This window comes from Paracoccus sp. (in: a-proteobacteria) (genome assembly GCF_046462195.1).
GTDB lineage: Bacteria > Pseudomonadota > Alphaproteobacteria > Rhodobacterales > Rhodobacteraceae > Paracoccus.
This window is the reverse complement of record NZ_JBKGUN010000032.1, coordinates 1-53,819: the sequence shown is the minus strand read 5'-3', so window position 1 is coordinate 53,819 and position 53,819 is coordinate 1. Positions and strand designations below refer to the sequence as shown.

Sequence of the window (53,819 nt, the reverse complement as noted above, 5' to 3'; positions counted from 1 at the left end):
GCGTGCATGGCGCGTGCGTGCAGCCTGAATGCCCGCTGCCCTGCGGTTCTGTCGAAGACGTTCTTCCCCGGCGGCAAGGGCAGCGCGTGCCGCCTGCCGATCAAGACGGGCTTGTTCCAGCGCCTGCTGGGCAGCGGTCAGGCGCTGCCTGCCGTCCTGCAGGGCTTGGGTCATCCCCGCACGCTCTGAGCCAGCTTTTTCCACAAGCTGCTGCGCCTGATCGCGCTGCGCCAGAATCTGGCCATGGCGGTCGAACAGGTCCTGCAGGGCGCGCAGCCGGGCATCGGCGGCCTGATGTTCAGCGCGGCGGGTGGCCAGAATCTGGGCAGCCCCGCGCGCGACCTCTTGCGCCGCGACCAGATCCTTGCGGGCCTGCATGTCCGTATCATCGGCGATCTCGCGTTCGATCACCTTCAGCCGGGCGCGGGCGGTGTCCAGTTCGGCAAAGCTGGCCTCCAGCCGCTCCAGCCGCTCGGCGGCCTGGCGGGCCGCTGTTTCGGCGGTCTCCAGTCGCTCGCGCGCCTCGGTCTGCCGCCCGCGCTTTTGTCCGGTTGGCGTCCAGTAGCGGACGGCCTGCTCCTCGATCCGGTCCCGCACCTTTCGGAAGCCCGGCCCTCCCATGATCGAGCCGACCTCCGCCTCGAGAGTGGAACGGACCGTGTCCCGCACAAGGGGGCCGGGTGCGGTGACGTCCAGGGCCTCGGTCTGCGCCACCCATAAAAGGCCCAGCGCGCCGTAGGACGAGGCGTCCCCCTTCTGGCTGGTGTCGCGCACCGAACCCAGAAGGGTATGCAGGCGGGCTTCGGCTTCGTCTCCCTGGGCACGACCCTGGGGGCCTGTCACCTCGACGGTCGGCGCCTTGAGAAAGCGCTTGGTCACCGACCAGGGACGCCCGTCGGCTTCGAACTCGACCCCTATTTCCGGACCAACGGCCTCGCCATGGGGGGCATAGGATTGTGCCAGCTGGTTCTTCGTGCCGTGGCGGACAAAGAAGGCGGCGCGCAGGGCCTCCATCAGGGTCGATTTGCCGGTCTCGTTCGGCTCGATGATGATGTTGAGGCCGTCGGTCAGCCCGTCGATGGTGACGGGGTTGCGGAACTTGCGAAAACCGTTGACCTGGATGCGGCGAAGTCGAAGGCTCATGCCTCCTCCCGGCTGTGTTCGATGAAAAGACGTTCAAGCGCGCGACGCGCCGTTGGCGCATCGGGTCCGCCTGCCGCGATGATGGCGGACAGCCGGGCTGCGGCGACCCCGAGGATGCCCTCGACAGCGAAGCGCGTCAGGTCATCCTCGCTTGGCCGTCCGACAAGATCGGTGGACTGGACATCCAGATGCCGCAGCCTGTGGACCAGATCGTTTTCCAGTTGTCCCAGCATGGCCACGCGGTCGGCCAGGCTGGTGATGCCCGCCAGCGAAAGCTGCAGCAGCGTGGCGGGCGGATCGATGCCGTCCATCAACTGCCGGATCTCGGCATCGAAGCCTGCGCGGTCGTGCACCGTCCAGTCACGGCGAAGCCATTGGAAGCGGCCGGTGCGCATGCGGGTCACCACCGGCGCACGATCCTGCCCCAGATCGACCAGCAGGGCCTGACCCGGCTCGTCCCGCTGGAACCGGTCGGTTTCGGGTGTGCCGGCATACCAGGTGCGGGCATCCACCTGCAGCACCCCATGCCAGTCGCCAAGCGCCAGATAATCCAGTTCCGAACGCTGGGCGCGATCGGGAACGATGTGGTTGAGGATTTCCCCCTTTGTCCCGAAATCGCGGATCGATCCGTGAGCCAGACCGATGCGCAGGCGCGCGCCCGGGGTGGCCATCCGGTCAAAGACTTCGGTAGGGTCGTCAAGGTTGTGCCGGTGCGTCAGCGGCGCCGGCAGAAGCCAGACCCCCGGTTCCATCTCTTGCGGCACAGGTTCGGTCAGGATCCGGATGCCATCGCCCGCGCGATGCCGGACCCGGTCCCACAAGCCGCCGTTGCGCGCAAAGTCGTGGTTGCCCGGCAGCAGCCACCAGCGGCAGGGGTGCCGCTCCATCCGCGAGATGGCCTGGACGATCGTCCGGTCCTCGGGGCCTTCGGTGTCGAAGACGTCCCCGGCCACCAGCACATGGCGCGCGCCATGCTGCCCCGCCGCCGCGCCGATGGCGTCGATGGCGTCAAAGCGCGCCTCGACCAGGGCGGCGCGCAGATCGGGGTCAAAGCGGCCGAAGGGTTTGCCCAATTGCCAGTCGGCGGAATGGAGGATCTTCATGCCGTGACTCGGGGGTACGGGCCGGTCGCAACAGGGTTCATCAATGAGGCTTTGTACAAACGGGACATCCTGGCCCCATCTTCGAGGAAAACTGCCGGGTCGTCCAGCACTCCGCACAGCAATGACGGGTTTTTGCAGGCGCGCACACCACCTGTGCATGATACGGAATCCCCTTGCGGCAGGATTCGGACTAGAGCGGGCAGGCAAGCAATCAGGTCACGCCCATGTACAAGAACACCCCCCGCAGCTATGGCCGCGTCGCCCGGACCTTTCACTGGCTGACGGTGCCGATCATTCTTGGCAATATCGGGCTGGGGCTTTGGGCGGTGCGCGTGCCGATGGAGAACGTGGCCCTGAAGGTCCAGCTGTTCTCGCTCCACAAGACGATGGGCGTGGCGGCGCTGCTGGTGGGCACGCTGCGCATCCTTTGGGCGCTGACGCAGCCACGCCCGGTCCCGCTCCACCCGCAGCGCCGGCTGGAGACGCTGCTGGCCGAAAGCGTCCACTGGCTGATCTATGCGTCGCTGGTGCTGGTCCCGCTGACCGGCTGGATCGAACATGCCGCGACCGAGGGTTATGCGCCGATCCTGTGGCCCTTGGGGCAGGGGTTGCCGCTTGTGCCGAAATCACCCGTGCTGGCCATGACCATGGCCGCGGTTCATCATGTCTTTGCCTGGCTTCTGATTGCGGCGGTGCTGCTGCATGTCGCAGGGGCGCTGAAGCACGCGCTGGTCGACCGCGACAGCGTGCTGGCTCGGATGCTGGCAGGTCGTGTGGCCGGCGGCGGTCATGGCGGCCGTCATGTCATGCCGGCATTGGTCGCAGTGGCCATGCTGACGGCCGGAACGGCCTATGCGCTGACGACCCGCCCCCAGGACGCACCCGCGCCGTCGCCGCTGGAACAGGCGGCCTCGGACTGGGAGGTGATCGAGGGCGATCTGGCCTTTTCGGTCCGCCAGATGGGGACGGAGGTGCAGGGCGGGTTTCGCGACTGGACGGCCTCCATTACGTTCGATCCTGCAACGGGCCAAGGTCAGGTGCGCGTAGTCATCGACATGGAAAGCGTCACCATCGGAACGGTAACGGAACAGGCGAAGGGCGCTGACTTCTTCGATGTGGCCAACAATCCGCTGGCAATCTTCGAAGGAACGATCCGTCCGGAAGGAGAAGGCTATGTCGCGCAAGGCCCGCTGTCGCTGAAAGGACAGGACATGCCGGTCTTGCTGCCCTTCACGCTCCAGATCCGCGACGGCGTGGCCACGATGGAGGGCCAGGCGATGCTGGACCGCCGTGACTGGCGCATCGGTGCCGGTTATCAGGACGAAGTAACGGTCGCCTTTCCAGTCAACCTGTCCATCAGCCTCAGCGCCCGCCGCTGACAACGAGTTGTGTGCATGGGCTGACATGATCTGTTCGCCCATCGCCAGTTGCCATCGGGGCCCGATCAAAGGACGGTGCGCCCATAACGAACGGAGATCATGATGCTCAAGACCACCTTGCTGACTGCCGCTTTTGCCCTTGGTGCCGGTGCTGCCCTGGCCGAACAGGCGGCCTATCAGTTCGACACCTCGCACAGCCAGATCGTGTTCAACTATGAGCACCTCGGCTTCTCGACCACGACAGGCATGTTCAGCGGCATCGAAGGCACGATCGCCTTTGACGCCGAAGATCCCGCCGCGTCGTCGGTCGAGGCACGCTTTCCTCTGGCTTCGCTGATGACTGGCGACAAGGGGCGCGACGAGCATTTTCTGTCGCCCGACCTCTTCGGCAGCGAGGCCAGCGCACCCGAGGTGACCTTTGCCTCGACCGGCATCGAGGTCACGGGTGAGAACACTGCCCTGATCACGGGCGACCTGACGCTGAACGGTGTCACCAAGGAAGTCGTGCTGGATACCGTGCTGAACCAGCAGGGCAGCCACCCGATGGAAAACAAGCCGTGGCTGGGTTTCAATGCCACCACCACGCTTGTGCGCAGCGACTTCAACCTGGGCATGTTCGCCCCCGCCGTGTCCGACGACGTCAAAGTCGCGATCTCGGTTGAGGCGATGGCCGCAGAGTGATTTCTGCGCCGGGCTCGCGGCCGCGTTGCCGCGGGCCCGTTCAGGTTGGCGTTCCGGTGATCCGGGGCGCCGCCTGCAGCATGGCCGAGTAACACTGGATGTTTCCGGACGGCAGTCTGCACAGGCCCCGGCAGCGTACCAGCACCTGAAACAAGAGACCGACGATCGTCAGCCAGCCTGCTGCCCGATCGGGATCTGGCGGTTCATGGCCCTCCCCTTGGACAAATTCGGCCCCTCAGTCTTTTCCCTTTCAGCCAGAATGGTGACAGACCCGTTCCGCATAGTATTCTACTCGTGATCTGAGCAAGGAAAACAGAGTTTGCTCGGAGAAGAAGCACGGCCTGCCTGCACGAAATCATCCTATGTGCTTGCAGCTTGAAAGTAACGCTTTTAAGCGAAACATCTTCCATAGAGTGCAAATTTAGACAACTATAAGTTGATAACTTCGGATGAAGGCACTTTTCTGCCCTTTGCACGGGTGGATTGAAAATTGATGTGGGACAAGCACCCTTTTGCGTCGCAGGACTTCTGCAGCCTGCGTGACGCAGGACCTGTGACAGATACCCAGTTGGGCTTCGTCGCTGTCGGCAATGATGGCGGCGGTCCTGGGACCCATGTCGAGCAGATCGTTCTTGATGCGCCAATGTTGCTGCTGGCCCCGGAGCGGCTGAGGGCGGCGTGGCAGGAACTGGCCAAGCGGCATGAGGCGCTGCGCATGATTCTCCGCGCGGACGAGACGGGAATGTCTGTTTGTTCGTTTCGTCCCAGCCCTTGGTGGATCTGCGGCGGTTGGACTGGTCGCACCTGTCACGAGTGGATGGTCTGGATCAGGAACAGAAGGCACTTCTTGCCGCGGATCAGGACGAGGGGGCGGACCCTGCAAATGGCCCCGGCTGGCGTGTGACCTGCATCAATCTTGGGAAAGGGCGCGGCCGGCTTGTCTGGACGATCCACCATGCGCTGATCGACGGAACCAGCATGGAGATCGTGCTTGCGGAGTTGTGGGCCCTGCTGAATCATCATGCCTTGGCGGATCCGTTCGCACCCAAGTTCGCCAAAGCGGCGGCGCGCCTGAAGCAAGTCGACAGGAACGCTGCACAGGATGTTTTTGCCCGAATGCTTGCCCCCGCAGAGCAAGCAGCCTTGTTCAATCTGTCCGCCGCTGATGAGCCGGCGCGCATGGTGCACCTGTGCCGGACACTGGACGAAACCCAGTCCCAAGCCATTCGGGCTGCCGCCGCACGGGTGGAGGCAACGCCGTTGAACGTGGTGCAGGCGGTCTGGGCAATGGTTCTCGCGCGCTGGACAGGCCAGCCTGGCGCCTGTTTCGGGCTGGTCGACTCGGGCCGCTCCCGCCATCCCGATCTTCGGCAAACGGTGGGATGCCTGATCTCGACCGTGCCGCTGCAGATCCCCTTGCCCGGAACGTCGTGCATTGGTGATCTGCTGACAACGCTGCGTCGGCTTACGCTGGAAATGCGTCCGCACGCCCAGGCCTCCCTGACTGATATCCGAAGGTGGGGCGGGCGCAGCGGCGCTGTGCCGCTGTTCGACACGGTGCTGCTTTATGCACGGGGCACGCTTGGAGCACAGCTGTCTCGTCGCGGCTGCGGCTGGTCTGACGTGCGGCTGATTGAAGAGGGCGGCGCCCTTGCCACCCTTTCGGTCTATGACGACCCCCAATTGCAGGTCATCCTGGAGCATGACCCGTCCCGGCTGACGCCCGACCGGGCAGAGCGGATGCTGGGGCACGTCGTCCGGCTGCTGGCGGCGATCGGTCAGGCCGACCCCGCCACGCTGCTGAGCGACCTGGAAATGCTGGATCAGGACGAAACATCGCAGCTTCTGGCAGCGGGGCAACCGCTGCCGGTGACTGCTTCGGGACCCCCGTGCATTGCCACGCGTTTCGAAACGGTGGCGCGGGCACGGCCGGATCAGCCAGCCATCATCGAAGCGGCTTCCGGTCGACAGGTCGATTTCGGCATGTTGGACAGGCTGGCCAACGGGCTGGCTTGGCAGCTTTCCGACATGGGGCTGGGGTGCGAGAATGTCGTTGCAGTGGCTCTGCCGCGTGGGATTGATCACATCACCGCCATGCTGGCGGCCCTGAAGTCCGGGGCCGCCTTTCTGGCGCTGGATGTCGAGCAACCGCCCGAATACCTGGCCACGCAGATGCAGAGCGTCGGTGCCCGTGTGTTGATCGGCCCTGGCGACCTTGCAGCGGCACTGCCGGATGTGGTTCATGTCCCTCCCCTTGGCGTGCAAAGGGCGGATGCCCCGCCACGCCCCGTGCCGCAGCATGACCGCTTGGCCTATCTGATCCATACCTCGGGTTCGACCGGTCGCCCCAAGGCCGTCATGGGGCTGACCGGGGCGCTGTCTGCGCATGCTGATGCGGTCCGCGACTGTTTTGCACTGACGGACCGGGACCGCGTGCTGCAGTTTGCGTCCTTGTCCTTTGACGTGATGCTGGAAGAGGTCTGGCCGACGCTTTTGACAGGCGCCATGGTGGTGACGCGCGATGCCCGTCCCATCGGTTCCATTGCCGGCCTGCTGGAACTGGTCGAGGAGCAGGGCGTGATGGTCCTCAACCTACCGGCGAGCTATTGGCATCAGATGGCTCTGGGGCTGGCGGACCAGCCGCAGCCCTTGCCTTCGTCTCTCCGCCTTCTGGTGACTGGCAGCGAGCGGATCTCTCCGACTGCCTTCCGGCAATGGCGGGACCTGGCACCGGGGATCGATTTCATCAACGGTTACGGACCGACCGAGACGACCGTCACCTGCACCGCATGGCATGCCCCACCGAATCACGACAATGGCGATTTGCCTATCGGACGGCCCTTGGGACATGCGCTGGCCCTGCTGCGCGCGCCCGATGGCACCCTGACGCCCGAGGGCGGCGAGGGTCTGTTGTGGATTGGCAGGGCTGCTGTCACGCGGGGCTATTTCCAGGATGAGGTCCAGACAAGCGCGGCCTTTGGTCCGGATCCATGGCATCCGGGCGGGCGCCTTTATGGCACGGGGGACAGGGCTAGGTGGCGGGAGGATGGCTAGCTGATGTTCCTCGGCCGCAACGACCGGCAGATCAAGCTGCGCGGGCACAGGATCGACCTTGCGCAGATCCAGGCCACCGATCTTCTGCGCCACCCGACCCCCCTGACCTTGGCGCAGATGATGCGGGAAGGTGACCGACAGGAACAGTGTCTTGTGCCCATCCAGCCCGGAGGTCGGCAGGTGCCAATCTTCGCCGTGCATGTCCTTGGTCGCAACCAAGAGCTGTTTCGGCCGCTGTCTGCTGCACTTGGACCGGATTATCCTTTTCATGGGCTGACCGTTGGCATCCCCGAAAATTTGCGCCAGATTGACGTCAGGCGCACGGCCCGCGCTTATTTCAAGGAATTGCAGACAAGCTTTCCGAACCAGCCGGTCTGCCTGATTGCGGTGTCGATGGCGGCTTACTTCGCATTCGAACTGGCGCAACTGCTGCGCGCCGCCGGTCGCGAGGTGCGGGTTCTTGCCATCCTTGATGCGATGGGGCCGGGCGGACGTCCTTCCCTGACCGGCTGGCCCAAGCTGCGGGCCCATATCGGCCAGATCCGCCGGCAGGGGATAGGGCATGTCCGGTCCCTGACGGGCCTCATCCCGCCGCGCCATCCCGAGGCACCCCCACAGGCGCAGGATCTGCCCGACATGAATGCGTTGATCGAGGCAAATGTTATTGCGGTTTCCGCCTATGCGCCTCGGCCCTATGACGGCAGGATCGCCGTGTTTCGCGCTGACAGCAGCTTTTGGGACGCCCCTGAAGCGCTGGCCTCGGGCCTGGGATGGGCCTCCGTCGCGCAGCGCGGGATTGAACTGCACGATCTGCCCGGCGACCATCTGTCCATCCTGCAGCCGGGAAATGTCGAGGTGCTGGCCAGACATCTGCAGCGTCTGATCGCGCAGGCGGAGGATCTCGGCCAGCCGATCCATACCCGGCAAGATGCGTCATGAGTTCGGACACTCTTTGCGCTGCGGCAGCGATAGACCGGCGGCAAGAATCTCTGGTATGGAGGCCCGAAAAGGCTGCCGCACGACAGGAGAGCGGAGCCTGACAATGCAGCATCCGTGAGCTACTCGTACGGGGCGAACGGGCGATGCTCGGCAGCCCTTGCAGGAAACATTGCTTGACGGGGTCGATTTTCCTTGCATGGTCGGGCTGCAGGCAGGGGGCGGAAAAGGGCCGCCAAGTATCGTACTGGCTGTGCTGACAAGTTACCAATGTCGGAATATGCGGACTTTGGGCGCTTTGTTCCAGAGGGCGCGTCCGTCCAGATGACCGACATTTTTTTACAGGATGAAGATGATGCAGTTTAATGTCGGACCCGAGGAAATTGCCCTGACGGTTCCGGACAGGCAGGCGCTTCTGTCCATCATCGAAGATCGTCTGGCCGTGAAGCAGGGGTTTGCCCTTGCCACATTGAATGTCGACCACCTGGAAAAGCTGCGCTCGGACCCACGCTTTCGCAAGGCATACGCTGCCCACGACTTGATCGTGGCGGACGGAAACCCTATCGTCTGGCTGGCGCGTCTGGGCGGGCACAAGGTGTCGCTGGTACCTGGCTCGGAACTGGTGGAGCCATTGTGCCGGATTGCAGCCGCGCAGGGGCGGGCCGTCGCGATTGTTGCCGGAACGCGTGAAGGGGGGTCGGCGGCGGCTGGCCGCTTGACCGACAGCATTCCCGGTCTGGAAATCGCCTTGGTGGATGCGCCCGGCTTCCCCTTTGATCCCGAAAGCGGCGAGGCCGACGAGATCATGGACCGAATCAATGCCAGCGGAGCCGGATTGTGCCTTCTGGCCTTGGGAGCACCGCGGCAAGAGGTCTTTGCCATGCGCGCGCGTCTTCATTGCCCCTCGGTGGGTTTCGCCTCGATCGGGGCGGGCATCGACTTCATCGCGGGCCGGCAGCGGCGGGCCCCGGGGATCGTGCGCACAGTCAAGATGGAATGGCTGTGGCGGGCATCGCTGAGTCCCACGCGTCTGGGCCCGCGCTATCTTCGCGGCGCCCTGATCCTGCCAGGCCACGCATTGCGCGCTTTCAGGGCACGGGGTGCAGGCCGAAAGGCGCGCTGACCTCGCCGCTGGTCCAGCGTGGCTCTAGTCAGGTGCCGGATGTCAAGCGCGGAAAAACGGATGCAGCGGATGCCGCAGCAATCTGTGAAGCTTTGACCAGACACTACAAGAGTTGTGCCCGTAAAGAGCGAAGCCCTATCGGCTGCGCTTGTCCTACGTCGGGCACGAAATTTCTTGTCAAACAGGCCATTCAGACCGGCATGCGAGCCGCACCCCCATGACCGAATACGGGATCGTGGCGGCGAAGGGGGCAAGCGCTTTTCGACCAAAGGTTAAACGGGTTCCTGTTCATCGCCCCATATCAGTGGCGATGAGCCTTGGTGTGTCGCTTCTCCTAAATACGTGGCCGATCACGCGGTTGCCTTAAAGTACTCAGCCAATTGTCTTGGCCATGCTCGCCTTCGCGGATGTTTCTGCCATGAAACCTCGGTGTGGTAACAGGTTCTCATAAAAGGCTGTAGGCCCATGTGATCCAGCCAAGGCACGCATGCCGGACATCAGGCTGCTTCGGCTCTTGATGTGAAGGGTCTGCCATTTGACAAATCGGAGCTGCATAAGAATGCCATAAGAAAACGCGGTTAATGGCGGCGCTGTGGAGGTCAGTGGGTTTGGCCATAGGTGATTGACTATGAGATCCCCTTTCCGCGCCAGCCGCAAGCCAATCGCGGCCAGCAGTCGACTTGCCGTGATCGCCGCCATTGCCTTGCGCAACTGACTGCAGGTTCCCGTTACGCCTCGGGGTCAGCGTGTTGCTCCGACCGGATTCCGGAAGCGTGTCGCAGTTGCGCATAGCTTATGATCCTTCTCGGCAGGGGCGAATGCCCGCTGACTAAGCTCAAGAGAATATGGCCGGGCCATCCGCAGGCCCATACCTGCTAAAAGTCAGCGAGGTACAGGTCAGACAATGGCAAATGCTGAACCGCCGGGGGCGCAGAACGCTCTAGGACAGCAGCCAAGCTGTCAGCGCCAGGCCCAGCAGCCCGAAAAACAGGTCGTGCAGACCGTCCCAGGCGCCATGCCGCCGCGCGATGCGGATCAGCATCGGATAAGCCAGAATGGCCGCCAATGCCTGCCCCAGAAGCGCGCCCTCGATCCCGCCTTGCCTGGCGCCGATCATGAAGAACGACAGGAACAGGACCGCCCGCACTAGCGTGACCCAGAAGAAGCCGCGAGAGTCCCCCGCAGCCAGTGCCGCCTGGTCATAGCTGAGGCCGATCAACGCCGGAATGCTGGCCAAGGCGATCAGCGTGACCATCCCCCCGGCATCCTGATAGCGTGCGTCATACATCAGGGCCACCAGATGCGATCCCGAAGCTGCGAATATGGCCAGCAGCAGCAGGAAGCTGGCTGTCAAACCTGCCCGCATGATCCTGACACGATGCAGGCGACGCGGCGTCGGCTCTTCGGAGGTGGTGCGATAGATCGGGATCATGAGGCGCGAAATGATCGTGTTGCCCAACATCAGGGGGAAACTGGCCAGAAAGAACGCGATGTTGTAGACGCCCAGCTCGGACAGGGACAGGTAGCGCGCCAGAACCGCCTTGTCCCCCTGCGCAATCGCAAACCCCACCACCGTCGAAGGCAGGATCCATTTGCCAAAACGCATCAGTTCGGCCACGGCATCCCTGTCCCAGCGGAACCGGTTCGGCTTGCCCGGCAGCATTCGCGCCACCATCACCACCTTGATGATCGCACCCAGGATCAGGCCGATGACTAGAGCCCAGGCGGAGTTCATCAAAGCCGCAAGAATGACGGTCACGATGGTCGATGCCGCAGTGGAAAGAACCTCGACCAGAGTCATGCGGCCCATGCGCAGATGCCGGTTGGCAGATTCCATCTTGGTGGACATGACGCCGTAGATGACGGCGGTAAAGCCTGCAACCGGCAGATACCACACCAGTTCGGGAACGTCATAGAACCGCGCAGCGGGAACAGCCAGGATGCAGCATCCCAGCCATAGCATGACGCCGCGGATGGCCTGCATCGTGAAGGCGGTATCCAGAAATGTCTGATCGTCTCCGCGCCGGCTTTGGAGAATGGCCGGGGTGATCCCGACATCCGAAAAATTGTTCAGGCCCTGGATCATGACCATGATCAGCGCCATCAGACCGAAAACGTCGGGGAACAGCAGCCGCGTCAGGATCAGGTTGGAAACCAGGCGGATGCCCTGCATGGCACCGAAGCCGACGACGGTCAGTGCCGAACTGCGCAGCGCACGCTGCACCAGAGTTTCTCCGCCAAGGAGAGTCCCGATCCTTGTCCACCACATTCTTGTCAGTCTGCCTGCATCGCGGACCAGATGGCATCCGCTGTTGTGTCATAAGCGGCGGCGAAAGCCGCGTCGATGCTGTCCGGCAGCGGCAACCCGGCAGGCGGCGGAGCGGCATACAGCGCCGCAAAGGTGATCATGGCCGCCAGAAAATAGGTGGTGGCTGTCCCATGGGGCGAAAGATCCGAATAGAAGACGTCCGTCGACAGCGCCGAAAGAGGTTCGCTGTTCAGCACTTGGGCCATGATGCGGCCAACGGGGATCAGTTCAATTCGGGCATCGGGGCGCTCGGCCGACAGGCGGGCGACATAATCGTCGTACCAATCCGCATACTGTCCCTGCGCATAGTTATAGTATTGCTTCATTTGCTCCGAAGTCGCCGGCAGGCTTTTTGCGAAAGGATTCAGATCTGCCCAGCCTTCGTAGATCATGAAGCGCTGCGTGCCCGAGTTTGCCAGAACCCAATCAAGAATGACAAGGGTCGCACCCAAGGGCGTCGCGTTGTCGGGATTGTCGCCCAGATAGGGCTCATCGACCCGGTTGTACTGGATGAAGTTCTCGGGATTCAGGATGACCGTGTCGAATGCGGCGTCGCGAAAGCTTTCGGTATAAGGGTCCCACGCTCCAGATACTGCAGGAAAATTCCAGTTGGCGTGGGGCGGCAGTTCATCCGCCATGTCGCGAGGAAAACCCCAGCGGCCCTCGGCGGCGAAGGTGCGCCCGTCAGCCTCGGCCATCAGAGCCAGCCAATGCGGCACCGCCGTCTCGGGACTGTCAGTCAGATGATGGATCAGGCTGTTGCCGAAGAAATACACCCAGGCCTCGTCGTGCCCGGTATCGGCGCTGGCCATTTGAACAAGCCCGGAAAGCCAGATCAGCGCGATGGCGGCCAGACTGCGGATGGCCGAGAATTTCATGTCGTTTCCCTTGCACCGGATGGCAGCGGGCGCAGCGTCAACAGATGAGGCTGTTTCGGCGCCTTGAGCAATAGTGCATCCTTAACGCGCTGACGCAATGACCTGTCGGGAATCATCTCTCGATTTTTAAGGAAAGTGGCGCCATGCAGTTCCGGCCGGAAATCCAGTGCCAGAGCAGCCCCCCATGGGGCGGCCTTGGAGGGTGGGATGCCATGGGCAACCCCGGTGCGGGTGGCCAGAATACCGGGGATCCACTCGCTGACCGTCACTGCCGGCAGGTGCCGCGCCAGATCGACCGTCAGAGCGCGCGAAAACGCACGCGCCCCGGCCTTGGACACCGCATAACCCATCTGCCCGGGCACGGGTGCATCACCGGCAAAGCTGCCTACGTTGATGATCCGCCCTCGGCCCTGCTTCAGCATTGCGGGCAGAAGCGCTGCCGTCGCATTGATCTGCCCGCAACAGTTGATCTGGACATGTTCCACGATGTCCTCGGCCAACATGCCGGTAAACTCGCGCTTCAGGAAGATGGCGGCGTTGTTGATCAGGATCGTCGGTGGACCGATACGGTCCTCGATCTTGCCGGCAATGTCGCGCATCAGTGCAGGCTGCGAGACGTCACCGACCATTCCTGTAAAGCGCCCGGGCGCGCATGCCTTGGCCGTTTCCGCAAGCTGCACCTCATTACGTGCAACCCCGACCACATGCAGTCCGCGTGCTGCCAGGCAGGCTGCCAAGGCCCGGCCAAGGCCGCAGCTGGCCCCGGTTACCACGGCGATCATTCCATCGTGTTGCTCTGTCATCCACTCATCCGATGACGGGCAGTGATGGCATCGGCAACGCGCAGGGCGTTGGCTACAATGGTCAATCCTGGATTAACCCCGGTCGAACTTGGCATGAAACTGGAATCCGTGACATAAAGGTTGTTCAAATCGTGGGCCTTGCAATTCGGGTCCAGAACGCCCTTGGACGAATCCTTTGAGAACCGCAATGTTCCGCAGGGATGTGCGATGTTCAGTTCCGGCGCATGATTGAGATACAAGGAGCGCAGGCCGCCAAGCCGCTTCTTAAGCAATCGACGGAAACGGCGCCGCCGCGCCAGAAGCTCGTCCGACATCGTATAATCATAGATGATCGCATCCGGGCGCTGCGGGTCGAAGCGGACGCGGTTTTCGTCATCGGCCAGATCCTCGAGGATGGCAGCAAAAACGCGCGCCTCGCCCAGGAACTGTGCGGCCGCATAGGCCGGAATGCGCAGAAACTGCTGGCCCAGGGGAAGCCGCCGCAAGGGGGAGGTCTGGTAGCGCTGCCGCAGCACGTAAAGGATGTTGCCGTAGCTGGCCGGCAAGCCCAGCGACTGGAACAACCCCATCCTGTCCGGACCGTCGCGATACAGATCGCGCATCGAGAAGGTCTTGGCCGGACCGGGGGAAGATACGGGGGCACCGCGCGGCGGCCAGACGGCAATGCGCTCGTTGATGTGGAACATCAGTCCACGGCCGACCAGCCCGCTGGAATTGGCGCAGCCCTGCGGCCATGCTTCGCTGGCCGAGGCCATCAAGAGGCGCGGCGACCCCAGACCTCCGGCGGCCAGGACATAGGTGCGCGCCTGCAGCCGCCGCTCGCGGCCGTCGTGGCGGATCCGGACGCTCCCGATCGTTTGGCCTTCGCCCGAAAAACCCAGCACCGTCGCGCCCGGCAACACAGCGGCGCGACCTGTCGCCAAGGCCGGTTCCACCCCTGCCGAGCGTCCGTCCATCTTGCAGGGTTTAGGGCATTTGCGGCCGATGCACTCCATGCAGCCGTCCAACTGCCGGATGCCGAGATGGGCGCGGTAAGGATGCAGGCCGGCCGCCTCCAGCGCCGCCCCGAGCGCGGCATCGCGGGGCGCCAAGGGCCGAGGCGTGGCAAGGCTCATGGCTGGCTGTCCCAAAGGATCGGGAGTCCCGTTGACGCCCATCACCTCGCGCGCGCGGTCGAACCAGGGCGCGAACGCGTCGTACCCAAGCGGCCAGCCGCCGGTCGGATGGGTCATGTCGGGCAGGGAGTCCAGATCATGCCGTTCGGGCTGTTCCATCGCTGCCGCGTAAAAGACCGACGTGCCGCCGATGCCGACCCCTTGCGCGCCCCAGCTTGTCGTGAAGACCCCGTTCACCGTGGAGTCCACGGGAACCGGCCAACAGCCGGCTTGTTCGCGCGGCTCAGGGTCGTTCTGGTCGGAATCCATGCTGGTCTGGGCGGTGCGAGCGACGTCTGGCCCCCGTTCCAGAAACAGGACCGACAGTCCTGCCTCAGCCAGCGCACGACCACAGAGACCTCCGCCCAATCCGGCGCCGATCACGACCGCGTCCCAGTGCCTGTCGAATACATTATCCATCTGTGCCACTGATCCTACTCGGCAAACAGGGGCGCGAACAACCGCCGCATCCGCATCGCGCCGGCGTTGGTGATATGATTATTGTCAAAGTAGGTGGTCCGTCCCTCGCCAAGGACGGTGCAAATGGTCTTGTCGCAGTTCAATGGCCAAGGATCGATCAGGGTGACCTCCCCGCGCGCAGCGGCGGCGACAAAGGGGGCCAAGCCAGCCGATTCGCGTTGCAGCGCCCGTGACAGGTCGATTTGCAGACGTGAGGCGGGAATTGTTTCCCCCCTTGCCAAGGCCCGTGCCACCGGCAGGGATCCGTAGTCCGCAATCTCCGGCACCTGCCGCAGGACATGAACCTGTGCCCCTGTGGCGCGCAGTTCTGCAATCGTGTCGGAGACTGCCACGGGCCATTCGGGCGACACCTCGACAAGGTTGTGAGCGTCCGTGCCGGTTCCTGATCCTTCGGCGTAATAGCTCCAACGACCGACCAGGAGCACCCTCTCGAAAGGATGTTGCTGCAGGGCGTCCTCGATGCGCCTGTTGGCCCGGGAGCAGTCCGCATCCTGCGCCCGTGTCGCGGCGGATTCCCGTTTCTCGATCCTGAAAAGAGGGGGGCATCCGGCGTGCCAGATCAGCCAGGCAGGGGTGCCTGCTTCATGTGCGGCGCGATCCAGGCCCTCCTTGATGGCACGCAGGTGGGAATCGCCCCAAGCTAGTAGGCGTGGCTCCCCCTCGGGCCCCAGAGGACAGATTTCAACGCCTTCAAAGGGCCCGGAGGCAGCGACTCGGCAGCGCGACCAGTCTTGGATGAAATCCTGCGCGGCGTTGGCATGCATCAGGATCTCAGGCGACCAGCGGGACGGCAGGCCGGCGCGCAGATAAGGCCAGGCGCCCAGCCCGACCAACAGTGCCGTGCTGACAAGAACGCCTGCCAGCAACGGTCCTGCGGACAGCTTGTCGGCCCGGCGGACCGGCGTCTCGACCAGCCGCCAGCTGACCCAGGCCAGCACCATGGACAAAAGGATCAGGCCGGCGTTCGTCGCCGCTCCGCGGTCGGGTCCCAAGGCAAAGCCCGCAAGGCTGCGGATCGGCCAGTGCCACAGATAGAGTGAATAAGAGATCAGCCCAATCCCGCGCATCGGGGGCCAGCCCAGCAGCCGGTTGACCGGGTTTTGCGCCTGGCCGTTCCAGATCAGCAGCATCGTCCCCGCCACGGGAACCATGGCCAGCGCGCCGGGAAAATTGTCATTGGGGCGAATCAGTGCCATCCCCGCAAGCACCAGCGCCAGGCCCAAGGCAGATCCGGCCCAGCCCCGTGCCGGACCGGTGCGTCCATGAGACCAGATCGCCAGCAGCACTCCTGCCAGCAATTCCCAGGCCCGGAACGGGAAAAGAAAAAAGGCGGCTGTCTGGCGGCTCGAGGTCATCGCGATCGACAGCGACAGCGACGCGACCGCAAAACCCACAAGCAGCGGAAGCGCCAGCCGGGGGCGGCGGGCGCACAACAGCAGCATCAGCGGCAGGGCGATGTAGAACTGTTCCTCAAGGGACAGCGACCACATGTGCAGCAGCGGCTTTTCCTCCGAAGCGCTGTCGAAATAGCCGGAACCGCGCCAGAATTGGATGTTGGCCACGAACAGGGCCGACGCGATCAGTGCCTTGCCCAGTTCCCGAAGGTCATGGGGCAGAAGGATCAGATAGCCGGCCACGAAGACGGCCAGCGCCATCACCGACCATGCCGGCGCCAGCCGCCGGAAGCGCCGTAGATAGAAGCGTCCCAACCGGATGCGCCCAGTGGTCAGGTATTCCCTCCACAGGATGGCCCCGATCAGATAGCCCGAGATGACGAAGAAAACGTCGACTCCTGTGAAGCCGCCGGGCAGCCCGGGCAGGTCGAAGTGATAAAGGACGACCCCCAGAACCGCGATGGCGCGCAGGCCATCAATCTCGGGGCGATAGCCTGCCCTGGGGTCCGTCAAGGGCGCACTCATCCTATGATGGTCCTCATGGCGGGGCGCCGGGCCAGCAGCACGGCGGCAGGGCGTTCTGCAGCGCCTTGGCTGGCAACGCCGCGCGCCGCAAGGCCGGCCAGTGCGCCTGCGCTGAGCCATGTCAGCGGCGTCAGGGTCGCGTTCGGGATCAGGTCCACCAGATTGGCTGCCATGATCAGTGCAAGTCCCGCGGTCCAGCGATCGATGCCATTCGACCTCGCGCTCAGCCAGATCCGGACAACCGATCCGCATAGGAGTCCGAAGCTTGCGACATAGCCAAGGATGCCGCTCAGCGTCATGGCAACGATCCACTGACCATCGGTGACCGTGGTAAAACGCCCGCTGTAGGGGTCCACCTCTAGGTTGCGACCCCATGCCCCCCAGCCCGCGAGCGGCTTCAGGCTGGCACGATCAAGAAGAACCTGTTCGTTGTCGAAGCGAAACTCCAATGATTGTCCGCGTTCGGCGTCGAGGCCCATGGCCAGGTCCGTGATCCCTTTGACGGGAACCAGTCCCAGCCACAGCGCAACGGGATAGACAAAGACTGCAATTGCCAACACGCCTGCAAGTTTGGCCTGCCAGCGGGGCCCCAGGAACAGGATCACGGGCACCAGAGTGAAGGCATAGAGCATCGAGGCGACGCTCTTGCACAGCACCAGTACGGCAAGAAGATAAACCAGCGTAGCGATCTTCCGGCTTCGGGCCGGGTCCGACGGTTCCCGCAGCATCACGGCTGCGGACAGCACGACCATCACGGTGAACATCGCCACCCACAGGCCGTGCTCAAGAAATACCATGGGCCGGAACCCGCCGTACCGCATGGATTGGCCGAAGTCATGGGCGAAGAACCCGTAGATCCATACGTTCAGCTGCGGACTGAGCCGGATCTCGATCAGCATGGGCAGCGTATAGGCAAGTCCTGCAAGAAGCAGGGCCAGCATCCAAACCCGAATCGCATCGCGGCTGGACAGCACCATGTAGCCGACGATGAAAGGCATCAGCTCCAAGGCCACATACATGACCCCCGAGATGCCGTCCTTTATGCCCAGTCCGGGACGGTACGAAATGCCTTCGACCAGTGGTTCGGGATTGGTGACCATCGTCACCATGGGAGTCACGACGGCTACCCCGACAAGAACAATGACCCATGTTTCCAGCCGAATCCAAGGAAGAACGGCATCCTTGCGCAGGCTCAGCGCACCCACGATCGCGCATATCCCGACAATGCTGTCCTTTGTCAGGCTGGGAATCATCGGCAGGTGGATGGCAGAAACCGGCGGCAACAGAAGATAGCCGGCCAGCACGGTCCAGAGGGCCGCACGCTGATAGTCCAGCTTCGAAAACAGGAACGCCGAAACGATCGGCCAGATGGCCAGCATCATCAGCGCCAGTGAATTGCCCAACCGGACCCCCTTGCCATCACCGAGGTGCTACGTCACGTTCGCTGCCATTTCTAGCGGCTGGCACATAAAATGCCATGCATTCCCGCCACGGCTTTGCTAAACATTTCATGTATGTTTTGACCAGCCTGTTTCAGTGTGCCGCTACGCTGCAGAACAGGTTGCGTACTTGTTTCGGAGGTTTCCTTGGTCGATACACCGCCCAATTCTCGTGATATCGCCATTGTCGGCTTTGGTCTGGACCTGCCAGGGGCCGGCGATGCCGAGCGCTTCTGGGTCAACCTGCGCGACGGCGTCGAATCGATTCGCCGTCTGACGCCCGAGGAACTTCTGGCGGCCGGGGAATCAACTGCCCGGATCAATCATCCCGATTACGTGCCTGTGGCGGCCCTTCTGGAAGGGTATGACCGCTTTGACGCAGAGTTCTTCGGCCTCAGCCCCAAGGACGCCGCGGTGATGGATCCCCAGCATCGCAAGTTCCTGGAAACCTGCTGGCATGCGATCGAGCATGCCGGGCACCGGCCCGACAGTCTGGGTGCCGTGGGGGTCTGGGCAGGCTGCGGGATGGGCAGCTACTTTTCGGTCAACATCTGCTCGAACCGTGACCTGGTCGAGGAAACGGGCCTGTTCCTGCTGCGCCATACAGGCAACGACAAGGACTTCCTCGCCACGCGGGCCAGCCATGTCTTCGATTTGCGTGGTCCCAGCGTGTCGGTGCAGACAGCTTGCTCGACCTCGCTGGTGGCGGTGCACTCTGCCTGCCAGGCGCTGATCGCGGGTGATTGCGATGCGGCCCTTGCCGGCGGCGTCACCATCGAACTGCCGCAAGGACGCGGCTATGTCTACAAGCCGAACGAGATCCTGTCGCCGGATGGTCATTGCCGCGCATTCGATCATCGCAGCGAGGGGACCGTCTTTGGCAGCGGCGCGGCAGTCGTGCTGCTGCGCCGGCTGTCGGATGCCCTGGCCGACGGCGATCATGTCTGGGCCGTGATCCGCGGCAGCGCGGTCAACAATGACGGGTCGGCCAAGGCCGGTTATCTCGCGCCATCGGTCGAAGGTCAGGCCGCCGCCATCGCCGAAGCGCATCTGATGGCGGGCGTCGATGCGGCGACCATCGACTATGTCGAATGCCATGGGACGGGCACGCGCCTGGGCGATCCGATCGAGGTTGCGGCGCTGACCGAGGCATTCGCGCTCGGGAGCGTCGGGGGGCGGACAGGCATCGGTTCGGTCAAGACCAATATCGGGCACACCGACACGGCGGCAGGCGCGGCCGGGCTGATCAAGGTCGCGCTGTCGCTGCATCATCAGCAGATCCCGCCGAGCCTTGGCTTCGAGGCGCCAAATCCCGTCATCGACTTCGAGGCGACACCGTTTCATGTCGTTGCCCAAAGGTCCGACTGGCCGCGACATGACGACCGGCCTGCGCGTGCCGCTGTCAATTCGCTGGGCGTCGGAGGCACCAATGCCCACGTTGTCGTCGAGGCCGCACCGCCGCAATCCTTGTCCGAATCCTCGGACTGGCCTGTGCAGCCCCTCGTAGTGTCAGGACGAAACCGTGCCGCGCTGGACGCCAACGCCGCTGCCCTTGCCGCTTGGCTGCGCGCGAACCCGCAGGCCGATCTGGCCGATGTCGGCTTTACCATGCAGCAGGGTCGGCAGGTCTTCGACAAGCGCCGGGTGCTGGTTGCCGCCGACGCCACCGAAGCCGCCCAGCTTCTGGAAAGCAACGACTCGCGCCGCGTCTTCAACCACGACCGTTCGCAGGCGGCACCCAAGCTGGCCTTCCTGTTCCCCGGCGGCGGGGCCCAGTCGATCTTCATGGCGCGCGGCCTTTACGAGACCGAGCCCGTCTTCCGCGAGTGGATGGATCGCGGTCTGGCCGAACTGGAACGCTTGACGGGCCGCGATCCCCGCGCCTTGTGGCTGCCCGAACCGGGGCAGGAACAGGCCTCCACGGCGGCACTGAACCAGCCTTCGCTGCAATTGCCGCTGATCATGATCGTCGAATACGCACTGGCGCAGCTGTGGATCAGCTGGGGTGCGACGCCGCAGGCGCTGGGCGGCCATTCCATGGGCGAAAACACCGCCGCCTGTCTGGCGGGCGTGATCGGCTTCGAGGATTGCATCGGACTTGTGGAACTGCGGGGGCGCTTGTTCGACCGGATCGCCCCGGGCGGAATGCTCAGCGTGCCGCTGCCAGCGGATGAGCTGCTGGAGGAAGCGGGCGAAGGGTTGGATTTGGCCGCCGAGAACGCGCCCGGTCTTTCAGTCGTGTCCGGCCCTCGCGACCGCATCGACGACCTTCAGGCCCGTCTGGTCGAACGGGGCATCGAATGTCAGCGCATCGCCATCGACGTTGCCGCCCATTCCCGCATGCTGGAACCGATCCTGCCGGAGTTCGAGGCGTTCCTGCGCGGCATCCGCCTCAGCCCGCCGCAGATTCCGCTGATGTCGAACCGCACCGGCACATGGATGACCGATGCGCAGGCCACCGATCCCGCGTATTGGGTCGATCACCTGCGCCACCATGTCGATTTCCGCGGATGCATCGCCACGCTGCGCAAAGATCCGGCGCGCCTGTTCCTCGAGGTTGGACCCGGCCGCGCGATGTCGGCCTTGGCGCAGGCCAATGGTGCATCCCCCGACCGGGTCGTCAGCACCCTGCGCCATCCTGAACACGTGATCGAGGACGACGCCTTCTTCCTGATGTCCTTTGCGCGTCTCTGGGCGGCAGGGGTGGCCTTGGACTGGACGCCGATCTGGGGCGGCATGCGCCGACGGGTTCCGCTGCCCGGCTATGTTTTCCAGAGCCGGCGCTACTTCATCGAGCCGGCGGCCGAAGGGGCACAGGCTGCAAACATTGACAGGGCACCACTGCGCCTGCCGGATCCGCAGAACTGGGGCTGGCGTCCCTCGTGGCGGCTTTCGGCCCCCGATGTCGAACTGGACACCGATGGGCTGCCCCAGGGTGCGCCCGCCCGCTGGCTGGTTCTGGCGGACGAGACGGGTCTGGCCGACGCGGTCATGGCCCGGCTGCGCTCGGCCGGGCACGAGGTGATCGAGCTGCGCCCCGGTGATTGTTTCGTGCAAACGGGCGAAGACCGTTTCACGGTCGCGCCCGAAAACGGTGCGGCCGATTTCGACCTTCTGGTTGCGGCCCTGACTTCCCAGAACCGGTTGCCGCAGCGTATTGTCAGCTTCTGGCTGGTGCCCGATTCGGGGGCCAAGGGCGCGCGCGCCGGGTTCAGCCCTTTCCACCGTCATGTCGAACAAGGCTTCAACACGATGTTGCACCTGCTGCGCGCCTTGGCCAATGAAGGGGGCGGCGCGGCAGTCAATCTGGTGGCGGTCACCTCGGGTGCGGTGCAGGTCGGCACCGAACCGGTCCGGGCGCCGGAAAAGGCGATGGTGCTGGGCCCGCTGTCCGTCGGCATGCGCGAATTCCCCTGGCTGTCGGCGCGCAGCATCGACATTGTTGAGCCGCGCGGCGCTGCGGAACTGCAAGCCACGGCGGCCCACCTGGTCGAGGATCTCATGGACCCTTCGCCCGCGGCCCGCGCTGCTTGGCGCAAGGGCCGGCGCTATGCCCGGCACCTCGCGCCGCTGCCGCTGCCGCCGCTGCCTGACGCTGCCACCTACGGCGCAAGCAGCGTCGTCCTGATCACCGGCGGCCTGGGGGGCATTGCGCTGACATTGGCACGCTCGCTTGCCGTCGAGCGGGGGGCCGCGGTGGCACTGCTGTCGCGTCGCCCCCTGCCGCCTCAGGAGGAGTGGGACGCGCGCATCGCGGCAGATCCCGACCATCGCGATGCGCGTCAGCTGACCGTGCTGCGCGACCTTCAGGCTGCCGGCGCGCGCGTCATGGTGGCCGAAGCCGACGTGACCGACGCCGCCGCACTGGTACAGGCCGTAGCGGCCGTCCGAAATCGCTTCGGGCGCATCACCGACCTGATCCATGCCGCAGGCATCGTCGCCGATGCCCCGATGCTGGCCAAGGCCAGCGCCGAGATCGAGGATGTGCTGGCCCCCAAGGTCCACGGCACCCGCAATCTGGCACTGGTCTTTGCCGACGCCCCGTTGCAGCGGACCGTGCTGTTCGCCTCGACCTCAACCGAGATCGCGGCGGCGGGGCAGGTGGATTACGTGGCTGCCAACGAATATCTCAATGCAATCGCCAGTGCGGGAATTGCGGCCTTTGGTCAGGTCACTGCCGTCAATTGGGGCGTTTGGGCCGAGATCGGGATGGCCGCGGATGCGCTGTCCGGCCGGCGCGATGCGCCGGCCCTGGTTCCGGTGCCCCAGCCGTTGCTGACCGCGCAAAGCGACCTTGGCGGCGCAAAGCGCTTCACCGGCCGCTTGTCGTCGTCCGACTGGATCATTGCCGAGCACCGCACCCGCGACGGCGTTGCCCTGCTGCCCGGCACCGGCACGGTCGAGCTTGCGGCCGAGGCTCTTCAGGCGGCAGGGCGCGGCTACCCTTGGACGCTGCGCGATCTGACCTTTCTGGATCCGCTCATCGTCGAAGCGGAGGTCAGCCGCGATTTCCGCGTCACGTTGACACCAGGCGAAGGAATGATGTCGTTCCTGCTGGACGCCGATTTCGGACAAGGACCCGTTCCCGTGGCCGAAGGCAGCATCACGGCAGCGGAACCGCCCGCGGCCCCGGTCGATCTGGCGGCAATCCGCGGCAGGTTGCGGGTGGAACATGCCCCGACAGGGCACGCGCTGGAATCGGCGCAAGAAGGGCAGATGGCCTTCGGTCCCCGCTGGCGGGTGCTGCGCGCCACCTGGATGACGCCCGATGGACCCGAACGCCCCGCCAATCCCGAAGGGCTTGCGGAACTGACCCTGCCGGGCATGGCACTGGCTGATCTGGCCGAAGGCTATGTCCTGCATCCTGCGCTGATGGACATCGCGACCGGATGGGCCATGAACCTGATCCGCGGTTATGACCGCAAGCAGCTGTGGGTTCCCTTGTCCTACAAGGCGCTCACGGCGCATGCTCCCTTGCCGCCCACGATCGTCAGCCATGTTCGCCTGCGCAGCGACGGCGACGGCTATGCCAGCTTTGATGTCACCCTGACGGATCCTGCCGGAACCATCCTGGTTGAGGTCGAGGGGCTGACCCTGCGGCGTCTGGATGCCGCGCCCGCCACGCGACTGGCGGCCCGCCAGCCCCAGGTCCGCGTGATCCAGTCGCCCGGACAGGAGCGCTTGTCCCAGTTGGTGGGGCAGGGCATCCCGCCCGCGCTGGGGCCCGATCTTCTGGTCCGTGCCCTGCAGGCGGGGCGGCCCCAAGTCACCGTCTCCAGCCTGGACCTCCCGGAGTTGATCGCACAGGAAAGCCGCGCCAGTCGCGCTCGCGACGTGGCGAGCGGACCCAGCTTCGAGCGTCCCGACCTCGACAGCACCTTCATCGAGCCGCGCACCGATCTGGAACGCAGCCTGGCCGGCTTTTTCCGCGAATTGCTGGGGGTTCAGCAGGTGGGGGTTCAGGACGGATTCTTTGACCTTGGTGGCCATTCGCTGATTGCCGTGCGGCTGTTTGCGATGATCCGCAAGGGCTATGGCCTTGATCTGCCCTTGGCCACGCTGTTCGAGGCGCCGACCGTGGAAGCCTTGGCCACCCTGATCGAGAGCCGCATCGGCAAGCAGGGCGTGCAGGCCGTGGTGCCGGAAAAGGGCGCCGTTGCGGCGTTGCCTGCAGGCTTTACCCATCTGGTGCCGATGAGCCAGGGCGCCGCCGGCGGCGGCCGGCCGTTGTTCATCGTCGCGGGCATGTTCGGCAACGTGCTGAACCTGCGCGCCCTGGCACAGCGCCTGTCACCCGACCGGCCGGTCTGGGGCCTGCAGGCGCGTGGCCTGTTCGGTGAAGCGGCCCCTCATGACACACTGGCCGAGGCTGCGGCCAGCTGCATCGCGGAAATGCGCCAGATCCAGCCCGAGGGCCCTTATCTGGTGGCGGGGTTTTCGGGCGGTGGCCTGACCGCACTGGAAATCGCAAGGCAGCTGGAGGATGCGGGACAGGCCATTGCCCGGTTGGTGATGCTGGACACGCCCGTGCCCATGCGTCCGGTCCTCAGCCGCCGCGACCGGCTGCTGATCCGTGCCGCCGAAATCCAAGGCGAAGGGCCCGGCTTCTTCAGCCGCTGGCTGAAGGAGCGTCTGGCCTATGAGCGCAGCCGCCGTGCTGCCCCCGAGGCCGAGGCCGCAGGTTTCCACAATGCGGCCATTCATGCCGCCTTTCTGGGGGCGTTGCCGCGCTATGACCTGCGTCCATGGGGTGGTCCGGTGACGCTGTATCGGCCAAGACTCGACCGGCGATTCAGGGTGTCGAACGGCCAGTTCGTCAGCAGTGCCCGGGAATATGTCTACGAGGACAATCTGTGGTCGCCCTGGCTGAGCGACCTGACGGTGGCCGAGGTTCCGGGCGATCACGATTCGATGGTGCTCGAGCCTTGCGTTCGCGTTCTGGCCGCGCAGATGCGCGCCGAACTGGCGGCGTCTGACCGCATCGGCAATGCTCTGGCACAACAGGCCGCCGAATGACTGCGGGATCGGTTCATGTCGTCATCCTGAACTGGCGCAGTGCGCAGATGTCCTTGCGGTCCGCCGCGGCGGCCCTGGCGGCGATGGAAGGCATCGCAGGCGCCATTTCCCTGATCGACAACGATTCCGGGGATGGCAGCTTCGAGACGATGCAGGCCGAGGCCGAGGCGCGCGGCTGGACTCGCGACGGGCGGCTGCGCGTGCTGCAGTCGGGCCGCAACGGTGGCTTTGGCGCGGGCAACAACGCCGCCCTGCGGGTGCCGCTGCCGCAGCCGGCCGATTATGCGCTGATTGTCAATTCCGATGCCTTTGCCGAGCCGGACATGATCCGCAAGATGCGGGACTACATGGATGCCCGTCCCGATGTCGGTCTGCTGGGGTGCCGCGTGGTGGGTGAGGACGGGGGACATCATGGTACCCATTTCCGCTTTCCCGGAGTTGGCAGCGAACTGGAGGATGCGGCGCAAACGGGCCCGATTTCGCGGCTGCTGGCATCCTCCATCATCACGATCCCCATGCCTCGGACCCCCTCGGGCGTGGATTGGGTTGCCGGCGCCTCGCTGATGATCCGGTCCGAAGTCCTGACGCAGATCGGCGGCTTTGACGAAGGTTTCTTCCTTTACTTCGAGGAAACGGATCTTTGCCTTCGGGCGGCAAGGGCGGGCTGGCCCACGCATTACCTGCCTGACGCGCAGATCGTCCATATCGGCTCGGTCAGCACGGGGATGAAGGACTGGAGCCTTCCCCCTGATTACTGGTTCGCCTCGCGCGAACATTATTTCCGCCAGAACCACGGCCGGCCCGTCGCCCTGCTGGCTGTTGGCGCGCATCTTGCCGGGCTCGCCGTCCGCAGGCTGCGCATGGTGATGGGACGCGCGGATCCCGGTTTTCCGCAGGGCCAGGCCCGGGCGCTGCTGCGCCACGCCATGACGCCCACGCGTGCCCGACAGGTTCCTCGACTGGAGAATGACCGTGAACCGACTTGAATTCGCCCTGATCGGCAATGCCTCCCTGGTCCTGGAGGCCGCGCGGATTGTCACGGCCCGGGGCCATGTGGTGCAGTCCCTGACCATCGAGGACCCGAACCTGGCCGCAACGGCTCGTGCGAGCGGGCTGCCCGTCAGCCCTGTCCTGTCCTGCGATTATCTGCTGAGCGTGGCGAACCTGCAGGTGATCCCCGAAGCGCTGCTGGCCTTGGCCCGGCGCGGCGCGATCAACTTCCATGACGGCCCCCTGCCGGAACGTGCCGGTTTGAACGCGCCTGTCTGGGCGCTGCTGGAAGGGGCGTCCCAGCATGCAATCACCTGGCACCGTATCGCCCAAGGTGTGGACGAGGGGCCTGTCCTGATGCGTGTCCCGGTCGAAATCGCGCCGGATGACACCGCCCTGACTCTGAACGCCCGCTGCTGGGAGGCCGCTGTCCAGAGCCTGCCGTCATTGATTGCCATGCTCGAGGCCGGGCAGGATCAGGGCAGCCCACAGCCCCATGCACCTTCACGCAGGCATATGCGCGTTGATCGGCCCGAGGGTGGTGCCGTGATCGATTTCGGCAAGGACGCGCCCAGCCAGGCGCGTCTGGTCCGCGCCCTAGATCACGGGCCGTACTGGAATCCGCTGCTGCGCCCCAAGTTGCAGGCGGCGGAACGGCTGCTGACCGTGGCAACGGCCATTGTCGTCACACCTCCTGCGGGACAGGAACAGGTCCGACCCGGCGCGGTGCTGGAGGCGGGTCCGGATCATCTTGTGGTGGCCTGTGCGGATGGCGGGGCACTGGCCTTGTCCGGGATTGCCGACCTGTCCGGCCAGCCGCGCGAACATGGCGTCGTGAAAGGGGATGTGCTGCCGGAGCCTGCACCGGACGTCGATCTGGACGCGACGATTCGAAGGGCCGCCAGGGACGAACCCTTCTGGCGCACCCGTCTCGCGCGGCTGGCGCCGGTGGTCCTGCCGGAGGCGGTCGTGTCGCAGGACGCACCCGACTGGCAGGCGGCACGGCTGGTGCTGCCCCGACCCATGAACGCAGGTCCCATCCTTGCCGCTTTGACCGGGGCTTTGGTGCGGATGACGGGTTCGACTGCCTTCGACATTGCCATTGCACCATCGCTGCCGCGCCAGGTGCGCGACCACATGCTCGCCTTCCGACCGCTTTCGATCGATGCCGAGGATGAAACCCTGGCCGCCTTGGCCGAGGCGCTGACCCGCGATCTGGCGGATGCGGCGGCACGCGGGCCTGTCCTGGGCGACCTTCTGGCCCGGGCACCTGAACTGGGGCGGCCGGGTGTGCCGGGTCTGGCCGTGGCGCACGATCCGGCGGATGCCCCCTTGGGTGCCGCCATATGCGTCGATCTGCCCGACCAGCCGCAGGCCGAGGTCAGGATCTGGTGGGACCGCGTGCGGTTGCCGGATGGCGCATGGCAGGCCATTGCCGGTGTGGCCGAAGCGCTGGCGGCCGCCGATCCCGCCACGTTCCTTGCCCAGGCACAAACCGTGGGTGGGGGTCGCGCCCCTCAGGTTGCGCGCAACGCCAACGGAACCGAGGGCGGGCCAGAAACGATTGTGCAGGCCTTTGACCGGCAGGTCAGCCAGCGGCCCGACGCCACCGCCCTGATCTTTCGCAACAACAAGCTGAGTTATCGGCAACTGGACCAGAGGGCCACGGATCTGGCCCGCCAACTGGCGGCAGCGGGGGTGGGACCCGGCAGCCCCGTGGGCCTGTTTGCGCCCCGCGGCCTCGGGCTGGTGATCGGCGCGCTGGCGATCCTCAAGGCCGGAGGGGCTTATATCCCGCTGGATCCGGCTTATCCCGCGGAACGGCTGGCCCATTACTTGTCGGACAGCGGCGCCCGCGTGGTTCTGGCCGCCCCCGACATGGTTGCGCGTCTGCCGCAGCACGACGCGCAGGTCCTGACCTTGGACGCCGGCGGACCGGGTGCCGATCCCGTTCCGGCGCAGGGCAGCGATCTGGCCTACCTGATTTACACCTCGGGTTCGACCGGCACCCCCAAGGGCGTCATGGTCGAGCATCGCAACGTCATCAACTTCTTTGCCGGCATGGATGAGGCCATCGCCCCCGATCGGCCGGGAACCTGGCTGGCGGTCACCAGCCTTTCTTTTGACATCTCGGTCCTCGAGATCTTCTGGACCCTGACGCGGGGCTGGGAGGTGGTGATCGCAGGGGACCTGCTGGGCGGCGGTGAAACCGCTGCCCAAGGAAACGGGCCACGTCAGGGCATGGAAATGTCGCTGTTCTATTGGGGCAACGACGAGGGTGCCGGTCCGCGCAAATACGAGCTGTTGCTGGAAGGGGCGAAGCTGGCGGACAGCCACGGCTTTGCCGCCGTCTGGACGCCCGAGCGGCATTTCCATGCCTTCGGCGGTCCCTACCCGAACCCTTCGGTCACTGGTGCGGCCGTGGCAGCCGTCACCCGCAACATCGGCGTACGCGCCGGCTCGTGCGTGGCGCCGTTGCATCACCCTGCCCGCATTGCCGAGGAATGGTCGGTCATCGACAACCTGACCAATGGCCGGGCCGGCATTGCCATCGCCTCGGGCTGGCAGCCAGACGACTTCGTGTTGCGCCCGGAAAACGCGCCACCGCAGAACAAGCGCGCGATGATCCAGACGATCGACCAGCTGCGCCGCCTGTGGCGTGGCGAGGCGGTGGAGTTCCCGCGTGTCGATGGCACGCCCTTCGCGCTGGTCACCCAGCCGCGTCCCGTGTCGGCCGAATTGCCCATCTGGGTCACGACCGCCGGCAATCCGGAAACCTGGCGCGAGGCCGGACGCCTGGGTGCCCATGTGCTGACCCATCTTCTGGGCCAGAGCATCGACGACATCGCCGCGCGAATTCCCGAATATCATGGAGCCCTGCGCGAGGCGGGCCATGATCCGGCAGACTTTACCGTGACGCTGATGCTGCACAGCTATCTTGCGGACACCCGCGAAGCGTCCATGGAAACGGCGCGCGGCCCGATGAAGGATTATCTTCGCGCGGCGGCCGCGCTGGTCAAGCAATATGCCTGGGCCTTCCCGGCCTTCAAGAAGCCCGCCGGCGTGTCCGACCCCATGGCGCTCGACCTGTCCTCCCTGTCCGCGGATGAGATGGAGGGCATCCTCGACTTCGCCTTCCTGCGTTATTTCAACGAGTCGGGCCTGTTCGGCACGGTGGAGGATGCCGCCCGCCAAGCCGCGCGCTTGGGCGAGATCGGGGTGACCGAGATCGCGTGCCTGATCGACTATGGCATCGCCGCCGATACGGTCATGGAAGGGCTGCACCGGCTGGTGCAGTTGCACGACCGGATCAACCCGGCCGCGACCGAGGACGCCGATTACGGCATCGCGGCCCAGATCCGTCGCCATGGCGTCACGCATCTTCAGGCGACGCCGTCCATGGCGCGATTGCTGCTGGAAGATCCGGCCTCGCTCGAGGCCCTGTCGGGCCTGCAACTGATCGCGCTGGGCGGCGAGGCGCTGAGCCCCGGCTTGTTGGCCGATCTGCGAAAGGCCACGCGGGCGCGGATCATGAACATGTACGGTCCCACCGAAACCACGATCTGGTCGGCCGTCGCCGATCTGGGGCAGGAGGGCGATGATGTCTGGCTGGGCGATCCCATCGCCCGTACCACGCTGGAACTGCGCGACCCTGCCGGGCAACCGGTCGCCGATGGTGTCGCAGGCGAGTTGTGGATTGGTGGGGCAGGTGTGACGCGCGGCTACTGGAACCGTGCGCAGCAGACAGAGGCCGCTTTCCCGCAAACGCCCGAAGGACGGCTTTATCGCACGGGGGACCTGTGCCGGCGCGACAGTGGGGGACGGTTGCGTTTCCTGGGGCGCGTCGATCAGCAGGTCAAGCTGCGCGGTTACCGGATCGAACTGGGCGAGATCGAGGCACGGCTGGCCCGGCTGCCCGGCATCCGCGAGGTGGCCGTTGTTGCCCGCGCCGAAGCTTCGGGTGAGCGGCAGATGATCGGTTTCGTCACGGGTGATGCAGGACTGGATCCCGTGGCGCTGCGCGCAGCACTGGCGCGTGATCTGCCGGACTTCATGGTGCCGTTGCGCATCCATGTCCTGCCCACCATGCCGCTTACGCCAAACCGCAAGATCGACCGCAAGACCTTGGCCACGATGGAGCCGCCGGCGCCCGCAGCGTTGGCAGTCGTGCCCGCGCCGCGTCCCGCATCGGCGCCCATAGAGGCACCGATACAGGGAGGGGATCCTGAGGACCTGCAGGAGCGAATCGGCCAGCTGATGGCCCGCATCCTTGGCCTTTCCTCGGTACAGCCGGGCGACAACTTCTTTGATCTTGGGGGGCATTCGCTGCTGGCGGTGCAGTTGCATCGCAGCATCCGGGACGAGCTGGGGCTGGCGCGCAGTTCCATCACGGACATTTTCCGCTTTCCTGTCCTGAGCAATCTGGCGGCCCATCTGGCCGGGGCGCGGCCTGTTGTTGCAGCGCCACCCCCGCCTGTGCCTGCGGATACGCCTGCACCTGCTGCGGCAAATGACATGATGGCGGCGCGACGTGCGTTGCGGGCTCGGATGCGCCCGCAGGGGCAGTGATCGCAGAGGCCCTCCGGGCCGTCCTTCCACGGACGACCGGCATGGGCTTTCGATCGATGAAGGGTCCGCCCGAAGGCCTTGCGCCCTCGGAGGAGGTGGCGATGACGCGCGCCATTCCTGCCCGTCGCCGTGAATTCGCGGTGGGGCGAGCTGCCGCCCGTGCCGCGCTGCAGGAGGCAGGACTGTCCCCCTGCGCGCTGCCAATGGGTCCGGACCGTGCGCCTGTCTGGCCCTCAGGCGTGTGCGGCAGCATCAGCCATGGCGGCGGCATGGCTGCAGCGTTGGCTGCACGAACAACAGACTGGGCGTCATTGGGCCTGGATCTGGAGCCCGCTATCCCTTTGGAACCGGATCTTGCAGATTTGGTCAGGGCGCCCGGAGATGCTGATAACGGCGTGCTGCCGGGCTTTCTGGCAGCCAAGCTGATTTTCAGCGTCAAGGAGGCCGCCTTCAAGGCGCAGTTTCCGCTGACGCGTCTGTGGCTGGATCATCGTGATGTCAGCGTGTCCTTGTCCCCCACCCGCTTTGCCCTGACCCTTTGCGGCGAGCGATTGGAAGGCGCCTGGTTTCAGAAGGAAGGGATCTTTGTCTCAGTGATGCTGATAAGCGTGAAACAGGGCGGCAAGCTTGGCCGCTTCGGCCCGGATGTCATGGCGGGCCAAGACACGCTCGCGCGCGGCCAGACCCATCTGGCCTAGGGCTGCAGGTGGCGTGGCGGCGGCATGGTCGAGAGCCTGCGCAAGAGCGTCTGCATCGCCAGCCGGGACCAACCATCCGGTGTGCCCATCGATCATCAGTTCGGGAATGCCGGCAATATAGGTCGTGATGGACGGGCGGCCGGCGGCCATGGCCTCCATCAGCGCCACCGGCAGGCCCTCGGCAAAGCTGGGCAACACCATGACATGCGCCTCGGCCAAGGCCGCGCGAACGCCGGCTTCGTCCTTCCAGCCCGGAAGGTCGATCCGGTCCGTCAGGCGGTGCTGTGCAATGGCGGCACGCAGGGCAGGGGCCAAAGGGCCATCGCCCACAAGTGTCAGGTGTACAGGGGCGGAGCAGCGGGCCATGGCTTCGATCAGCAGCATCTGGCCCTTCTGCTCGGCAAAGCGGCCGATGCTGACCAGCCGCAACGGAAGATTCGGTCCCGGCCCTGCGGGCATGGGAAAGGGCACGGCGAACCTGTCCGGATCGATGCCGCAATGGACCACCTGCAGGCGGTCCCACTGGGCGAATGGCGTCCAGCGTGCCAACTGGCTGCGGCCAAAGGTGCTGACTGCCACCGCAAAACGGGCCTCGGTGATCTTGTCGTCAAGGGAAAGCGCATGGGTTGCGTCGAATTCCTCTGGCCCATGCACGGTGAAGCTGTAACCCGGCCCACCCAACATATGAACATACCGGACGACATCGACAGAGTTCGTGCCGAAATGAGCGTGCAGATGCCGCAGGCCCAAGTCCTGACAACGCCGGGCCAGCACTGCCGCCTCGGCCAGATAGATCAAGTGACGCAGGGCCCCTCGGCCTTCGCCCCCCCGACGTCCCGCGCGCAACGCGGCAAGAAGCGCACGGGGACGGCTCAGGCAGGCGCGAATCAGTGCGGTCGCAAGACGAACAGCCCCGTCTTCCAAGATATAAGTGGTTGCTACTTCCTCGGCCCGATCCTCATCAGAGGTCACAGGCTGGGCATCCCGGCGCATGGCAAAGCGGGTTACGGCGACGCCCAACCCTTCCAGCGCTTGAATCTCACGGCGAATAAAGGTTTGTGAAGGACGAGGATATGTGTTGACGACATAGCCGACGGAAAGGTCCGGCACATTATCAGGCAATGTGTCAAGGCTGATCCGGGTGTTCATCGCGACCGCATGAGACGATTGTTGCCGATAGGTGACAGATCTATCGATGCGGTTTTGCAATTCGTAACAAAACCTGTCATGATAAAGGCAGAAAGGCGTTCATCTGATGATTGTGAGAATGGTAGCGGTGTCCGTCCTCGTCAGCATCCTCGCGATGCTGGCGCTGATCATGATGGACTTCAGCATCCTCTCCGCCTTCCTTTATGGCTATGTCGGCGGCGGTTTTTCAGCAATGATTATCCTGTCGATCGCCACGGCAGCATTCAGCCGCGCGGCTGAATGCTATGACAACCTAGCATCCGGTGCAGCGTACCACAACCTTGAAGGTCCGCATGATCGTTGACAGGTCCTGGAGCAGGCCGAATTCACGGGAATACTGCTCATCATAGGTGGCGCGGGCAGCAAAGGTCGTGAAGTTCCGCTCGGACACCTGCCAAAGGCCAGTCAGACCGGGACGGTGCGCGGCGTAATAGACCCCAGGATACATAGTCCGCTGCTCGGGCAGCATGGGACGCGGGCCGACAAGGCTCATGTCACCGGTGAGGACGTTCAGCAACTGCGGCAGTTCATCAAGCGAGGTCTTGCGCAAGATACGCCCCACCTTAGTGATGCGCGGATCGCGGCGCAGCTTCTGATCGCGATCCCATTCTTCGCGTGCGGCAGGGTCGCTGGCCAGATGCGCCGCAAGCAATGCGTCTGCATCGGGTTTCATTGTGCGAAACTTGAACAGCCGGAATTCGCGCCAGCCGCTTCCCAAGCGCTTCTGCGTATAGAACGGCGAATGGCCGTCCAACATGACTGCAAAAAGCACAAGCAGCATGATGGGCAGAATGAAGGGCAGCGCCATCAGAATCAGGACAGTGTCCAGAGTGCGCTTGCCGCCTCGTCCGTAAAGATTGGAAAGATCGGCGCCAAAACCCGGTGGCACAACTGACGTCTGCAGCATGCCATGGGCATCGTTTTCGTGTACCATCAAACACCCCGGACAGCGTCCACAGCGAACCAATTAAAAATTTAACCATATGAGCCGGCAGGACCATCGCCGGGCATCCACGCTTAATGTCTATAAAGATTAAACTTTTACACACAACCTATCTAAAAATAGGGTGTTTCCAGCGCACTTTTCGTCTTGGAGGTTTAATTAAAATTTTATCTATCAACTTTAGATTGAGAAGATGTGCCGAGGCATATCTCTCCCGTGATTCGAAGAACGCTGCGTTCGAATCAGCGGTTTCGATCCCACCCTTGCGACGGAGGTCCAATCCGCACACCAAGGGCAACTGCGGCATAGGCGAGAAAACCTGTCGGGTCTATCATTCCGAGACGCAGAGCCTGCTTCATAGGCGGCCTGTCGCCATCTACGTTCTTGAAAAGAGCGGGAAACCGCCGTGCTAGCTCGGCGTTCCCGGCATCCTGCCGTCTGCGAACGCGGACAAGGGGGCGAAAGCCTTCGGTGATCGGCCACAGATAGGGCACGTCCACGCGCTGCCTTTCATGAGGCGCAAAGTTCAGCCGAGCGAACCCGTCATCCGAAATGATATCCGGAAAACGCGACCAACGTGCCCGTCCTTCGGCATTGACGGCAAACAACCCGGCGCCGGTCACGCCTGTTCGGACAAAGGGCAGCCGTTGCCAGAACCGCGCATAAGCGGCCGAGATGCGGCTGACGGGCTGGGGAACAACGAGGCGCGCCCCCGCATAGCGGGCCCCAGATCCGTTCAAGGTCTGATAAAGCGCCGTCACCATACCTGGTCCGACAACGATGTCGGCATCCAGATACAGACGAATATCGCCTGCGGCGGCTTCGTCGCCCATGTTCAGCGCGTTGATCTTGTTGCCGACGGGGGTTTCCAGAACCTGAAAGTCCCATCCGGCTGCCGCAAAATCCGCGGCGCAGCCGCGTGCCAGTTGCGCCGTCGCATCTGTGCACCCATTGGCCACCACGATCACCTCGTGCCGGACATCAGGAACAAGGTCTTGGCTGCACAAGGCATTCAGGCAGTTCAAAATATGATGCTCTTCCTGATGGGCGGGCAGGATGACGCTGAAGATTGAATGGTTCATTTGTATTCGATCAGGCTGGTCTGCCGACGGGACAGGCGATGGAGATGATATTCCAGTGCCCCGAGGGCCTCGGGAAATTTTCCGAGAATGGAGAAGGCCGCACGCGTCAGGCCCAGGCGAGGCGTCAGGCGCAGCAGTTGAGCAGGATAAGCCAACAGCAGCAGCAGGGCGGCGGGGTGCAGGAGCGCGCCCAGAATGGCCGTTGCCGGCATAACCGCCCCCCACAGCAGGGCGCGGCGGGTTTCGGCTCGCCAATGCCGCTCGGGCGGGCGGCCGTGCAGGGCTGCCCCTTCGGCAAAGGCATGTCCGGCGCGGCGTGTGCGGCGCCACCACTGGCCAAAGCGCGTCATGTTGGCATCGTGGAGGGTCATCTCGCACGGCAGCCGCCGGATGCTCCACCCCAAGGCACGCAGCCGCACGCACATTTCGGGCTCTTCTCCGGCAATCAGGCTGTCGCGAAACCCTTGGGCGGCAGCAATGGCCGTGTAGCGAATCAGCATGTCCCCGCCCACGGCACGTGCCGGGCCTGTAGGCGTGTCCCATTCAGCGTCGCAAAGCCGGTTGTAGACCGAGCGTTCGGGAAACATTTCGCGTCGCCGCCCGGCAACGGCCGCCAGTCGGGGATCCGCCTCCAGTGCCGCGACCCCGGCGGGAAGCCATTCGGGCTGCAGGATGCAATCGCCATCGATGAACTGCACAAAGGCGGGCGGGTTGTCGGCAAGCGCCCTCAGGCCTGCATTGCGCGCGCGCGCCGCCGTGAACGGCAGGGACATCTCTAACTGAAGGACCTGTATTCCCGCATCACGGGCAAATTCGACACTGCCGTCGGTAGAACCCGAATCAACATAAACGATCCTTGCGACCTGTCGCATGAGCGCGGTCAAGCCGGCCTCCAGTCGCGCCCCTTCGTTCCGGCCGATGACAACGGCCGCAACGTCATGTATCTGCTCGTGCTCAGAACGGGATTTGTATTTGTCTGACATTTTCACTTCCACCATACAATCCCGCTAACATCATGCTATGATTCTGTCATCGGGATTGAAACGAGGCTTGGAAATGGACGGCGGCAACTCCAGTGGCCAGGATGCCGCGCAGCGATATTGGTCAAAGCTGGGCGAACTGGCGCTGCCCAAGGACAAGGCGCGGCGCAGAATGATAGCGGATGGCCAGAACACCGCTGTCTCGGTCGAAGGCTATGACCTCCTGCGCACGCGCATTCTTGCCGCGACGTCCACGCGCGGCTGGAACAGGATCGGTGTGACGCAGGCCCGGACGGGAAGGGCAGGACCGCTGACGGCGCTGAACCTGGCCCTGTCCGAGGCGCGGCGCCTGTCGCGCCGTGTCGTTCTGGTCGATCTCGACATCGCGCATCAGCCGATCCTGAACAGACTGGGTGCGGCGGGCCGACAGGCCGAGGCGGTCGCGTCCGATCCAGACGGGGCGCTGCAACTGCCGGGGTGGCGCTTGTCGGATCAGCTTGCGCTGCTGACCGTGGCCGCTGCACCCGCGCAGGCGGCGACGCTGCTGTTGAACGAAACCTTCCAGGCGCGGCTGGCAAGCAGCTTGTCCCGCTTGTCGCCCGACATCACGATCTTTCACCTTCCCGCCATGCTGAGCGGCGACGCCGGCTTGGCCTCGCTGCCGATGGTGCAGGCGGTTCTGCTGGCCGTCGATGGCCGGTCAGATCGGGCCAGTGACCTGCGCGCGTCGGAGGCGCGGATTGGTGAAGCATGCCCGATCCTGGGCCTTTTCCTGCTTGATGCAGAGGTTTGAATGGGACCGATTGTTGGCCTGAAGGAACTCTTTGGTATGATTCGGCGCCGCGGCCCGATCATGGCGCTGATCCTCGTCGGAGGAATCTATGCCGCGCTCAGCTATGCCATGTCGCTGCCACGCGCCTACGAGGCGGTCACCGTTGTCCAGATCGAGCCCACCCTGTTGTCGGGTGGTCTGGGAACGGATGCCGCCGCGGGCACTGCAAGCCGGCTGCGCCTGATCGAGCAGCGCCTGATGGCGCGCAGCAATGTTTTGTCCATCATCGATCTTTTCGGCCTTTACGATGATGCGTCAGAACTGAACGAGGACGAGCAGATCGCGCTTTTCCGTCAGAACGTGCGGATCGAGTTCATCCCTGCGGCGGGCGTCACTCCCGGAATGGAGGGGGGGCTGTCGGCAATGCTGATCTCGGTGCGGACGGGGCGGGCGGCTGATGCGGCCAATCTGGCCAACCACATGGCGGACCAGATCCTGACAAGCGACCAGACCACCCGGACGCAGCGGCTGGCCGATCTGATCGATACGCTTCGTCAGGAAGACGCACGTGTCAGTGCGGCCATTTCGGAAGTACAGGCGAGGATGACGGCCTTCCGCAGTGATCATCCGGACTATCTTCCCGGCACGGCCGAAACCTTGGCCGGTGAACAAAGCCGGCTGGAAGGCCAGCGGGCCGAACTGATCCGCAGCCTGCAGGCCCTGGAGCGCGAGCGCCTTGCTCTCGAGGTTGGAACAGGCGTCGCCGGATCGCCTTCGGTCCCCCAGCAACTGCGTACGCTCGAGGTCGATCTGGCGCAGGCCCGCCGCACCCTGTCTCCAGGCCATCCCGAAATCCAGCGCTTGGAAAGCCTGATCGACAACCTTCGCCAAGGGGACCAGCAACAGCTGGCCCCCGGCGTCCTGCGCCAGATCACCCTGATCCAGGAGCAGGAGGCTGCGCTGAATGCTGACCGCATGGCCGTGGAACGGAGGCTGCCGCAGATCGAGGCGGCGATTGCCGCCATCCCGAGAGTGACGGCGGACCTGGATGACTTCACTCGAGAGATATCGGAGCTGCAGATCACGCAGACGGCCATTGCCGAGCGGCTTTCCCGCGCCCAGTTGGACCAGCGCTTGGTGGCCAACGATCATGGCGAGCGGATGGTCGTGCTCGAGCCTGCAGTCCGTCCGGAGTATCCGATCGACTCGGGCCGCAAGCGTGTCGTGTTGATGGGGCTTGTCGGAAGCCTTGGGGCGGCGCTGGCGGTCGCTTTCCTGTTGGAACTGCTCCGCCCCGTGCTGCGCACGCCCGATCAGGTCCGAAAGGCCTTGGGCGTGGACCCCATTGCGTTATCGCCCTGGCGGCCCTCGCCGCGCGAAGTCACATGGAGGATGACGCGGGACATCGCGAGCGTGGGGATCCTGGTCCTTGGCTGCATCGCAGTCGTCTCGATGATCAGCGCGCCTACGATCTGACCATCACAAGCGTACCGGAGGCAGGGCCATGTCCACCTGTGCCTCCGATTGTCCGTGGTTCGAACGGCGCTCCTCATGCCAAGGCTGCAGAAGTGCGGCTTCATCATCAGCTAGACCGTCTTTTTCCGGGACGCGAGAAGAGCGGCGGGCTGCAAAAGGAGCCTGCCTCCTCACTTGGGCGGCGCGAATCAAAAGGCCGATCCCGCACCCCCTGCCGTACCGGATGCGGAATGACATAGTCTGGCATGATGAAGACGTCGCCACTGCATGAACTGTCCTTGTAAAGCATCTCCTTGTTCCTGTTGATTGCATCAATGGCAGAAAGGGGCAGCGGGCAGGCTTGGTTCGCTTGCCGCCGGCAGAAGGAGTATACCCAGCCCGTTTCTGGTTCGGCCAGTTGTGCCACAGGGCTCCGCATGTGCCTTGTTCCCAAGGGCAATGACGGCGGATTGCTCGGTCAAAACGAAAGCGGTGATCTGGACAAGGCAACCCTCACGTTTTCGTCTCACTGCAGAACCGTCGGGAACGATTGCCGGAGGCCGGCGATGTGCCTGGAGCGCCTGCAGGCTCCCTGCCGGAACAAAAGAAAGAGACTTCATGAGCGTAAATGATGATGCCTGCCTTGTCCTGCCTGCCGCGTCCATCGATGCCTTGCAGCAGTCACCGCTCGGTAATCTGAAAGCGGTCCTGACAAGAGAACAGGATCAGGCCGCACTCACGTTCCACGACACGTTCGATCAGCAGTTCCGTGGTGATCATACCCTGATGATCGGATACGATGACAGGATCGACCTTTGGCTGCCCCAGGGGGCTGTCCTGTCGCAGCCGGTCGAGAGCCCAAATGGGCTGACCACTGCGGCCGCTGGCCTACTTGGTGTGCAAGTGGGTGAGCTGCGGGGTTTGACGAAACTGGGCGGCGGGCGCGGTCAGCGGTCCGAGCTGGCGCTGATCGACGGCGAGGGAAAAACCCGTGTAAGAGCAAGTGTGCAGACACTGGAGGTCGAGGGTGCAGACCGCGTGGCGCTGGTGACGCTGCACAAGATGCGCGGCTATGACAAGGCAGCAGCGCGTCTGCGCAGCACGCTGATCGCCCAAGGGGGCATGGCTCTGGCACAGGTGGATCTTCATGCACGGCTGTTTCCCGAGCGCCCGCCCTTCCTGGGAAAGCCCAAGGTGCCGATCAGGCCGGACGAGCCGGTTTTCGATGTGGCCACCCGAATCATCACGGCCCATTTGCCGGTCGTGCGCCAGTACGAGGCCGGAGCGATCGCGGACATCGATCCTGAATTCCTGCACGGCTACCGGGTCGCACTGCGCAAGATCCGGTCAGTCGTCAGCCTTTTCAAGGGCGTCTTTTCGAACGACCGGACATCAGAGTTCAAGACACGGTTCGCCGCGCTGATGAAGCCGACCGGGCCCGTGCGCGATCTGGATGTTTCCCTGATGGAAAGGCGGCATTTTGAACAACGGCTGCCAGAGAGCCTGCATGGCGGGCTGGATCGTCTGTTCGCCATCTTTGCCGAGGAGCGAGGCGTTGCGCAAAAGCGATTGGCGCAGCATTTGCGCAGCAAGGCCTATCGTCAGGAGATGGCGGATCTGGAGGACCTTTTCCGTGGACGCAGCCGGATTGCCCGCGGCCCGGATGCCGATCGCCTCACCCATGACCTTGCCTGCCGACTGATCTGGAAGCGGTATCGCAAGATCGGGCGGATCGCGCAAACCCTGAATGCCGATACACCCGACCACGAGGTTCACGAATTGCGCATCCATGGCAAGAAGCTGCGCTACCTCATGGAGTTCTTTGCCCCCTTGTTCCCCGATGACAGGATTCGCAGGCTGATCAAGCCCTTGAAGCGGTTGCAGGACAATCTGGGTCTTTACAACGACTACTCGGTGCAGCAATCCAAGCTGCAACAGGTTCTTGTGATGCACGAGCAGGACCGGTCAGGGCCAAATGTGGAACTGGCACAGAGCGTGGGTGCGCTGATCGCGGTCTTGCATCAGCGTCAGGCCGAGGAGCGGGCGAGGGTGATGGGCAACCTTGCACATTTTCAGGCCAAGCAGACCCGGCAAGCGTTCCGTGACCTTTTCCATGCAGGGAAGGAGCGAGGATGAAGATCATTGCCTGCTATTCGAACAAGGGCGGCGTCGGCAAAACCGCCACGGCGGTCAATCTGGCGCATGCACTGTCCTTGGCCGGGCTACGGGTGCTGTTGTGTGATCTGGACCCCCAAGGGGCCTCGAGCTTCTATTTCAGGGTCAAGCCGTCAAAAAAGCTGACCGAGGCCAGCTTTTTCGAGGACGACCAGAAGCTGATCAAGGCGATCCGGGGCAGCGATTACGACAATCTGGACATCCTGCCGGCGAACATGTCCTTTCGGGACTTCGACGTCTTTCTGTCCCGCATGCGGGACAACCAGTCCCGGTTGAAAAAAACTCTGGCTGCCGTCAAGGCGGATTACGACATCATCCTGCTGGACTGCCCGCCGAACATTTCGGCACTGTCGGAGAACGTGTTCCGGGCTTCGGACGTGGTGGTGGTGCCGGTGATCCCCACGACGCTGTCGCAGCGTACATTCGAGCAGTTGCAGGACTTTTTCCGCGAAAATGACCTGTCGCCCAAGCGCATCTCGGCCTTTTTCTCGATGGTGCAGTCAGTCAAGTCCCTGCACGGCCAGACGATGGCCGAAATGCGCCAAGCCCATCCCAAGCGCTTTCTGGCCGCTCAGATCCCTTCGGCTTCCGAGGTTGAACGTATGGGCGTCCATCGGGCACCCGTTACGGCGACAGCAACGAAAAGCGCAATCGCAGGCGCCTATCGGGCACTGGCCGACGAGGTTCTGGCCCGGGCCGACGAGGCCTGAGTCTCCAGTTCTCATGATACCCGCGCGCCCAACGGACCATAGGGCGCGGGGCCGTGTTCTGGAACCTTGTCCCCGACTGGCTGTTCCTTCTGTCCCTGGGTGACAGATCGGACCTTTCCATGAACGACATGCCACAGTTCTCGCGCCGGGGCTTCCTGCGCAATTCGGCCATCGGATTCGGCGCAGGTACGCTGACCCTTGGAATGGGCGGAGCGGGGGCGCTGGCCGAAACGGCGGGACGTGCCATCGGCACGGGGCAGACACCGCCCGCCGACCCGCTGGAACGCCAGCCGGCAGGCCGCCCCGAGCCTGAACTGGATGCTGCGACCCGACCCACCCCGCTTGAACGGCAGTTGGGCTGGGCCGTTTGCGGATTGGGCCATTTCGCGCAGAACTATGCCATTCCCGCCATCGGACAGGCATCCGAGGCTAGGTTGACCGGCCTGATCTCGGGCAATCGTGACAAGGCGTTGGCGGTGGGCGCGGCGTGGAATGTGCCCGAAGATGCCATCCAGGATTATGGAATGGAGGGGCTGGCCGACGACCCGTCGATCGACATCGTTTATGTCATCACCCCGAACGCGATTCACGAGGAAAATGTCATCACCGCCTTGGAGGCTGGCAAGCATGTGTTGTGCGAAAAGCCCTTTGCCCACAATTCGGCTGCGGCGCAGCGGATGATGGATGCGGCACGCGCGGCGGACCGCAAGATCATGATCGCTTATCGCGCCCATTTCGAGCCGAACAACACGGCCCTCAAGGAGATGGTGCAGAAGGGGGAACTGGGCGACATCTGGTACGCCACGTCGGACCATCACCGCCCGCTGGATCCCTCGGTCGAGCGCGACCATTGGCGCATGGTGCGCGACCTTGCGGGCGGAGGGTCGCTGATGGATATCGGGATCTATTCGTTGAACGGCCTGATCTGGCTGCTGGACGAGGTGCCCGAGCGCCTGATCGCCACCACCTTTTCGCCCGACACCGAGGATGGCCGTTTCGGGCAGGTCGAGGCGATCGGTCAGGTGCAACTGGTTTTTCCTTCCGGCCGTCGGGCCAACATCTCGTCTGGATACATCGCCAGCAAGAAGCGGATCGACCTTTGGGGATCGGATGCAGTGGCCGTACTGGACCCGGCAACGGAATATTCGGGCAACCGGCTGACATTGACCACGGCCGAAGGGCAGGAGATGCCGACACCTTCGGGTCCGTCCGAGCAGCAGTTCACCGGCCAGATCGATCACTTCAGCAAGGCGGTCCGTGACGGGATCGACATCCTGACCCCCGCCGAGATGGGCCTGCGGGACATGCGCCTGCTGGAGGCGATCTATGTTTCAGCCGAACAGGGTGCGTGGGTTGATCTGAATCCCGACGGCACGATGCGCTGAGGGACCGGACAGGCCTGCGATGATCAGGTCCGTGGCAGTCGCGGTGGCAAAGGACCACCGCGCGCGGATTCTTGCTGTCAAAACGGGGGCGAGGGAACGGCTAGCGTGCAGGTTGCGTTCCGTGCGGCAGACCAACCGACGGGAACCCCACCATGTCAGACGAATTGCTCGATCATATCCGCGCGCTGCGCGCCTATGCGCAATCCTTGTGCGGGAATCCTACGGAAGCCGATGATCTGACTCAGGAAACTCTTGTCCGCGCGATCGACAAGGCGGACCGTTACCAGAAGGGCACCTACATGCGCGCGTGGCTGTTCACCATCATGCGCAATCGCTTCTACACCAACCGCAAGCGCGCGGTGCGCGAGCCGACAGGAGGCGCTGACTGCGTTTCGCTCGGGCAGTCCACCCAAGCCACGCAGGAATGGCACATCCGTGCCAAGGAGATGCGGCACGCCCTGGATCAGTTGCCCGTTCATTACCGCGAGGCCATCGTGCTGGTGGGCGTGCTCGGCGAAAGCTATACCGACACTGCCGAAATCCTGCAGGTCGATGTGGGAACGGTCAAAAGCCGCGTTTCACGCGCCCGGAAAATGCTGAGGGACATGCTGGAGCCTGCGGAAACCGTCAAGCCGGCGGAGGCGATCCGTCATGCTTCCATCGCATTGTCCGCGCAGCAGCCCGCCTTTGTCAGCCAGTCCGGTTTCTGAAGACCATCCGGTGTCCTGAGGTGGCGGAACGGTTCTGATCGATCCTCCGAGAGACCGCCAGCGCCCCTTCCTCGCTGGGGCAGACCGATCTGTTGCTGCCGAAATCGGCATTTCTTGACTGCTCCTCCCAACGCATTGTTGGTAGCAGGCCATCTTTTCAACAGGATAAGTGCCTGGATCACTGACCGTGATCTGCAGAGGGATAAACCGCACATTCTTGAAAGTCCTGTGCCGTGGTTCGTGTCACGATTGGACCAAGTTTCCGCCGATATGACCCACCGTCCCTGGCGACCCTGCCTGCTGCAGCGCTACCGTCATTCAACCGTCATGCACGCGTCACGCCAGTTTTGCGCAAGCACGACACAGGTGCCGAAGGAAAACATTTCGGGAATACCACCGTGCGGACGCTTGCTCTTCTTACCTCTGCCTTTGCGCTGGCGACCGGGATGCCGGCCCTGTCCGAAACGATCTTCAACCGCACCGCCTCTTTCGCAACGCCTGACAACATGGCCGATGGCGAAGATCGGACCCGTCCCACCTCGGCCGAGATCATCTCGGCCTCCGAGGACGGAAATATCCTCGTCTATTCTGACAGCCCTCTGGGCGTATTGGGCTTTCTGGACATCACCGATGCCAAGGCCCCCAAGCCGTTGGGCAATGTGGCCATGGACGGAGAGCCGACAACAGCCGTCATCATCGGCAACCGGGTCTTTGTCGGCGTGGACACCTCGAAATCCTTCACCGATCCTTCGGGCCAGATGCGTGTTCTGGATCTGGATACACGACAGGTCCTGACATCCTGCGACCTGGGCGGACAGCCGGACTCGGTTGCCCGCGCCAAGGATGGAAGCTTTCTCGCCGTCGCGATCGAGAACCAGCGGGACGAGGATCTGAACGACGGCGTTCTGCCGCAGATGCCTGCCGGATATGTTATCAAGCTGCCTGTGACGGAGGGAAAGATCGACTGCGAGAGCCAGCAGAGGATCGACCTTGCAGGTCTGGCCGATATCGGGACCGACGATCCCGAACCTGAATATGTGGACATCAACAAAGCGGGCGAGATCGTCGTCACGCTGCAGGAAAACAACCACATCGTGGTGATCGGTGCCGATGGCACGGTTGCTTCTCACTTCAGCGCGGGCAGCGTCAGCCTGGAGGGCATCGACACCCAGGACAATGGGGCACTGTCCTTTGACGGAACGCTCGCGGATGTCCGGCGAGAGCCGGATGGCGTCAAGTGGATCGATGCGGACCACTTTGCCACGGCGAACGAGGGCGATTACGAGGGTGGTTCGCGCGGGTGGACGATCTTTCACCGCGACGGCACGATCGTCTATGATTCCGGTATTTCCTTTGAGCATGCGGTGATCGAGGCGGGCCATTATCCCGACAAGCGCTCGGACGCCAAGGGGGTCGAGCCGGAGTCGATCGAGGTCGCCACGTTCGGCGGCACCCCTTATGCCTTTGTTGCCGCCGAGCGTGCCTCGATCATCGGCGTTTACGACCTTTCGGACCTGTCGGCCCCACGACTGACGCAGTTGCTGCCCTCGGGCATCAGCCCGGAGGGAATGGTGGCCATTCCGGCGCGGAACCTGCTGGTCACGGCCAACGAGGCGGATCTGGGCGAGGAGGGCGGCGCACGCGCCCATGTCATGCTGTTCGAAGGCGGCCAGAATGCGCCTGCCTATCCGATGCTGACCTCGGCCGGATCGGAAACGCTGATCGGGTGGGGGGCCTTGTCCGGTCTGGCCGCCGGAGAAGAGCCGGGCCGACTTTATGCCGTTTCTGACAGCGTTTATGGCAACCAGCCGGCGATCTACACGATCGACGCGACGCAGGCACCCGCGCGCATCATTGCCAAGACGGTCGTCACGCGCGACGGGCATCCGGCACAAAAGCTGGACCTGGAGGGCATCACGCCGGATGGTGAGAACGGCTTCTGGCTGGCATCGGAAGGGCGCAGCGACAGGCTGATCCCGCATGCGATCTATCATGTCGATGCCGGTGGCGAGATCCGGGACGAGATCGCCTTGCCCGCCGAGCTTCTGGCGCATGAAACCCGCTTCGGGATGGAGGGCATCGCCCGGCTGGACAACCGGCTGTGGATGGCCGTGCAGCGCGAATGGGGTGACGATCCTCGGGGTCAGGTCAAGCTGCTGTCCTATGACCTTGATACCGAGGAATGGGGTGCGGTCGCCTATCCGCTGGAGGATGCGGGCGACGGGTGGATGGGATTGTCCGAACTGACCATCGACGGGGACTGGGCTTATGTCATCGAGCGCGACAACCTGATCGGCACGGCCGCCAAGGTGAAAAAGCTTTATCGTGTTCCGCTGACGGATCTGTCTCCGGTGCCGCTGGGTGAAGCGCTTCCTATCGTGACCAAGGAAGAGGTGCGCGACCTGATCCCGGACCTGAAGGCGCTGAACGGTTATGTCGTCGACAAGGTCGAGGGCTTAGCCATCGATGCCGAGGGTACAGGCTGGCTCGTGACGGACAATGACGGTGTGGACGACAGTTCGGGCGAGACGCTGTTCTGGTCGGTCGGTGCGCTGCGCGACGGACAATAGCACCAGCGGCCAAAGCCATGCCTTTCATTCCTGCGCAGGAAGGATCCTCCCCGTGCAGGAACCAAAGCCGATGCGATAGCCGTCACCCTCGGCATATCCGTAAAGCGCAATGTCGTCGCCGTCCTCGATGAAGATGCGTGGCTGACCATTGACCGTCACAGGGATGTGGCCGCCCTGCGTCATCTCCAGCAATGCTCCGGTCTGGTCGGGGGTCGGCCCGGAGATGGTGCCTGTTCCCAGCAGATCGCCCACCCGCATCGGGCAACCGGAAACGGTGTGATGCGCCAGTTGCTGGGCCGAGGACCAGTACATCACGTTATGGTTCGTCCGTGCCATCACCTGGCCGTTCATGGTCCAGCCGACGGTCAGGTCGTAAAAACCGTGCTGCTTCTCCTGCAGATAGGGCAGCAGCGGGTTGTCCCGCTCGGCTCCTTCGCAGCGGAACGGCTCAAGCGCAGCCTGCGTCACGATCCAGGGGCTGATCGTCGTGGCAAGCGCCTTGGCTTGGAACGGACCAAGCGGCTGATACTCCCACGCCTGGATGTCCCGCGCCGACCAGTCGTTCAAAAGGACATAGCCGAAGATCATGTCTTCGGCCTCCTCCACATTGAGGCGCTGCCCCATCCGGCTGCTCGCACCGACAATGGCGCCCAACTCCAGTTCCAAGTCCAGACGGTGGCTGGCGGTCCAGACGGGCCCGTCATCGCCCTTGATCTGACCCATGGGGCGATGGATCGGCGTTCCCGACACCACGACTGAGGAGGCACGCCCGTTATAGCCGATGGGCATATGCGTCCACTGCGGTGGCAATGCGTTCTCCGGCCCACGGAACAGGACACCGACATTGAACGCGTGGTTTCTTGAGGCATAAAAGTCTGTGAACTCGGTCACCCGGATCGGCAGGTGCAGCCTAGCCTCGGCCATCGCGATCAAGGAAAGGGTGCGGTCCCCATCCTCGGCCAGCAGCCGGGTCAGGTCTGAGCGGATTGCGTCCCATGTGGCGCGGCCCAACGCCATGAAGTCGTTCAACTGCGGGGCCCTGAACGTCCCGCCCGCGTCCAGCAGGCCCCGCGCCTCGCAGTCCGCGAGGTCTAGGATCATGTTTCCGATCGCGACCCCGCAGCGCGGCGCCTGCGGCCCGACCGAGAACACGCCATAGGGCAGGTTCTGGATCGGAAAGTCGCAGCCCGGCTCGTTGGCGGCTGCCACCCAGCTGCGCAGGAAATGATTGCTCACCGAATGCCCCTTGCGTTGTTCGTCGACCTGTTTGACCGATTGAGCAGCTGCCGCTTTGATGTCAGCCCGGCATGGTCTTCACTTCACGCCAGGAGTGCCGTCGAACTTCTTCTCCAACCGGTTCCAGACCTCGATGTATTCCTGCTGCATCGGTGCTTCCTGCGCGGCAAATTCGGTGAGGTGCTGGGGAAAGCGGGTCTCGAACATGAAGGACATAGTGTTGTCCAGCTTGTGCGGCTTCAGTTCGGCGTTGCTGGCCCCCTCGAAGGCGTCGCGGTCCGGGCCATGGGGCAGCATGCAGTTGTGCAGGCTGATGCCGCCAGGCTGGAATCCCTGCGGCTTGGCATCATACTGGCCGTAGATGTTGCCCATCAGTTCGGACATGATGTTCTTGTGGTACCAGGGCGGGCGAAAGCTGTGCTCGGCCACCATCCAGCGCTCGCGGAACAGCACGAAATCGATGTTGGCCGTTCCCTCCTGTCCCGAAGGCGCCGTCAGGACGGTGAAGATCGACGGGTCGGGATGGTCGAACAGGACCGCCCCTACCGGCGAATAGGTCCGCAGGTCGTACTTGTAGGCACAATAGTTGCCGTGCCAAGCCACGACGTCCAGTGGGCTGTGGCCGATCTGCGTTTCATGGAACTGGCCACACCACTTGATGACCACGCGGCTTGGCACCTCGCGGTCCTCGAAGGCCGCGACGGGACACTTGAAATCGCGCGGGTTCGCCAGGCAGTTCGCGCCGATGGGGCCGCGATGGGGCAGGTCGAATTTCTGGCCATAGTTCTCGCAGACAAAGCCGCGGGCGGGCCCTTCCAGCACCTCGACCCGGTAGACCAGGCCGCGCGGGATGATCGCGATCTCCTTGGGCTCGAGGTCGATCACCCCCAGCTCGGTACAGAACCGCAGGCGCCCTTCTTGCGGAACGACCAGCAACTCGCTGTCGGCAGAAAAGAAGTACTCGTCCTCCATCGAGCGGGTCACCAGGTAGACGTGGCTGGCCATGCCGACCTGGATGTTGACGTCGCCGGCCGTGGTCATCGTGCGCATGCCGGTGATCCAGGTCAGGTCCTGCTCTGGCACGGGGATCGGGTCCCAGCGGTACTGACCCAAGCTGGTGACATCGGGCCGCACGTTGGGGGCGGTCTTCCAGTACGGGACGTCGATCGGGCTGAAGCGGCCGGTGTGATGGACCGACGGACGAATGCGATAGCACCAGGTCCGCTCGTTCTGCCCACGCGGGGCGGTGAAGGCGGTGCCGGACAGTTGCTCGGCGTAAAGGCCATAATTGCATTTCTGCGGGCTGTTCTGGCCGTGGGGCAGGGCATCCGGCAGAGCCTCGGTCTCGAAATTATTGCCAAAGCCCGGCATGTAGCCGTCATAGGGCCCGGTCGTGCCGGTGGCGCGGATCATGCCGCGCGGCAGGTCATGGGTGGTCACGACGCTCCTCCTCCGGATCGTTGCTGGTGCAATGATAAGGACCGTGGCCGGGCGGGGTCAAGCCTTGTTGCAGTTGCAACGGTTTTGGGATGATCTGACCAGAAAGGAGATGCCGATGACCTTTCATCTGGACCAGTTCCTGCCCTATCGGCTGTCGGTCGCGGCAGCCGAGGTCAGCCGCCGTTTCTCTGTTCTTTACGCGGCCGAGGCAGGTCTCAGCATTCCCGAATGGCGCGTTCTGGCCCATCTTGCCCATTCCGGGGCTGTCAGCGTCCGCGACATCACCCAGCGGGTTCATCTCGACAAGTCCGTGGTCAGCCGCGCCGCTTCGCGGCTGGAGAAGGAAGGGCTGGTCGCCAAGTCCGACCATGACGCGGACCGGCGGCTGATCGTTCTGGATCTGACGCCGCAGGGTCAGGCGCTCATGGACAGGTTGGCCATCGTCGCGGCCGATTTCGAGGTTCAGCTTGAAAAGGAACTGGGGAACCTTGCCGAAGGGTTCCAGGCGGGAATTGACAGGATCATCGGCAAGAACGGCTGATCCGGCAAAAGACAAGGGCCCGGTCGGGCAGGAATATGTGGTCCTGTTCACCGGAACCATCCCCTCATGGCATGGTTGAAGCGCAGGCGACGTCCGGCGAACCATTCGCCCGGAGCAGTCAGTTCAGGAAAAGCGCAGCATGGCCACGACCTTCCGTTGTTCCGCCCCAATGCTGGATGCGATCTCAAAGGTCGAGACATGCTCGAAAATCTGACCCAGCCTCCCGATCCCTATATCCTCGTCATGATCGGCCTTGGCCTGCTGATCGCGCTGGTCGCTTGGCTGCCCCTGGCACTGCGGCGGCTTCCCTTGTCGCTGCCCATCGTCTGCATCGGGTTGGGAATGGGGCTGGGTGCCATTCCGTTTTTCCGCTTTGCTCCGTCGCCGCTGGAGTATCCCGAACTTACGGAACGCTTTGCCGAGTTCGTGGTGATCATTGCCCTGATGGGTGCAGGCCTCAAGATTGACCGGGTTCTGGGCTGGCGATCCTGGATGATCACCTGGCGCCTGATCTTCATCACGCTGCCCTTGGGCATCGCGTTGATCGCGCTGCTGGCCAGCACATGGCTGGCACTGCCTTGGGCGCTGGCCCTGCTGCTGGGGGCGGTGCTGGCGCCGACCGATCCGGTGCTGGCCTCGGACGTGCAGGTGGGCCCTCCGAAGACGGGAGAAGAGGATGAGGTCCGCTTTGCCCTGACCTCCGAGGCCGGCATCAATGACGGGGCAGCCTTTCCCTTCGTGCATCTGGCCATTGCGCTGGCAGCCTCGGCGGTGACGCAGGAGCCTTGGGCCGTGGAATGGCTGACCTTCAATGTCCTTTGGGAAATCGGTGCGGGCGTTATTGGCGGCTATCTGGTCGGGCAGGTGTTCGGCTGGATCACGTTCCGCGTTCCTGCGGAATCCAAGCTGGCGCGGACGGGCGACGGACTGATTGCCCTGTCGGCGACCTTCGTGTCCTATGGCCTGACCGAGACGATCCACTCCTATGGGTTCCTGTCGGTCTTTGTCACCGCGCTGACGTTCCGGCAGGCGCACCGTGACCATGATTTCCACAAGGCGATGCATGACCTGACCGAACAGATCGAGCGGATCTCGATGATGGTGCTGCTGCTGCTGTTTGGCGGTGCGCTGGTCCATGGGCTGCTGGCACCGCTTGCGCCTGCCGATATCGTGGCAGCGGTGGTGATCCTGCTGGTCATCCGCCCAGTGACCGGGCTGGTGGGGCTGGCAGGCTTCAATGCCTCCTGGCACGAGCGACTGACCATCGCCTTTTTCGGCATCCGCGGGATCGGCTCGTTCTATTATCTGGCCTATGGCTTGAACCACATGGAGGATCCGGGCGCCGCACCCCGGCTTTGGGCGATCGTGGGGCTGGTGGTCCTGCTGTCCATCGTGATGCACGGCCTGTCCGTGACCCCGATCATGCGGCAACTGGACCGTCTGCAGGGGCGCGATCCGGATGCGGATGATGCCGTGCCGCCTCCCGGATTCCAAGGGCCGGGCGGATGAGGAGGGCCCGGCTGCGACGGCGTCCCGGGCGATGCCAATCGTGCCACGGCTGATGTTGCAGTTCGTGCAAGATCGTTCTAGCACAGGATGACCCTGAAAAGACGATCCCATGACCTCCACGACCTCCGCCCCCCTGAAGGGCATCATGCTGAAATGCTTCAGCGTCACCGTGTTCACGGTCATGGCGGCACTGGTGAAGGCCACATCGACAGGGGATCTGGCCGTTCCGGCGGGGCAGCAGGTGTTCTTTCGCTCCATCTTCGCGGTGCCGGTCATCCTGGTGTGGCTGGCCTTCCGGTCCGAACTGCGGATCGGGCTGACCACCTTTCGTCCGATGGGCCATGTGTATCGGGGTCTCGTGGGCACGGCGGCCATGGGCTTCAACTTCTGGGCGTTGTCGCTGTTGCCCTTTCCCGAAGTGACCGCCATCGGTTATGCCGCGCCCCTGCTGGTCGTGATCTTTGCCGGGATGTTTCTGGGCGAGGACGTCCGTGCCTTTCGCCTCAGCATGGTGGGGCTGGGACTGGCGGGCGTGCTGATCGTGCTGTCCTCGCAACTGTCCAATCATGTGGACGCCGATCCCCGGCGGTTGCTGGGCGCGGTTTCCGCATTGATGGGTGCGTTGTGCGCCGCGCTGGCGATGATCTTTGTGCGCAAGCTGGTTCAGGACGAGCGGACCTCGGCCATCGTGTTCTGGTTCTCGATCACCTCGACCGTGCTGGGGCTGATGACGCTGCCCTTCGGCTGGGTGGTGCCCGATCTGCGGACAGCCATGATGCTGATCATGACGGGGCTGCTGGGCGGGGTGGGGCAGATCCTGCTGACATCGGCCTATCGCTATGCCGACGCGTCGGTCGTGGCGCCGTTCGATTACGCTTCGATGATCCTGGCTGTCCTGATCGGCTGGTGGATCTTCGACGAGATGCCGACGCCGCGGGTCATCGTCGGTGCGGTCGTTGTCATCGCAGCGGGCATCCTGATCATCTGGCGCGAGCACAAGTTGGGGCTTGAGCGGACACGGCAGCGCAAGGCCACGACCCCTCAGGGATAAGCCGGAAACGGGTTGCCGGGCAGCGGCTCCGTACCCGGACAGCGGCCAGTCATGCGGCGGTAATGTACCAGGCGTGCAGGATATCAACCTGCGCGGAACCTGCCCTGCATCTTTGCGCGTTAACCATGACATCGGCACAAGACACAGTCACAGGAGAACGGATTTGCCCCAACGCAACTCGATGGCGGCGCGCGGCGATGATGCGTCTGCGCCGACCCAGATCCCCGGCCACGGATGGAAGGACATCCTGTGGCGCGTCAAGGACGAGATCGCCAAGGACCATATCTCGGTCGTATCGGCAGGCGTCGCGTTTTATGCGCTGCTGTCGATCTTTCCGGCCATTGCGGCGCTGATCTCGATCGCAGGACTGGTCCTTGATCCCGCCGACATTGCCAGCCAGCTGGAGGCCGTGGTGGCCATGCTGCCCGAAGAGGCTGCCGGCATCCTGCAGGAACAGGTGGCCAAGGTCACGGGCGGCGACCAGGCCGGGACCGGGCTGGTCGCGTTGTTCGGCATCGCGATCGCGCTTTATGGTGCCATGAAAGGCGTGCTGACCCTGATGGAGGGTCTGAACATCGCCTATGACGAAGAAGAAACCCGCGGTACGATCAAGCTGTACCTGACGGCGCTGCTGATCACGCTTGGCCTGATCCTGGGGCTGATCGCCGGACTTGGCCTCGTGATCCTTTTGCCGTCGCTGGCGGCTTTTGGGCATTTTCCGCCCGCCTTGGAAACGGCTGTGGACTGGCTGAAATGGCCGCTGATGGCCATCCTGACGATGCTGGGGCTGGCGGTCTTGTATCGTTTCGGCCCTTCGCGCGCAAACCCCCAATGGCGGTGGGTCAGCGTCGGGGCCATTGCGGCAACCATCCTGTGGGTTCTGGGCACGGTGGCCTTCTCGATCTATGCCCGCAATTTTGGCAGCTATACCGAGACTTATGGGGCGCTGGGCGGCGTGATCATCCTGCTGACCTGGATGTGGTTGTCTGCTTATGTCGTTCTGGGCGGGGCTGAACTGAATGCCGAGATCGAGCAGCAGACTGCCCACGATACGACCACCGGCGCTCCGCTGCCCATGGGCCAGCGCCAGGCGGTCAAGGCGGACACGCCTCCATCATCGCCGGGCCAGCGTGGTTTTTCCAGCAAAGGCGAGAGGGCGGGAACGACGGGCTCAAAGGCGGCGCGAAAGCATGGGCACGCCCAGCCCGCCTCTGCCAGCGCGGATCTGTCGATGGCGGCCCTGCTGATCGGCAGCGCTGCCATGAAGGCGTTCGGGAAGCCCCGCCGCTAAGGACGGCCTGACCTTGGCAGGTGGCGAAGGGTGGATCGTCCTTCGCCACCTGTTTTCCCCCCTTGAAACCGTCAGTTGTCGCCGAACAGGTCGCGGGTATAAACGCGGTCAGCGACATCGCTCAGATCGGACGTCACCCGGTTCGTGACGATCAGGTCGGCGCGCGTCTTGAACGCCTCCAGGTCTGCGACGACATCCGAACCGAAGAAGCTTGTTTCGGTCATGGCCGGTTCATAGACGATGACCTCTATGCCCTTGGCCTTCAGGCGCTTCATGATGCCCTGTACGGCAGATTGACGGAAGTTGTCCGAACCGGCCTTCATCACTAGGCGATAGATTCCCACCACGCGCGGCTTGCGGGCCAGGATGTGGTCGGCCACCACATCCTTGCGGGTGCGGTTCGCCTCGACCACGGCGGCGATCAGGTTCTGCGGCACGTTCTGATAATTGGCCAGCAACTGCTTGCTGTCCTTGGGCAGGCAATAGCCGCCGTAGCCGAAGGAAGGGTTGTTGTAGTGCTGCCCGATGCGCGGGTCTAGGCTGACCCCCTCGATGATCTGGCGGCTGTCCAGACCATGGGTCAGGGCATAGCTGTCCAGTTCGTTGAAATAGGCGACGCGCAGGGCCAGATAAGTGTTTGCGAAAAGCTTGATCGCCTCGGCCTCGGTGGGGCCGGTCAGCAGGACCGGCACGTCCTTGTCCAAGGCCGCCTCGGCCAGCAGGGTCGCAAAGGCGCGGCCGCGCGGGCTGTTCTCGCCCACCACGATGCGCGAAGGGTGCAGGTTGTCGTGCAACGCGCGTCCTTCGCGCAGGAACTCGGGGCTGAAGATGACCTGATCCGTGCCCAGCCGGTCCGACACGTCACGGGTAAAGCCCACCGGCACCGTCGACTTGACCACAATCACCGCCTGCGGTGCCAAGCGCATCACGTCGCGGATCACCGCCTCGACACTGGACGTATCAAAGTAGTTCGTCACCGGATCATAGTTCGTGGGCGTGGCCACGATGACGAAATCCGCATCCTCGTAGGCGGTGGCCGGATCGGTGGTCGCCGTCAGGTCAAGATCCTGACCGGTCAGGTGATCCTGGATGTCGGGATCGATGATCGGGCTTTGCCGCGCGTTCAGCATGGCGACGCGGTCTTCGTTCACGTCCAGCGCCCGAACCCGGTTGCGCTGTGCCAGAAGGACGGCATTGGAAAGCCCTACATAGCCAATTCCGGCCACGGCGATTTTTGCTGATGTCACTGATTAACCCCTAGGTTTTCATAAGGCGCCTTCTATCGTGCTTCTTGCGCAGTGTGAACCGCGGCCGCGCCGAGTGGAGAGGGAACTTCGTCTTCCTGCGCAAAACATTCACACAAGGGCAAAAGTTAGCCTTCGGCAATGGCTCGGACAGCGGGAACACGGTTCGGAAGGTGATCAGGCAGGATGCGGCCCATCATGAGGGGAACGGATGCCCGCAGCATGTTCCAAGCATCTTTGGCGGGATGACGGAAGCGGTTTTCACCTTTTCAAGGCGAGCGGCATCAGGACCCTGACGTGAAGCATATGGCGTCAGCACCACATCTAGGTATCTGGCGCCGCCCGACTGGTAGAGGGGCATGCA

Annotated in this window: 37 protein-coding genes and 2 pseudogenes; 23 read left to right on the top strand and 16 right to left on the bottom strand. The window is 63.8% G+C overall.

Annotated features, from left to right (window positions below):
• Positions 1 to 1,143 (bottom strand): AAA family ATPase (locus ACLHHB_RS02190; RefSeq protein WP_410216642.1); only part of this gene is annotated, 1,143 nt, incomplete at its 3' end.
• Positions 1,140 to 2,246, bottom strand: coding sequence for an exonuclease SbcCD subunit D (locus ACLHHB_RS02185; protein WP_410216641.1), 1,107 nt, complete (start codon positions 2,244 to 2,246; stop codon positions 1,140 to 1,142). The genes ACLHHB_RS02185 and ACLHHB_RS02190, both read right to left, overlap by 4 nt.
• Before the next feature lie 224 nt (positions 2,247 to 2,470).
• Between ACLHHB_RS02185 and ACLHHB_RS02180 the strand changes: the two genes are divergently transcribed.
• From ACLHHB_RS02180 to ACLHHB_RS02150, 7 genes and pseudogenes are all read left to right on the top strand, one after another.
• Positions 2,471 to 3,625, top strand: coding sequence for a cytochrome b/b6 domain-containing protein (locus ACLHHB_RS02180; protein WP_410216640.1), 1,155 nt, complete (start codon positions 2,471 to 2,473; stop codon positions 3,623 to 3,625).
• 99 nt (positions 3,626 to 3,724) lie between these two features.
• Positions 3,725 to 4,306: a YceI family protein gene (locus ACLHHB_RS02175; protein WP_410216639.1), complete on the top strand. Its 582-nt coding sequence runs from the start codon at positions 3,725 to 3,727 to the stop codon at positions 4,304 to 4,306.
• A 747-nt stretch (positions 4,307 to 5,053) separates the two neighbouring features.
• Positions 5,054 to 6,142, top strand: a pseudogene (locus ACLHHB_RS02170) (condensation domain-containing protein); the annotation flags it as partial.
• Positions 6,122 to 7,360, top strand: a complete 1,239-nt coding sequence (locus ACLHHB_RS02165; RefSeq protein WP_410216644.1) for an AMP-binding protein — start codon at positions 6,122 to 6,124, stop codon at positions 7,358 to 7,360. The pseudogene ACLHHB_RS02170 and the gene ACLHHB_RS02165, both read left to right, overlap by 21 nt.
• A gap of 3 nt (positions 7,361 to 7,363) precedes the next feature.
• Complete coding sequence (locus ACLHHB_RS02160) at positions 7,364 to 8,299, top strand: thioesterase domain-containing protein (RefSeq protein ID WP_410216638.1); 936 nt, start codon at positions 7,364 to 7,366, stop codon at positions 8,297 to 8,299.
• Between the two features lie 349 nt (positions 8,300 to 8,648).
• Positions 8,649 to 9,419, top strand: coding sequence for a WecB/TagA/CpsF family glycosyltransferase (locus tag ACLHHB_RS02155; RefSeq protein ID WP_410216637.1), 771 nt, complete (start codon positions 8,649 to 8,651; stop codon positions 9,417 to 9,419).
• Between the two features lie 35 nt (positions 9,420 to 9,454).
• A pseudogene (locus ACLHHB_RS02150) lies at positions 9,455 to 9,672 on the top strand (IS110 family transposase); the annotation flags it as partial.
• Between the two features lie 119 nt (positions 9,673 to 9,791).
• On the opposite strand, the gene ACLHHB_RS02145 reads toward ACLHHB_RS02150, so the two are convergent.
• The 7 genes from ACLHHB_RS02145 to ACLHHB_RS02115 all read right to left on the bottom strand — a co-directional run bounded on the left by ACLHHB_RS02145 (position 9,792) and on the right by ACLHHB_RS02115 (position 18,364).
• The gene (locus ACLHHB_RS02145; RefSeq protein WP_410216636.1) at positions 9,792 to 10,118 is read right to left on the bottom strand and encodes a hypothetical protein; all 327 of its coding nucleotides are present in this window, start codon (positions 10,116 to 10,118) and stop codon (positions 9,792 to 9,794) included.
• A 241-nt stretch (positions 10,119 to 10,359) separates the two neighbouring features.
• Positions 10,360 to 11,643 (bottom strand): oligosaccharide flippase family protein, encoded by a 1,284-nt coding sequence (locus tag ACLHHB_RS02140; protein ID WP_410216635.1) that lies wholly within the window; start codon positions 11,641 to 11,643, stop codon positions 10,360 to 10,362.
• Positions 11,644 to 11,693: 50 nt separating this feature from the next.
• Entirely contained in the window at positions 11,694 to 12,605 is a 912-nt protein-coding gene (locus ACLHHB_RS02135) for a hypothetical protein (protein ID WP_410216634.1), read from the bottom strand.
• Entirely contained in the window at positions 12,602 to 13,408 is an 807-nt protein-coding gene (locus ACLHHB_RS02130; protein WP_410216633.1) for an SDR family oxidoreductase, read from the bottom strand. The genes ACLHHB_RS02135 and ACLHHB_RS02130 overlap by 4 nt, the downstream gene beginning before the upstream one ends.
• Positions 13,405 to 14,982: a GMC oxidoreductase gene (locus ACLHHB_RS02125; RefSeq protein WP_410216632.1), complete on the bottom strand. Its 1,578-nt coding sequence runs from the start codon at positions 14,980 to 14,982 to the stop codon at positions 13,405 to 13,407. Before ACLHHB_RS02125 ends, ACLHHB_RS02130 begins: the two co-directional genes overlap by 4 nt.
• Before the next feature lie 14 nt (positions 14,983 to 14,996).
• Positions 14,997 to 16,961 carry an acyltransferase family protein gene (locus tag ACLHHB_RS02120; protein ID WP_410216631.1) on the bottom strand — a complete coding sequence of 655 codons (1,965 nt, stop codon included), beginning with the start codon at positions 16,959 to 16,961 and terminating at the stop codon, positions 14,997 to 14,999.
• Positions 16,958 to 18,364 carry a hypothetical protein gene (locus ACLHHB_RS02115; protein WP_410216630.1) on the bottom strand — a complete coding sequence of 469 codons (1,407 nt, stop codon included), beginning with the start codon at positions 18,362 to 18,364 and terminating at the stop codon, positions 16,958 to 16,960. The genes ACLHHB_RS02120 and ACLHHB_RS02115 overlap by 4 nt, the downstream gene beginning before the upstream one ends.
• 183 nt (positions 18,365 to 18,547) lie before the next feature.
• Between ACLHHB_RS02115 and ACLHHB_RS02110 the strand changes: the two genes are divergently transcribed.
• Genes ACLHHB_RS02110 through ACLHHB_RS02095 form a run of 4 tightly spaced genes read left to right on the top strand, consistent with a single transcriptional unit; the run spans position 18,548 to position 31,173 of the window.
• On the top strand, positions 18,548 to 24,916 hold the full coding sequence (locus tag ACLHHB_RS02110) for a type I polyketide synthase (RefSeq protein WP_410216629.1): 6,369 nt from the start codon (positions 18,548 to 18,550) through the stop codon (positions 24,914 to 24,916).
• On the top strand, positions 24,913 to 25,902 hold the full coding sequence (locus ACLHHB_RS02105; protein ID WP_410216628.1) for a glycosyltransferase family 2 protein: 990 nt from the start codon (positions 24,913 to 24,915) through the stop codon (positions 25,900 to 25,902). The genes ACLHHB_RS02110 and ACLHHB_RS02105 overlap by 4 nt, the downstream gene beginning before the upstream one ends.
• On the top strand, positions 25,889 to 30,475 hold the full coding sequence (locus tag ACLHHB_RS02100; protein WP_410216627.1) for a MupA/Atu3671 family FMN-dependent luciferase-like monooxygenase: 4,587 nt from the start codon (positions 25,889 to 25,891) through the stop codon (positions 30,473 to 30,475). Before ACLHHB_RS02105 ends, ACLHHB_RS02100 begins: the two co-directional genes overlap by 14 nt.
• 41 nt (positions 30,476 to 30,516) lie before the next feature.
• Positions 30,517 to 31,173, top strand: a complete 657-nt coding sequence (locus ACLHHB_RS02095; protein ID WP_410216626.1) for a 4'-phosphopantetheinyl transferase — start codon at positions 30,517 to 30,519, stop codon at positions 31,171 to 31,173.
• Here the strand turns inward: ACLHHB_RS02095 and ACLHHB_RS02090 are convergent.
• The gene (locus ACLHHB_RS02090) at positions 31,066 to 32,322 is read right to left on the bottom strand and encodes a glycosyltransferase (protein WP_410216625.1); all 1,257 of its coding nucleotides are present in this window, start codon (positions 32,320 to 32,322) and stop codon (positions 31,066 to 31,068) included. The two genes, ACLHHB_RS02095 and ACLHHB_RS02090, sit on opposite strands and share 108 nt — an antisense overlap.
• Positions 32,323 to 32,449: 127 nt before the next feature.
• Here ACLHHB_RS02090 and ACLHHB_RS02085 point away from each other — a divergent pair, with 127 nt between their 5' ends.
• Positions 32,450 to 32,665, top strand: coding sequence for a hypothetical protein (locus ACLHHB_RS02085; RefSeq protein WP_410216624.1), 216 nt, complete (start codon positions 32,450 to 32,452; stop codon positions 32,663 to 32,665).
• On the opposite strand, the gene ACLHHB_RS02080 is transcribed toward ACLHHB_RS02085, so the two are convergent.
• The 3 genes from ACLHHB_RS02080 to ACLHHB_RS02070 all read right to left on the bottom strand — a co-directional run bounded on the left by ACLHHB_RS02080 (position 32,615) and on the right by ACLHHB_RS02070 (position 35,369).
• The gene (locus tag ACLHHB_RS02080) at positions 32,615 to 33,268 is read right to left on the bottom strand and encodes a sugar transferase (protein WP_410216623.1); all 654 of its coding nucleotides are present in this window, start codon (positions 33,266 to 33,268) and stop codon (positions 32,615 to 32,617) included. The genes ACLHHB_RS02085 and ACLHHB_RS02080 overlap by 51 nt on opposite strands.
• 278 nt (positions 33,269 to 33,546) lie before the next feature.
• Positions 33,547 to 34,386 (bottom strand): glycosyltransferase, encoded by an 840-nt coding sequence (locus ACLHHB_RS02075; protein ID WP_410216622.1) that lies wholly within the window; start codon positions 34,384 to 34,386, stop codon positions 33,547 to 33,549.
• Positions 34,383 to 35,369 carry a glycosyltransferase family 2 protein gene (locus ACLHHB_RS02070; protein ID WP_410216621.1) on the bottom strand — a complete coding sequence of 329 codons (987 nt, stop codon included), beginning with the start codon at positions 35,367 to 35,369 and terminating at the stop codon, positions 34,383 to 34,385. Before ACLHHB_RS02070 ends, ACLHHB_RS02075 begins: the two co-directional genes overlap by 4 nt.
• Before the next feature lie 73 nt (positions 35,370 to 35,442).
• Between ACLHHB_RS02070 and ACLHHB_RS02065 the strand changes: the two genes are divergently transcribed.
• From ACLHHB_RS02065 to ACLHHB_RS02035, 7 genes are all read left to right on the top strand, one after another.
• Entirely contained in the window at positions 35,443 to 36,159 is a 717-nt protein-coding gene (locus ACLHHB_RS02065) for a hypothetical protein (RefSeq protein WP_410216620.1), read from the top strand.
• Positions 36,160 to 36,195: 36 nt separating this feature from the next.
• Positions 36,196 to 37,614 (top strand): GumC family protein, encoded by a 1,419-nt coding sequence (locus ACLHHB_RS02060; protein WP_410216619.1) that lies wholly within the window; start codon positions 36,196 to 36,198, stop codon positions 37,612 to 37,614.
• Positions 37,615 to 38,211: 597 nt separating this feature from the next.
• Positions 38,212 to 39,729: a CHAD domain-containing protein gene (locus tag ACLHHB_RS02055; RefSeq protein WP_410216618.1), complete on the top strand. Its 1,518-nt coding sequence runs from the start codon at positions 38,212 to 38,214 to the stop codon at positions 39,727 to 39,729.
• A complete protein-coding gene (locus ACLHHB_RS02050) occupies positions 39,726 to 40,478 on the top strand; it encodes a ParA family protein (protein ID WP_410216617.1) in 753 nt (250 codons plus the stop codon). Before ACLHHB_RS02055 ends, ACLHHB_RS02050 begins: the two co-directional genes overlap by 4 nt.
• Before the next feature lie 53 nt (positions 40,479 to 40,531).
• Positions 40,532 to 41,863, top strand: a complete 1,332-nt coding sequence (locus ACLHHB_RS02045; RefSeq protein ID WP_410216616.1) for a Gfo/Idh/MocA family protein — start codon at positions 40,532 to 40,534, stop codon at positions 41,861 to 41,863.
• Between the two features lie 152 nt (positions 41,864 to 42,015).
• Complete coding sequence (locus ACLHHB_RS02040) at positions 42,016 to 42,573, top strand: sigma-70 family RNA polymerase sigma factor (protein ID WP_410216615.1); 558 nt, start codon at positions 42,016 to 42,018, stop codon at positions 42,571 to 42,573.
• 446 nt (positions 42,574 to 43,019) lie between these two features.
• The gene (locus tag ACLHHB_RS02035; protein ID WP_410216643.1) at positions 43,020 to 45,143 is read left to right on the top strand and encodes an esterase-like activity of phytase family protein; all 2,124 of its coding nucleotides are present in this window, start codon (positions 43,020 to 43,022) and stop codon (positions 45,141 to 45,143) included.
• Between the two features lie 24 nt (positions 45,144 to 45,167).
• On the opposite strand, the gene fahA is transcribed toward ACLHHB_RS02035, so the two are convergent.
• Together fahA and hmgA are read right to left on the bottom strand one after the other, a co-directional pair.
• Positions 45,168 to 46,379, bottom strand: a complete 1,212-nt coding sequence (fahA, locus tag ACLHHB_RS02030) for a fumarylacetoacetase (protein ID WP_410216614.1) — start codon at positions 46,377 to 46,379, stop codon at positions 45,168 to 45,170.
• A 78-nt stretch (positions 46,380 to 46,457) separates the two neighbouring features.
• A complete protein-coding gene (hmgA, locus tag ACLHHB_RS02025; RefSeq protein ID WP_410216613.1) occupies positions 46,458 to 47,819 on the bottom strand; it encodes a homogentisate 1,2-dioxygenase in 1,362 nt (453 codons plus the stop codon).
• A gap of 115 nt (positions 47,820 to 47,934) precedes the next feature.
• On the opposite strand from hmgA, the gene ACLHHB_RS02020 reads away from it, so the two are divergent.
• The 4 genes from ACLHHB_RS02020 to ACLHHB_RS02005 all read left to right on the top strand — a co-directional run bounded on the left by ACLHHB_RS02020 (position 47,935) and on the right by ACLHHB_RS02005 (position 52,211).
• A complete protein-coding gene (locus ACLHHB_RS02020; protein ID WP_410216612.1) occupies positions 47,935 to 48,360 on the top strand; it encodes a MarR family winged helix-turn-helix transcriptional regulator in 426 nt (141 codons plus the stop codon).
• Positions 48,361 to 48,558: 198 nt separating this feature from the next.
• On the top strand, positions 48,559 to 49,869 hold the full coding sequence (locus tag ACLHHB_RS02015; protein ID WP_410216611.1) for a cation:proton antiporter: 1,311 nt from the start codon (positions 48,559 to 48,561) through the stop codon (positions 49,867 to 49,869).
• A 109-nt stretch (positions 49,870 to 49,978) separates the two neighbouring features.
• A complete protein-coding gene (locus ACLHHB_RS02010) occupies positions 49,979 to 50,920 on the top strand; it encodes a DMT family transporter (protein ID WP_410216610.1) in 942 nt (313 codons plus the stop codon).
• A gap of 163 nt (positions 50,921 to 51,083) precedes the next feature.
• A complete protein-coding gene (locus tag ACLHHB_RS02005) occupies positions 51,084 to 52,211 on the top strand; it encodes a YihY/virulence factor BrkB family protein (protein WP_410216609.1) in 1,128 nt (375 codons plus the stop codon).
• Positions 52,212 to 52,282: 71 nt separating this feature from the next.
• Here ACLHHB_RS02005 and ACLHHB_RS02000 read toward each other — a convergent pair whose 3' ends face one another.
• Positions 52,283 to 53,458: a nucleotide sugar dehydrogenase gene (locus ACLHHB_RS02000; protein ID WP_410216608.1), complete on the bottom strand. Its 1,176-nt coding sequence runs from the start codon at positions 53,456 to 53,458 to the stop codon at positions 52,283 to 52,285.
• Positions 53,459 to 53,819: the final 361 nt, after the last annotated feature.

Excerpts from the sequence above, each read along its gene's own strand:
- ACLHHB_RS02070 (WP_410216621.1), bottom strand. The coding sequence starts at position 35,369 with ATGTCAGACAAATACAAATCCCGTTCTGAGCACGAGCAGATACATGAC.
- ACLHHB_RS02165 (WP_410216644.1), top strand. The coding sequence starts at position 6,122 with ATGCTGGATCAGGACGAAACATCGCAGCTTCTGGCAGCGGGGCAACCG.
- ACLHHB_RS02020 (WP_410216612.1), top strand. The coding sequence starts at position 47,935 with ATGACCTTTCATCTGGACCAGTTCCTGCCCTATCGGCTGTCGGTCGCG.
- ACLHHB_RS02035 (WP_410216643.1), top strand. The coding sequence starts at position 43,020 with ATGCCGGCCCTGTCCGAAACGATCTTCAACCGCACCGCCTCTTTCGCA.
- ACLHHB_RS02180 (WP_410216640.1), top strand. The coding sequence starts at position 2,471 with ATGTACAAGAACACCCCCCGCAGCTATGGCCGCGTCGCCCGGACCTTT.
- ACLHHB_RS02175 (WP_410216639.1), top strand. The coding sequence starts at position 3,725 with ATGATGCTCAAGACCACCTTGCTGACTGCCGCTTTTGCCCTTGGTGCC.
- ACLHHB_RS02080 (WP_410216623.1), bottom strand. The coding sequence starts at position 33,268 with ATGCTGCAGACGTCAGTTGTGCCACCGGGTTTTGGCGCCGATCTTTCC.
- ACLHHB_RS02120 (WP_410216631.1), bottom strand. The coding sequence starts at position 16,961 with ATGAGTGCGCCCTTGACGGACCCCAGGGCAGGCTATCGCCCCGAGATT.
- ACLHHB_RS02130 (WP_410216633.1), bottom strand. The coding sequence starts at position 13,408 with ATGACAGAGCAACACGATGGAATGATCGCCGTGGTAACCGGGGCCAGC.
- ACLHHB_RS02060 (WP_410216619.1), top strand. The coding sequence starts at position 36,196 with ATGATTCGGCGCCGCGGCCCGATCATGGCGCTGATCCTCGTCGGAGGA.
- ACLHHB_RS02125 (WP_410216632.1), bottom strand. The coding sequence starts at position 14,982 with ATGGATAATGTATTCGACAGGCACTGGGACGCGGTCGTGATCGGCGCC.
- ACLHHB_RS02135 (WP_410216634.1), bottom strand. The coding sequence starts at position 12,605 with ATGAAATTCTCGGCCATCCGCAGTCTGGCCGCCATCGCGCTGATCTGG.
- ACLHHB_RS02065 (WP_410216620.1), top strand. The coding sequence starts at position 35,443 with ATGGACGGCGGCAACTCCAGTGGCCAGGATGCCGCGCAGCGATATTGG.
- ACLHHB_RS02075 (WP_410216622.1), bottom strand. The coding sequence starts at position 34,386 with ATGAACCATTCAATCTTCAGCGTCATCCTGCCCGCCCATCAGGAAGAG.
- ACLHHB_RS02095 (WP_410216626.1), top strand. The coding sequence starts at position 30,517 with ATGGGCTTTCGATCGATGAAGGGTCCGCCCGAAGGCCTTGCGCCCTCG.
- ACLHHB_RS02015 (WP_410216611.1), top strand. The coding sequence starts at position 48,559 with ATGCTCGAAAATCTGACCCAGCCTCCCGATCCCTATATCCTCGTCATG.
- ACLHHB_RS02155 (WP_410216637.1), top strand. The coding sequence starts at position 8,649 with ATGATGCAGTTTAATGTCGGACCCGAGGAAATTGCCCTGACGGTTCCG.
- ACLHHB_RS02160 (WP_410216638.1), top strand. The coding sequence starts at position 7,364 with ATGTTCCTCGGCCGCAACGACCGGCAGATCAAGCTGCGCGGGCACAGG.
- ACLHHB_RS02055 (WP_410216618.1), top strand. The coding sequence starts at position 38,212 with ATGAGCGTAAATGATGATGCCTGCCTTGTCCTGCCTGCCGCGTCCATC.
- ACLHHB_RS02050 (WP_410216617.1), top strand. The coding sequence starts at position 39,726 with ATGAAGATCATTGCCTGCTATTCGAACAAGGGCGGCGTCGGCAAAACC.
- ACLHHB_RS02040 (WP_410216615.1), top strand. The coding sequence starts at position 42,016 with ATGTCAGACGAATTGCTCGATCATATCCGCGCGCTGCGCGCCTATGCG.
- ACLHHB_RS02105 (WP_410216628.1), top strand. The coding sequence starts at position 24,913 with ATGACTGCGGGATCGGTTCATGTCGTCATCCTGAACTGGCGCAGTGCG.
- ACLHHB_RS02090 (WP_410216625.1), bottom strand. The coding sequence starts at position 32,322 with ATGAACACCCGGATCAGCCTTGACACATTGCCTGATAATGTGCCGGAC.
- ACLHHB_RS02185 (WP_410216641.1), bottom strand. The coding sequence starts at position 2,246 with ATGAAGATCCTCCATTCCGCCGACTGGCAATTGGGCAAACCCTTCGGC.
- ACLHHB_RS02010 (WP_410216610.1), top strand. The coding sequence starts at position 49,979 with ATGACCTCCACGACCTCCGCCCCCCTGAAGGGCATCATGCTGAAATGC.
- ACLHHB_RS02145 (WP_410216636.1), bottom strand. The coding sequence starts at position 10,118 with ATGGCGGCGATCACGGCAAGTCGACTGCTGGCCGCGATTGGCTTGCGG.